Annotated in this window: 56 protein-coding genes (1 of these 56 only partly in view); 35 read left to right on the top strand and 21 right to left on the bottom strand. The window is 72.1% G+C overall.

What is annotated here, in order from left to right:
* On the top strand, positions 1-151 hold the 3' end of the coding sequence (locus ACEZDE_RS23120) for a beta-galactosidase (protein ID WP_380538868.1). Its footprint begins 1,940 nt before the window's first position; only the last 151 of its 2,091 coding nucleotides appear in the window; its start codon lies off the left edge, out of view; its stop codon occupies positions 149-151.
* A gap of 90 nt (positions 152-241) precedes the next feature.
* Here ACEZDE_RS23120 and idi read toward each other — a convergent pair whose 3' ends face one another.
* Entirely contained in the window at positions 242-835 is a 594-nt protein-coding gene (gene idi / locus ACEZDE_RS23115) for an isopentenyl-diphosphate Delta-isomerase (protein WP_380538866.1), read from the bottom strand.
* 365 nt (positions 836-1,200) lie between these two features.
* Here idi and ACEZDE_RS23110 point away from each other — a divergent pair, with 365 nt between their 5' ends.
* The 6 genes from ACEZDE_RS23110 to ACEZDE_RS23085 all read left to right on the top strand — a co-directional run bounded on the left by ACEZDE_RS23110 (position 1,201) and on the right by ACEZDE_RS23085 (position 6,560).
* On the top strand, positions 1,201-1,956 hold the full coding sequence (locus ACEZDE_RS23110) for a phosphocholine cytidylyltransferase family protein (RefSeq protein ID WP_380538864.1): 756 nt from the start codon (positions 1,201-1,203) through the stop codon (positions 1,954-1,956).
* Entirely contained in the window at positions 1,944-3,005 is a 1,062-nt protein-coding gene (locus ACEZDE_RS23105; RefSeq protein ID WP_380538862.1) for an iron-containing alcohol dehydrogenase family protein, read from the top strand. Before ACEZDE_RS23110 ends, ACEZDE_RS23105 begins: the two co-directional genes overlap by 13 nt.
* Positions 2,983-3,801, top strand: a complete 819-nt coding sequence (locus ACEZDE_RS23100) for a CDP-alcohol phosphatidyltransferase family protein (protein WP_380538861.1) — start codon at positions 2,983-2,985, stop codon at positions 3,799-3,801. The genes ACEZDE_RS23105 and ACEZDE_RS23100 overlap by 23 nt, the downstream gene beginning before the upstream one ends.
* A gap of 11 nt (positions 3,802-3,812) precedes the next feature.
* Positions 3,813-4,685, top strand: a complete 873-nt coding sequence (locus ACEZDE_RS23095; RefSeq protein WP_380538859.1) for a glycosyltransferase family 2 protein — start codon at positions 3,813-3,815, stop codon at positions 4,683-4,685.
* A gap of 113 nt (positions 4,686-4,798) precedes the next feature.
* Complete coding sequence (locus ACEZDE_RS23090) at positions 4,799-5,725, top strand: ABC transporter permease (RefSeq protein ID WP_380538857.1); 927 nt, start codon at positions 4,799-4,801, stop codon at positions 5,723-5,725.
* A gap of 85 nt (positions 5,726-5,810) precedes the next feature.
* Positions 5,811-6,560, top strand: a complete 750-nt coding sequence (locus ACEZDE_RS23085; protein WP_380538974.1) for an ABC transporter ATP-binding protein — start codon at positions 5,811-5,813, stop codon at positions 6,558-6,560.
* Positions 6,561-6,570: 10 nt separating this feature from the next.
* On the opposite strand, the gene ACEZDE_RS23080 is transcribed toward ACEZDE_RS23085, so the two are convergent.
* Positions 6,571-7,593, bottom strand: a complete 1,023-nt coding sequence (locus ACEZDE_RS23080) for a cytochrome c oxidase assembly protein (protein ID WP_380538855.1) — start codon at positions 7,591-7,593, stop codon at positions 6,571-6,573.
* A gap of 147 nt (positions 7,594-7,740) precedes the next feature.
* Between ACEZDE_RS23080 and ACEZDE_RS23075 the strand changes: the two genes are divergently transcribed.
* On the top strand, positions 7,741-8,568 hold the full coding sequence (locus ACEZDE_RS23075) for an exodeoxyribonuclease III (RefSeq protein ID WP_380538853.1): 828 nt from the start codon (positions 7,741-7,743) through the stop codon (positions 8,566-8,568).
* On the opposite strand, the gene ACEZDE_RS23070 is transcribed toward ACEZDE_RS23075, so the two are convergent.
* The 6 genes from ACEZDE_RS23070 to ACEZDE_RS23045 form a co-directional block, all read right to left on the bottom strand.
* The gene (locus ACEZDE_RS23070; RefSeq protein ID WP_380538851.1) at positions 8,493-9,179 is read right to left on the bottom strand and encodes a lysoplasmalogenase; all 687 of its coding nucleotides are present in this window, start codon (positions 9,177-9,179) and stop codon (positions 8,493-8,495) included. The two genes, ACEZDE_RS23075 and ACEZDE_RS23070, sit on opposite strands and share 76 nt — an antisense overlap.
* The gene (locus tag ACEZDE_RS23065) at positions 9,176-10,063 is read right to left on the bottom strand and encodes a sterol desaturase family protein (RefSeq protein WP_380538849.1); all 888 of its coding nucleotides are present in this window, start codon (positions 10,061-10,063) and stop codon (positions 9,176-9,178) included. The genes ACEZDE_RS23070 and ACEZDE_RS23065 overlap by 4 nt, the downstream gene beginning before the upstream one ends.
* Positions 10,064-10,175: 112 nt before the next feature.
* Positions 10,176-11,423, bottom strand: a complete 1,248-nt coding sequence (locus ACEZDE_RS23060) for an amidohydrolase family protein (RefSeq protein ID WP_380538847.1) — start codon at positions 11,421-11,423, stop codon at positions 10,176-10,178.
* Complete coding sequence (locus ACEZDE_RS23055) at positions 11,420-12,781, bottom strand: amidohydrolase family protein (protein ID WP_380538845.1); 1,362 nt, start codon at positions 12,779-12,781, stop codon at positions 11,420-11,422. Before ACEZDE_RS23055 ends, ACEZDE_RS23060 begins: the two co-directional genes overlap by 4 nt.
* Positions 12,782-12,807: 26 nt before the next feature.
* Positions 12,808-13,698, bottom strand: a complete 891-nt coding sequence (locus tag ACEZDE_RS23050; protein ID WP_380538843.1) for an SDR family NAD(P)-dependent oxidoreductase — start codon at positions 13,696-13,698, stop codon at positions 12,808-12,810.
* Positions 13,698-14,513, bottom strand: a complete 816-nt coding sequence (locus ACEZDE_RS23045) for an acetoacetate decarboxylase family protein (protein WP_380538841.1) — start codon at positions 14,511-14,513, stop codon at positions 13,698-13,700. Before ACEZDE_RS23045 ends, ACEZDE_RS23050 begins: the two co-directional genes overlap by 1 nt.
* A gap of 70 nt (positions 14,514-14,583) precedes the next feature.
* Between ACEZDE_RS23045 and ACEZDE_RS23040 the strand changes: the two genes are divergently transcribed.
* Positions 14,584-15,216, top strand: a complete 633-nt coding sequence (locus ACEZDE_RS23040) for a TetR/AcrR family transcriptional regulator (RefSeq protein ID WP_380538839.1) — start codon at positions 14,584-14,586, stop codon at positions 15,214-15,216.
* Here ACEZDE_RS23040 and ACEZDE_RS23035 read toward each other — a convergent pair.
* The 3 genes from ACEZDE_RS23035 to ACEZDE_RS23025 all read right to left on the bottom strand — a co-directional run bounded on the left by ACEZDE_RS23035 (position 15,194) and on the right by ACEZDE_RS23025 (position 19,137).
* Entirely contained in the window at positions 15,194-15,976 is a 783-nt protein-coding gene (locus ACEZDE_RS23035; protein WP_380538836.1) for a class I SAM-dependent methyltransferase, read from the bottom strand. The genes ACEZDE_RS23040 and ACEZDE_RS23035 overlap by 23 nt on opposite strands.
* Positions 15,977-15,997: 21 nt before the next feature.
* Entirely contained in the window at positions 15,998-18,694 is a 2,697-nt protein-coding gene (locus ACEZDE_RS23030) for an alpha/beta fold hydrolase (protein WP_380538834.1), read from the bottom strand.
* Between the two features lie 113 nt (positions 18,695-18,807).
* Entirely contained in the window at positions 18,808-19,137 is a 330-nt protein-coding gene (locus ACEZDE_RS23025) for a hypothetical protein (RefSeq protein ID WP_380538832.1), read from the bottom strand.
* Between the two features lie 199 nt (positions 19,138-19,336).
* Between ACEZDE_RS23025 and ACEZDE_RS23020 the strand changes: the two genes are divergently transcribed.
* The 19 genes from ACEZDE_RS23020 (at position 19,337) to ACEZDE_RS22930 (ending at position 39,584) form a co-directional block, all read left to right on the top strand.
* Complete coding sequence (locus ACEZDE_RS23020; RefSeq protein WP_380538830.1) at positions 19,337-20,920, top strand: hypothetical protein; 1,584 nt, start codon at positions 19,337-19,339, stop codon at positions 20,918-20,920.
* 291 nt (positions 20,921-21,211) lie between these two features.
* Entirely contained in the window at positions 21,212-22,081 is an 870-nt protein-coding gene (locus ACEZDE_RS23015) for a nitrilase-related carbon-nitrogen hydrolase (RefSeq protein ID WP_380538828.1), read from the top strand.
* 48 nt (positions 22,082-22,129) lie between these two features.
* Entirely contained in the window at positions 22,130-23,542 is a 1,413-nt protein-coding gene (locus ACEZDE_RS23010) for an aspartate aminotransferase family protein (RefSeq protein WP_380538826.1), read from the top strand.
* Positions 23,539-24,957 (top strand): dihydropyrimidinase, encoded by a 1,419-nt coding sequence (gene hydA, locus ACEZDE_RS23005; protein WP_380538824.1) that lies wholly within the window; start codon positions 23,539-23,541, stop codon positions 24,955-24,957. The genes ACEZDE_RS23010 and hydA overlap by 4 nt, the downstream gene beginning before the upstream one ends.
* A 32-nt stretch (positions 24,958-24,989) precedes the next feature.
* Positions 24,990-26,003, top strand: coding sequence for a TIGR03842 family LLM class F420-dependent oxidoreductase (locus ACEZDE_RS23000; protein ID WP_380538822.1), 1,014 nt, complete (start codon positions 24,990-24,992; stop codon positions 26,001-26,003).
* Positions 26,004-26,017: 14 nt separating this feature from the next.
* Complete coding sequence (locus tag ACEZDE_RS22995) at positions 26,018-27,571, top strand: NCS1 family nucleobase:cation symporter-1 (RefSeq protein WP_380538820.1); 1,554 nt, start codon at positions 26,018-26,020, stop codon at positions 27,569-27,571.
* A gap of 132 nt (positions 27,572-27,703) precedes the next feature.
* Positions 27,704-28,183, top strand: coding sequence for a hypothetical protein (locus ACEZDE_RS22990; RefSeq protein ID WP_380538818.1), 480 nt, complete (start codon positions 27,704-27,706; stop codon positions 28,181-28,183).
* Positions 28,184-28,223: 40 nt separating this feature from the next.
* Positions 28,224-29,171 carry an HD domain-containing protein gene (locus ACEZDE_RS22985; protein WP_380538816.1) on the top strand — a complete coding sequence of 316 codons (948 nt, stop codon included), beginning with the start codon at positions 28,224-28,226 and terminating at the stop codon, positions 29,169-29,171.
* Between the two features lie 5 nt (positions 29,172-29,176).
* Positions 29,177-30,901: an ATP-binding protein gene (locus tag ACEZDE_RS22980; protein ID WP_380538814.1), complete on the top strand. Its 1,725-nt coding sequence runs from the start codon at positions 29,177-29,179 to the stop codon at positions 30,899-30,901.
* 275 nt (positions 30,902-31,176) lie between these two features.
* Positions 31,177-31,935 (top strand): DUF4232 domain-containing protein, encoded by a 759-nt coding sequence (locus tag ACEZDE_RS22975; protein WP_380538812.1) that lies wholly within the window; start codon positions 31,177-31,179, stop codon positions 31,933-31,935.
* A 135-nt stretch (positions 31,936-32,070) separates the two neighbouring features.
* Positions 32,071-32,697: a class F sortase gene (locus ACEZDE_RS22970; protein WP_380538971.1), complete on the top strand. Its 627-nt coding sequence runs from the start codon at positions 32,071-32,073 to the stop codon at positions 32,695-32,697.
* Between the two features lie 18 nt (positions 32,698-32,715).
* Entirely contained in the window at positions 32,716-33,207 is a 492-nt protein-coding gene (locus ACEZDE_RS22965; protein WP_380538968.1) for an RNA polymerase sigma factor, read from the top strand.
* A complete protein-coding gene (locus ACEZDE_RS22960) occupies positions 33,191-34,051 on the top strand; it encodes a DUF4232 domain-containing protein (RefSeq protein ID WP_380538810.1) in 861 nt (286 codons plus the stop codon). The genes ACEZDE_RS22965 and ACEZDE_RS22960 overlap by 17 nt, the downstream gene beginning before the upstream one ends.
* A gap of 127 nt (positions 34,052-34,178) precedes the next feature.
* The gene (locus ACEZDE_RS22955) at positions 34,179-35,351 is read left to right on the top strand and encodes an alpha-hydroxy-acid oxidizing protein (protein ID WP_380538808.1); all 1,173 of its coding nucleotides are present in this window, start codon (positions 34,179-34,181) and stop codon (positions 35,349-35,351) included.
* 162 nt (positions 35,352-35,513) lie between these two features.
* Positions 35,514-36,794 (top strand): sensor histidine kinase, encoded by a 1,281-nt coding sequence (locus ACEZDE_RS22950; protein ID WP_380538806.1) that lies wholly within the window; start codon positions 35,514-35,516, stop codon positions 36,792-36,794.
* Positions 36,791-37,261 carry a roadblock/LC7 domain-containing protein gene (locus tag ACEZDE_RS22945; RefSeq protein ID WP_380538804.1) on the top strand — a complete coding sequence of 157 codons (471 nt, stop codon included), beginning with the start codon at positions 36,791-36,793 and terminating at the stop codon, positions 37,259-37,261. The genes ACEZDE_RS22950 and ACEZDE_RS22945 overlap by 4 nt, the downstream gene beginning before the upstream one ends.
* Positions 37,258-37,650, top strand: a complete 393-nt coding sequence (locus ACEZDE_RS22940; RefSeq protein ID WP_380538802.1) for a DUF742 domain-containing protein — start codon at positions 37,258-37,260, stop codon at positions 37,648-37,650. The genes ACEZDE_RS22945 and ACEZDE_RS22940 overlap by 4 nt, the downstream gene beginning before the upstream one ends.
* Complete coding sequence (locus tag ACEZDE_RS22935; RefSeq protein ID WP_380538800.1) at positions 37,628-38,272, top strand: GTP-binding protein; 645 nt, start codon at positions 37,628-37,630, stop codon at positions 38,270-38,272. Before ACEZDE_RS22940 ends, ACEZDE_RS22935 begins: the two co-directional genes overlap by 23 nt.
* 73 nt (positions 38,273-38,345) lie before the next feature.
* Positions 38,346-39,584, top strand: a complete 1,239-nt coding sequence (locus ACEZDE_RS22930; RefSeq protein ID WP_380538798.1) for a styrene monooxygenase/indole monooxygenase family protein — start codon at positions 38,346-38,348, stop codon at positions 39,582-39,584.
* Between the two features lie 89 nt (positions 39,585-39,673).
* Here ACEZDE_RS22930 and ACEZDE_RS22925 read toward each other — a convergent pair whose 3' ends face one another.
* Together ACEZDE_RS22925 and ACEZDE_RS22920 are read right to left on the bottom strand one after the other, a co-directional pair.
* Positions 39,674-39,883 carry a hypothetical protein gene (locus tag ACEZDE_RS22925; RefSeq protein ID WP_380538796.1) on the bottom strand — a complete coding sequence of 70 codons (210 nt, stop codon included), beginning with the start codon at positions 39,881-39,883 and terminating at the stop codon, positions 39,674-39,676.
* Positions 39,884-40,077: 194 nt separating this feature from the next.
* Positions 40,078-40,596, bottom strand: coding sequence for a tetratricopeptide repeat protein (locus tag ACEZDE_RS22920; RefSeq protein WP_380538794.1), 519 nt, complete (start codon positions 40,594-40,596; stop codon positions 40,078-40,080).
* 107 nt (positions 40,597-40,703) lie between these two features.
* Between ACEZDE_RS22920 and ACEZDE_RS22915 the strand changes: the two genes are divergently transcribed.
* Entirely contained in the window at positions 40,704-41,669 is a 966-nt protein-coding gene (locus ACEZDE_RS22915) for a D-2-hydroxyacid dehydrogenase family protein (RefSeq protein WP_380538792.1), read from the top strand.
* A gap of 7 nt (positions 41,670-41,676) precedes the next feature.
* Here the strand turns inward: ACEZDE_RS22915 and ACEZDE_RS22910 are convergent, their stop codons facing one another.
* The 3 genes from ACEZDE_RS22910 to ACEZDE_RS22900 all read right to left on the bottom strand — a co-directional run bounded on the left by ACEZDE_RS22910 (position 41,677) and on the right by ACEZDE_RS22900 (position 43,386).
* Entirely contained in the window at positions 41,677-42,441 is a 765-nt protein-coding gene (locus ACEZDE_RS22910; RefSeq protein ID WP_380538790.1) for a class I SAM-dependent methyltransferase, read from the bottom strand.
* Positions 42,442-42,547: 106 nt separating this feature from the next.
* The gene (locus ACEZDE_RS22905) at positions 42,548-42,844 is read right to left on the bottom strand and encodes a DUF6296 family protein (protein WP_380538788.1); all 297 of its coding nucleotides are present in this window, start codon (positions 42,842-42,844) and stop codon (positions 42,548-42,550) included.
* 95 nt (positions 42,845-42,939) lie between these two features.
* Positions 42,940-43,386 carry a response regulator gene (locus tag ACEZDE_RS22900; RefSeq protein ID WP_380538786.1) on the bottom strand — a complete coding sequence of 149 codons (447 nt, stop codon included), beginning with the start codon at positions 43,384-43,386 and terminating at the stop codon, positions 42,940-42,942.
* A gap of 195 nt (positions 43,387-43,581) precedes the next feature.
* On the opposite strand from ACEZDE_RS22900, the gene ACEZDE_RS22895 reads away from it, so the two are divergent.
* The 3 genes from ACEZDE_RS22895 to ACEZDE_RS22885 all read left to right on the top strand — a co-directional run bounded on the left by ACEZDE_RS22895 (position 43,582) and on the right by ACEZDE_RS22885 (position 48,302).
* A complete protein-coding gene (locus ACEZDE_RS22895) occupies positions 43,582-45,210 on the top strand; it encodes a sensor histidine kinase (protein WP_380538965.1) in 1,629 nt (542 codons plus the stop codon).
* Entirely contained in the window at positions 45,207-46,364 is a 1,158-nt protein-coding gene (locus tag ACEZDE_RS22890; RefSeq protein WP_380538784.1) for a PP2C family protein-serine/threonine phosphatase, read from the top strand. Before ACEZDE_RS22895 ends, ACEZDE_RS22890 begins: the two co-directional genes overlap by 4 nt.
* A 72-nt stretch (positions 46,365-46,436) precedes the next feature.
* Positions 46,437-48,302, top strand: coding sequence for an AMP-binding protein (locus ACEZDE_RS22885; protein WP_380538782.1), 1,866 nt, complete (start codon positions 46,437-46,439; stop codon positions 48,300-48,302).
* 21 nt (positions 48,303-48,323) lie between these two features.
* Here the strand turns inward: ACEZDE_RS22885 and ACEZDE_RS22880 are convergent, their stop codons facing one another.
* From ACEZDE_RS22880 to ACEZDE_RS22865, 4 genes are all read right to left on the bottom strand, one after another.
* Positions 48,324-49,040 carry a TetR/AcrR family transcriptional regulator gene (locus ACEZDE_RS22880; protein ID WP_380538780.1) on the bottom strand — a complete coding sequence of 239 codons (717 nt, stop codon included), beginning with the start codon at positions 49,038-49,040 and terminating at the stop codon, positions 48,324-48,326.
* Positions 49,041-49,147: 107 nt separating this feature from the next.
* Positions 49,148-49,672, bottom strand: coding sequence for a Rieske (2Fe-2S) protein (locus ACEZDE_RS22875; RefSeq protein WP_380538778.1), 525 nt, complete (start codon positions 49,670-49,672; stop codon positions 49,148-49,150).
* Positions 49,673-49,775: 103 nt separating this feature from the next.
* Positions 49,776-50,765: an acyl-CoA thioesterase gene (locus ACEZDE_RS22870; protein WP_380538776.1), complete on the bottom strand. Its 990-nt coding sequence runs from the start codon at positions 50,763-50,765 to the stop codon at positions 49,776-49,778.
* 46 nt (positions 50,766-50,811) lie between these two features.
* The gene (locus ACEZDE_RS22865; protein WP_380538962.1) at positions 50,812-51,294 is read right to left on the bottom strand and encodes a pyridoxamine 5'-phosphate oxidase family protein; all 483 of its coding nucleotides are present in this window, start codon (positions 51,292-51,294) and stop codon (positions 50,812-50,814) included.
* A 101-nt stretch (positions 51,295-51,395) separates the two neighbouring features.
* On the opposite strand from ACEZDE_RS22865, the gene ACEZDE_RS22860 reads away from it, so the two are divergent.
* Positions 51,396-52,208: an enoyl-CoA hydratase/isomerase family protein gene (locus ACEZDE_RS22860; RefSeq protein WP_380538774.1), complete on the top strand. Its 813-nt coding sequence runs from the start codon at positions 51,396-51,398 to the stop codon at positions 52,206-52,208.
* A 75-nt stretch (positions 52,209-52,283) separates the two neighbouring features.
* Entirely contained in the window at positions 52,284-52,928 is a 645-nt protein-coding gene (locus ACEZDE_RS22855; protein WP_380538772.1) for a LysE family translocator, read from the top strand.
* 43 nt (positions 52,929-52,971) lie between these two features.
* On the opposite strand, the gene ACEZDE_RS22850 is transcribed toward ACEZDE_RS22855, so the two are convergent.
* The gene (locus ACEZDE_RS22850) at positions 52,972-54,501 is read right to left on the bottom strand and encodes a cellulase family glycosylhydrolase (RefSeq protein WP_380538770.1); all 1,530 of its coding nucleotides are present in this window, start codon (positions 54,499-54,501) and stop codon (positions 52,972-52,974) included.
* A 316-nt stretch (positions 54,502-54,817) separates the two neighbouring features.
* On the opposite strand from ACEZDE_RS22850, the gene ACEZDE_RS22845 reads away from it, so the two are divergent.
* Positions 54,818-56,304 (top strand): glycoside hydrolase family 6 protein (locus ACEZDE_RS22845; RefSeq protein WP_380538768.1); only part of this gene is annotated, 1,487 nt, incomplete at its 3' end.

The following is a 56,304-nucleotide window of genomic DNA, read 5'->3' as shown; positions in this document are numbered from 1 at the left end:
GGAGCTGGACGACTTCCTGCTGACCGGCCTGAACTCCTACCTCGCGTCGGCGGTGACGCCGTCGGTCGCGCTCGGCGGCGCCGTGGTCCGCGCCGAGGGCCCGGCCGACCTGGCCCGGGTGGCGGGGGAGCTGCGCACGCTGCGTCCCTGAACTGGGGCGCCTTTGAACAGACGACGCAGGGGCGGGGCCGCGAACCCCGGCCCCGCCCCTGCGCCATGCCTGTCGGCAGGACCTCCCCGGCTACCAGCCGGCGTCGGGCAGCAGCTCGCGGACCGCGGGCAGCGCGGCGTCCAGGACCGTGCCGAACCACACCGAGAACGGCTTGGCGCCGCGCAGCTCGGCCAGCTCCGCCGGGGTGACCAGGCGGACCGCGGCGACCTCGTCCGGGTCCGGGTCCTGCTCGGCCTCGGCGATGCCGACGAAGAGGTGGTTGTACTCCTTCTCGACCAGCCCGGTGGCCTCGTCGGGGTGGTGGTACGTGACCGTGCCGGCCGCCTGCAGCCGGACCGGGGCCGGGCCCAGCTCCTCGGCGGTCCGCCGGGCGGCGGCGGCGAACGGGGCCTCGCCGGGGTAGGGGTGCCCGCAGCAGGTGTTCGACCAGACGCCGGGGGAGTGGTACTTGCCCAGGGCGCGCTGCTGCAGCAGCATCCGGCCCCCGGTGTCGAACAGGAAGACGGAGAACGCGCGGTGCAGCTGCCCGGGGGCCAGGTGGGCGGAGAGCTTCTCCGCCGTCCCGATGGTCCGACCCTGCTCGTCGACCAGTTCCAGCAGGATCTCGGGCGCGGTCAGGGCGGTCTCAGCCTGGGCAATCGCAGAACTGGTCGACGTCGACAATGCAGGACCTTTCGGCAGGGTGTGACGAACGCACCGGGGCGCTGTCCCCGGCCTCGACGGCGGAGACCGCCGCTGACCAGTCTGCCGTACGGGGCTGTGCCGGTCAGCGTGAAGACCCTATCGGGTGGTGCGCTCGAACGGACTCGCAGCCCGCCCGGACGACGCGGCTTGTGGCCCGGTGTCACTGTCCGCGATGATGATCGAACACCGGTAGGACATTCGGACCGATCCGAGTCTCCATCCCCCATTCGCCCCTCGTCCACACGGCCTCCGCGTGTCACCCGGTGCCCGCGGTCGCCTACGATCGCCAGGGCAGCCCTGTTCCCCCGGGACGCCCTCGCACGCTACAAGGACCGGAGAACCACATGATCGGCCTCGTTCTGGCCGCCGGCGCCGGACGCCGTCTGCGCCCCTACACCGACACCCTCCCCAAGGCCCTGGTGCCGGTGGACGGCGAGCGGACCATCCTGGACCTCACTCTGGGCAACTTCGCCGAGGTCGGCCTGAGGGACGTCGCCGTCGTGGTGGGCTACCGGGCCGAGGCCGTGTACGAGCGGAAGGCCGCCCTCGAACAGAAGTACGGCATCAGCCTCACCCTGGTCGACAACGACAAGGCCGAGGAGTGGAACAACGCCTACTCGCTCTGGTGCGCCCGCGACCTCTTCGCCGAGGGCCTGCTGCTCGCCAACGGCGACACGGTCCACCCCGCCTCGGTGCAGCGCACCATGCTGGACGGCAACGCCCGGCTCACCGCCGAGGGCGCCGCGCCCGGCATCCTGCTGGCGCTGGACACCGTGAAGAAGCTCGCCGACGAGGAGATGAAGGTCGTGGTCGACCCGGCCGCGGGCATGCGCCGGATCACCAAGCTGATGGAGCCCGCCGAGGCCACCGGCGAGTACATCGGGCTGACCGTGGTCAACCCGTCCGCCGCCGCCGACCTCGCCTCCGCGCTGCAGGCCACCTTCGAGCGCGACCCGCAGCTCTACTACGAGGACGGCTACCAGGAGATGGTGGACCGCGGCCTGCGGATCGACGTCCAGCCGATCGGCGACGTCTCCTGGGTCGAGATCGACAACCACGAGGACCTGGCCAGGGGACGGGAGATCGCGTGCCGGTACTGACCCGTCTGGTCCCCTCGCCGCTGGTGGTCGACATCCGGGCCGGCGCGCTGGAGAACCTCGGCTCGATCCTCGCCGACCAGCGGATCTCCGCCTCGGGGCGGCTGGCCGTCGCGGTCAGCGCCGGCTCGGGGGCCGCGCTGCGCGAGCGGCTCGCCCCGCAGCTGCCCGGCGTCGACTGGTTCCCGATGGCCGGCGGCACCCTGGACGCCGCGGTCGAGCTGGCCGACCGGATGCGCTCCGGCACCTACGACGCGGTGGTCGGCCTGGGCGGCGGCAAGATCATCGACGCGGCCAAGTACGCCGCCGCGCGGATCGGCCTGCCCATGGTCGCGGTGGCCACCAACCTCGCCCACGACGGCATCTGCTCCCCGGTCTCCACCCTGGACAACGACGCCGGACGCGGCTCCTACGGCGTGCCCAGCCCGATCGGGCTGATCGTCGACCTGGACGTGATCAGGGACGCCCCCGGGCGCTTCGTCGCCGCCGGGATCGGCGACGTCCTGTCCAACATCTCCGCCTGCGCCGACTGGGAGCTGTCCCAGCGGGAGACCGGGGAGCAGGTCGACGGCCTGGCCATCGCGATGGGCCGCAGCGCCGGGGAACTGATGCTCCGCCACCCCGGCACGATCGCCGACGACACCCTGCTGATCGCGCTGGCGGAGTCCCTGGTACTGTCCGGCATCGCCATGAACATCAGCGGCAGCACCCGGCCGACCAGCGGCGGCTGCCACGAGATCAGCCACGCGCTGGACATCCTCTACCCGGGCCGCTCCGCCCAGCACGGCGAGCAGTGCGGCCTCGGCGGGGCCTTCGCCAGCTACCTGCGCGGGGACGCCGACCTCTCGGGGGAGATGGCCGCCGTCCTGGCCCGGCACGGGCTGCCCGTGACGGCCGATCAGATCGGCTTCAGCGACGAGGAGTTCGTCGCCGCCGTGCACTACGCTCCGCAGACCCGCCCAGGACGCTTCACCATCCTGGAGCACCTAGACCTCGACCCCACAGCCATCCGGGACGCGTACACCGACTATGTCAAACACGTCAGCTCCTGAACGAACCCCCGCCCAGGGCAAGCCCACCATCGCGGAGTTCCGCGCCGTGGCCCATCCCGAGGGCATGCTGCAGCGGCGCTCCGGCGAGCACTGGGCCGGCCGCCTCTACATGCGGCGGATCTCCTCCCGGGTCACCCGGCACCTGATCACCGCCCCGGTCACCCCCAACCAGCTGACCTGGCTGATGATGCTCACCGGCGTCCTCGGCGGCGCCGCGCTGCTGATCCCCGGTCTGACCGGGGCGGTGCTGGCCGCCCTGCTGATCCAGGCCTACCTGGGCCTGGACTGCGTCGACGGCGAGCTCGCCCGCTGGCGCAAGCAGACCTCCACCACCGGCGTCTACCTGGACCGGGTCGGCCACTACCTGTCCGAGGCCGCGCTGCTCACCGGCGCCGGACTGCGGGCCGCCGACCTGTTCCGGTCCAGCGGGACGACCGACTGGATGTGGGCCTTCCTCGGGACCGTCGCCGCGCTCGGCGCCATCCTGATCAAGGCGGAGACCGACCTGGTGGACGTCGCCCGGATCCGCCGCGGCCTGTCCGCCGTCGACGACTCCGCCTCGGTGCCGCGCGCCTCGGGGGTCGCCACCCTGCGCAAGCTCGCGGCCGGACTCAAGCTGCACCGCCTGATCGGCGGAGTCGAGGCCTCGCTGGTGCTGCTGGTCGCCGGGATCGCCGACTTCGCCCACGGCGACCTGTTCTTCACCCGCCTCGCCGTGGCCGTGCTGGCCGGTATCGCCGTGGTCCAGACTCTGCTGCACCTGCTGAGCATCGTGCTGTCGAGCAGGTTGCGATGAGCGGTCCGGCAATGAAACTCGGAGCGGTGGTGCTCACCCAGGGCACCCGCCCGGTGGAGCTCAAGGCACTGCTGGAGTCGGTCGCGGTCCAGCACGGCGCGCCGGTCGAGGTGGTCGTGGTCGCCAACGGCGTCCCGCTGCCCGAGCTGCCCGCGGGCGTGCGCGGGGTCGAGACGGCGGAGAACCTCGGCATCCCCGGCGGACGCAACGTCGGCATCGAGGCCTTCGGCAAGGACGGCTCGGACGTCGACGCGGTGCTCTTCCTGGACGACGACGGCCTGCTCCCGCAGGACGGCGACGCCGAACGGATCCGCGCCGCCTTCGCCGCCGACCCGAGGCTCGGCATCGTCAGCTTCCGGATCGCCGACCCGGAGTCCGGCGAGACCCAGCGGCGGCACGTGCCCCGGCTGCGCGCCACCGACCCGCTGCGCTCGTCCAGGACCACCACCTTCCTGGGCGGGGCCAGCGCGGTCCGCAGCGAGGTCTTCGCCACCGCGGGCCAGCTCCCGGGGGAGTTCTTCTACGGCCACGAGGAGACCGACCTGGCCTGGCGGGCCCTCGACGCCGGCTGGGACATCGAGTACCGCGCGGACATCGTGCTGCACCACCCGAAGACCCCGCCGAGCCGGCACGCGGTCTACAACCACAACATCGCCAGGAACCGGGTCTGGCTGGCCCGGCGCAACCTGCCGGCCCCGATCGTCCCGGTCTACCTGGGCAGCTGGGTGCTGCTCACGCTGCTCAGGACCCGGTCGCCGGGGGCGCTGAAGGCGTGGTTCGCGGGCTTCGCCGACGGCTGGCGCAGCCCCTGCGGCCCGCGCCGGCCGATCCGCTGGCGCACGGTCTGGCGGATGACCCGGTTGGGACGGCCCCCGCTGGTCTGACCGGTCGGCAGACGACTGGACCGCTGCGCTGACGGACCGCCAGGGCGGGCCCCCGTGCCCGCTTTGGCGGTATCCGGACTGCCGGACCGGCCGGGCCGTGAGACCGTCGGAAAGTGGACGAGTACAGCGGCGGGGCCCCGGCTGCCGGGACGGCGGCGATCCGGACGGCCGACCCCGGCCCGAGCCCGGCCGAGCTGGCCGCGGCCTACGGGCTCAGCGTCAGCGGCCGGCGGCCGAGCCTGCCCGAGTACACCCGGCAGCTCTGGTCCCGGCGGCACTTCATCCTGGCCTACGCGACCGCGCGGAACACCGCCGCGTACACCGGCGCCCGGCTGGGGCAGATCTGGCAGGTGATGACGCCGCTGCTGAACGCGGCCGTCTACTACCTGATCTTCGGTCTGCTGCTGGGGACCAACCGGGGCATCCCCAACTTCATCGCGTACCTCTGCACCGGGGTCTTCGTCTTCCAGTTCACCCAGTCCGCGGTGCTGGCCGGGACCCGCTCGATCGCCGACAACCTCAGCCTGGTCCGGGCGCTGCACTTCCCCCGGGCCTGCCTGCCGATCGCGGCCACGGTGATGCAGCTGCAGCAGCTGCTGTTCTCGATGGGCGTGCTGATCACGATCATCCTGGCCACCGGTGAACCGGTCACCCTGCGCTGGCTGCTGATCATCCCGATCCTGCTGCTGCAGACCCTGTTCAACGCCGGGCTCGCGCTGGCGCTGGCCCGGATCGGGGCCAGGACCACCGACCTGGCCCAGCTGATGCCGTTCATCCTGCGCACCTGGATGTACGCCTCGGGCGTCTTCTGGAGCGTCAGCAACCTCGCCTCCGGGCACCCGGCCTGGGTGGCCACCCTGCTCAACCTCAACCCGGCGCTGCTGTTCAACGACATGATGCGGTTCGCGCTGATGGACTCGGTCCCGGCCAGCAGCGTCCCGCACCACGCCTGGATCGCGGCCCTGGTCTGGTCGCTGCTGGTGGTGCTGGGCGGCTATGCCTTCTTCTGGAAGGCGGAGGCGGAGTACGGCCGTGGCTGACTCCCCCTTCGCGGCCTCGTTCCAGGGCTCCTACGGCGGCTCGTCCAACGGCTCCTACGGCGGCGGCGCGGCACGCACCCCGACCGTGGTGGTGGACGACGTCCACATCGTCTACAAGATCTACGGCTCCGGCGCCGGACGGGGCTCGGCCACCTCGGCGCTGTCCCGGATCGTCCGGCGCAAGGCCTCCCCGGCGCTGTCCGAGGTGCACGCGGTGCGCGGGATCAGCTTCACCGCGTACAAGGGCGAGGCGATCGGGCTGATCGGCTCCAACGGCTCGGGCAAGTCGACCACCCTGGCGGCGGTGGCCGGCCTGCTGCCGACCGCGTCCGGGGCGATCTACACCGACGGGCAGCCGTCGCTGCTCGGGGTGAACGCGGCGATGATGAACGACCTGACCGGGGAGCGCAACGTGGTCCTCGGCTGCCTGGCGATGGGGATGTCCTACGCCGAGGTGCGCGAGCGCTACCAGGGCATCGTGGACTTCTCCGGGATCAACGAGCGCGGCGACTTCATCTCGCTGCCGATGCGGACCTACTCCTCCGGCATGGGAGCCCGGCTGCGGTTCTCCATCGCGGCGGCGAAGACCCATGACGTGTTGCTGATCGACGAGGCGCTGTCCACCGGCGACGCCTCGTTCCAGCGGCGCAGCGAGGCCCGGATCAAGGAGCTGCGGGAGGAGGCCGGGACGGTGTTCCTGGTCTCGCACAGCAGCAAGTCGATCCGGGACACCTGCGACCGGACGATCTGGCTGGAGCACGGCGTGATCCGCGCCGACGGGCCGACCGACGAGATCGTGGAGGCCTACGAGTCCTATATGAAGGACCGCAAGTAGCGGGGGCTGCTCAGCGCTCGCCGCCGCCGTAGCGGTGGGCGAGGCTGGGGTCGTCCAGCCACCACGGGCGCAGGCCCTCCTCCGGGGCGGGGGAGGCCGCCGCCGCGGGAACGGACGGCTGCTGCTCCCGCTCCTTCTGCTCGTGCTGCTCCCGCTCCTGCTGGTCCAGCTCCAGGTCCACCGCGACCGTGCGGACCCGCTCCTCGCGGATCACCCGGATGATCAGCGCCACCAGGAAGGGCACCCCGGCGATGTCGCCGAGACCCCACAGCACCGCGCCGCCCCAGGACTGGTCGGTCCGCGGCGACATGCCCCAGGGGCGGCCCAGCGCCTCCCAGTAGTGCGGGACCAGCAGGGTCGAGCCGAAGACCAGGACGAAGCCCAGCGCCGCGTCGAAGATCACCTCGGCGACCGTGATCGTCACCCCGAGCAGCGGGTGGTAGTGCTTGGCGACCGGGTCGATCTGCAGCCGGGGCCAGAAGTAGGCCAGCCCGAACAGCACGAAGCCGACGTGGAACGCGGTGTTCCAGCCGCCGGTGGTGAGCGAGAGCCGGTACCAGGGGCTGAAGTAGAACAGCCACGGCGGCACGATCAGCAGCACGGTCGACACCAGCGGGAACATCAGCGCCTGCGCGGCCCGCCCGCGCAGCGCCGCCCGCAGCCGCTCCCGCCGGGCCTCGGGGGCCGCCTCGACCAGCACGGTCACCGGGGCGCCCATCGCCAGCAGCAGCGGCACCACCATCAGCAGCAGCACCGACTGCACCGCGCGGTCGGTGAACAGCACCTTCTCGTAGACGCCGAGCCCGGCACAGGTGGTGAACACCCACAGCGCCATGCCCAGCACGAAGGCGAAGCCGCGGCCGAAGGACCAGGCCGTCCCCGACCGGTGCAGCCGGTGGACGCCGTAGAGGTAGCCGACCGTGCCGAGCACGGCGAGGGCCAGGACCACCGGCTCCAGCTGCCAGGAGCTGAAGGCCCGGCCGAAGGTCCAGGCCGGGGGTCCGGAGTAGGCAGCAGCCAGGTGCATCTCCATCACGCCGTTCTTCCCGTCCTCGCCGTCCGGTGGTCCGGCTTCCGATTCTGCTCCTGCGCCCGGAGCGATCTTCAGGCGGGGCCCGTTGTCAGTCTCTCGCGGTAAGTTAATGGCGTCCCTCTGTCACCGTACGGAAGCAGCCCTCCGATGACCGTTCGCGTCGCCACCTGGAACATCAACTCGGTCAACGCCCGGCTCCCGAAGCTGCTGGAGTGGCTGGCCTCGGCCCAGCCCGATGTGCTCTGCCTGCAGGAGCTGAAGTGCGCCACCGACGCCTTCCCCTTCGACGCGGTCGCCGAGCTGGGGTACGAGACCGCCGCGCACGGCACCGGCCGCTGGAACGGCGTGGCGGTGCTGTCGAAGATCGGCCTGGCCGACGTCGTCCGCGGCCTGCCGGGCCAGCCCGGCTACCTCGCCGACGCCGACTCCGCCGCGGACACCCTGATCGCCGCCGAGCCGGAGCAGGAGCCCCGCGCGGTCGCCGCGACCTGCGGCCCGGTCCGGGTCTGGTCGGTGTACGTGCCCAACGGGCGCGAGGTCGGCCACGCCCACTACGGCTACAAGCTGGAGTGGCTGGCCGCGCTGCGCGAGGCGGTCCGCGAGGACACCGCGGGGGCGCGGCCGTTCGCCGTCCTGGGCGACTTCAACGTGGCCCCGACCGACCAGGACGTCTGGGACGTCGCCAAGTTCGAGGGCCTGACCCATGTCACCGAGCCCGAGCGGCAGGCGCTGGCCGACCTGCGCGAGATCGGCCTCGCCGACGTCTTCCCGCGCCCGCTGAAGTACGACCACCCCTACACGTTCTGGGACTACCGGGGGCTGGCCTTCCCCAAGAACTACGGCATGCGGATCGACCTCACCTACGCCAACAAGCCGTTCGTGGCGGCGGTCAGCGACTCCTACGTGGACCGCGAGGCCCGCAAGGGCAAGGGCACCTCGGACCACGCCCCGGTGGTGGTCGACCTGGCGCTCTGAGCCCGGCGGACGATGCCGGTGGCGAGCAGGTACTGGGCCGTCAGATACGTCGCCATCACCCAGAAGCCGGCCGCGGGCAGCTGCGGCCAGTGCGCCAGGTCGGTGGCGATCAGGCTGTCCGAGACCAGGAACAGCGCGCCGCCGAGGCCGGTCCGCGGTCCGGCGCAGGCGGCGGTCACCGCGGTCGCGGTCAGCAGCAGGCTGTAGACGGCGAGCGGGATCCGCAGCCCGGCGTCCAGGTCTGGCCAGAGCAGGGTGATCAGCACCGCCCAGACCACCGCGTACGGGGCGCCGGTGCGCAGCAGCCGGGCCCGGTCGTGCAGCGCGCCGGTGCGGACGAAGTGGGTGACGTAGCAGACGTGGGCCACGGCGAAGCCGCCCATGCCGACCAGGAACCAGCCGCCGCCGAAGATCAGGAACAGGTCCCCGGCGCAGGACGCCAGCAGCGCGCCGAGCAGCAGTCGCGGCGCGGCGGCGCCGACCGCGGCGGTGAGCGCGAGCATGAGCAGCGGCTTGGTCAGATCCGCCCCGAGGCCCAGCCCGACCAGCAGGAACACCAGGTGCAGCGCGCCGAGGACGGCATACGCCGTCATCGCCCGCGAGCGGGTCACGCGGCGACCTTCGCGTCCCGCTGCTTCGCCGCCGCGGTGGCCGCGGCCAGGTCGGCGGGCTGCCAGCCGGGGCCCCGGAACAGGTAGCCGGCGCGCTCGCGCCAGCCGCGGGCGGCGGCCAGGTCGCGGCCGATCGCGGCGTACTCGTGGGTGGCCACGCGCAGCGGGTTGTAGGTGCTGATGTTCTTGGTCAGGCCGTAGACCGGCCGGTCGGTCTCGGCGGTGAAGCTGCGGAACAGCCGGTCCCAGACGATCAGGATGCCGCCGAAGTTGCGGTCCAGGTAGCCGCCCTGCGAGGCGTGGTGCACCCGGTGGTGCGACGGGGTGTTGAAGACCAGTTCGAACGGGCGGGGCAGGGTGCCGATCCGCTCGGTGTGGATCCAGAACTGGTAGACCAGGTTGACCGAGGAGCAGAAGGCCACGGCCGCGGGGGAGACCCCGAGCACGATCAGCGGCAGGTAGAAGACGCCGAAGGTCAGGTCGGTCCACGGCTGGCGCAGCGCGGTCGACAGGTTGTAGTGCCGGCTGGAGTGGTGCACCACGTGCTGGGCCCAGAGCAGCCGGATCCGGTGGGTCGAGCGGTGCGCCCAGTAGTAGCAGAGGTCCTGGCCGAGCAGCATCAGCGGCACGGTGGTCCACCAGTGCAGCGGCACCCGCAGCGGGGTGGCGGCGTAGAGCAGGTTGTAGAGCGCGAACGCGGGGAGCTTCCAGAGCAGGTTGGTGCCCAGGCTGCCGAGCCCCATGGCCAGGCTGGTCGCGGTGTCCTTCTTGGCGTAGCCCTGCTCGTCCTCGTCCGGGTGGACGAAGAAGGAGACGATCTCCACGATCGTCAGCAGGACGAACGCGGGGACGGACCAGAGCACGGCATCGGGCAGGTTCGGCATGATCGGGAGCGTAGAACGGGGAGACTTCCCTGCATAGGGGTTGTTACCCACCCGTAGGAAAATCTCCCCGCCGCGCGCCCCGGCCGTCCCCCTGCTCCCGCGCGTCCCACTGCTACCAGACCCGGACCGAGCCCCCGGTCGCGAAGGCCGGGCTGGTCGCCCCCGGCGGCGGCGCGTCCAGCGGCAGCGCGACCTGGTCCACCAGCGGTCCAGCCTTGGCCGCGAGCGTGTCCAGGGCGGGCAGGTCGAAGCCGTAGACCCGGGCCGCGTTGCCGCCGACCATGGCCGCCACCTCGGCGAACGGCAGCCCGGCGTAGGCAGTCCGGAGCGCCTCGGTGGTGTAGGGGTAGGTGCCCTCGTCGTGCGGGAAGTCGCTGCCCCACATGATCTTGTCCAGGCCGATCCGCTCGCGCAGCGGCACCTCGTGCGCCCGCATGAAGCTGGCGCCGACGAAGCAGTTGCGCTCCCAGACCGCGCGCGGTCCCGCGCCCATCGCCTCGGCCAGGCCCGCGCCGAACTTGGACTCGGCGGTGGACGCCCGGGTCGCCGCGCCGACCAGCCGCCGGTGGTAGTAGTCCAGCATGTCCAGCACGCCGGGGATCCAGCCCGAGCCCTGCTCGGTCAGCACCAGCCGCAGTTCCGGGAAGCGCCGGAACGCCCCGCCGAACACCAGGTGCCACAGCGCCCGGTGCGAGAACCAGGTGGTCTCCACCATGAACACCGCCCGCGCGGCCGGCTCCTCGCCGAGCACCGGACCGGCCGAGCCGCCGTGGTGGTTCACCGGCACGCCCAGCTCCGCGCAGACCGCCCAGAGCGGGTCGTAGACCGCCGAGTACAGCTCCGGCACCGGCGCTCCGGGCGGGACGCCGGGCAGCACCACGCCGCCGGTGAGCCCGGCCGCGTGGCAGCGGCGCACCTCGGCCACGGCCGCGTCCAGGTCGCCCAGCAGGATCTGGAAGGTCCCGGCCCGGCGGCCGGGGGCGAGGCCGCAGAAGTCGGCCATCCAGCGGTTGTGCGCCTGCAGCCCGGCCCAGCGCAGCTCGTACTCCTCGGCCGTGGGCTGAGCCGCCGTCAGCGAGGTGCTGGGGTAGAACGGCGGGACGGTGTTGGGGAACACCACCTCGGCCACCACGCCGTCCTGCTCCAGCTCGGCCAGCCGGCGGTCGCTGTCCCAGTTGCGGTCGGCCTCGGGGGCCTGCAGGTCGGCGAAGGGGTTGACGTAGTCCGCGGCCCAGGCGTCGAAGGCCCGGTGGTGCCGCGAGGCCAGGTAGGGGCGGTAGTCCAGCAGGTCCGCCCCGGCGTGGCAGTCGGCCGAGATCACGGTGTAGCGCTCGGGGGGCGGGGTCTGACGGTCCGTCACAGTGTGCTCCCCTCGGTCGGATCAGGGGTGTGGCGCGAAGCGCCTCCGGCAAGGGTGGTGGTGGGCGACGGGCGGGCGGTGCCGATGAACGGGAAGTCGTGTCCGGTCAGCCAGTGCCGGCCGACCTCGCGGGCCGGGGCCCAGGCCGCTTCGACCGCCGATTGGTCCGCCGGCTGGCCCAGTTCGGCCGGGGTCGGGCCGATCCGGCGGGCGATCGGGGCCAGCCGCGCCAGGTCGAAGCCGAACACCTCGGCGCAGGACAGCCCCAGCAACTGCCGGGTCTCCGCGATTGGGATGTCGTGGAAGGTGGTCCGCATCCACTGCCGGGTGTTCGGCCAGGTCCCCTCCGGATGCGGGAAGTCGCTTCCCCAGCAGATGTTGCCGACCCCGATCTCGTAGCGCTGGGCCAGCTCGCGCCGCTTGGTGTTGGTCGCGGCGATGAAGCAGTTGCGGTCCACGTACGCGCTGGGAGCCATGGTCAGCTCCGAGAACGGCGAGAGCTTCTTTCCGCCGTGCGCGCCGAGGTAGAGCCGGTCCATGAACCACAGCAGGTTCGGCAGCCACCAGCAGCCGGACTCGGCGATCCCGAAGCGCAGGCCAGGGAAGCGCTCGAACACCCCGGACCAGAGCAGGAACCACAGCGGGCGGGACGGCCAGAAGGTCACCTCGGTGACGTAGATGCCCAGGTGGTCGCCGTACTCATGGCGCGGGGCCGCGCCGGAGTGGGTGAGCACCGGCAATCCCAGCTCCGCGCAGACCGCCCAGACCGGGTCGTAGCGGCGGTCGTGATAAGGCGCTTTGTCGACCCACATGGACGGGATCATCACCGCGCGCAGCCCGGACGCGTGCGCCCGGCGCACCTCGGCGACCACCGCCCCCACCTCGCCGGTGATCGGCAGCAGCGCCACCCCGGCGTGCCGCTCCGGTTGCGCGCTGTCCGCGATCAGCTCGGCCAGCCAGCGGTTGTGCGCCTTGGCCCCGGCCATGCCGAGCACCGGGTCCTGGTCGCCGCTCAGGCCGAGGCCGACGCCGAAGGGCGCGGCGGTGGTGCTGTCCACCGCGTCCGCGTCCGGGAACACCACCTCCCCGGCCACGCCGTCGCCGTCCAGCTCCTTGTCGCGCTGCGCCGCGTCCCAGCCGCCGCGCAGGCCCTCCTCGTGCTCCTCGAACCACTTCCGCGCGAACGCCTCGTTGCGGACCCCGAGCCGGGTCGCCTGCTCCCGCCGGGCGGAGGCCTCGGCCAGGAAGCCGTCGAAGGCGGCGTGGTGCGCCGACTCCAGGTAGGGGCGGTACTGCTCGGTCGGCAGCCCGGCGTGGCAGTCCGACGAGATGACCAGATACGGTTCCTGATCGGCCATCACTCCTCCTCCGGAATGCTCCATCGTCATTCACCTTCCAGGATGAAGTGCTCCAGGTAGGACGGGTTGCCGCGGTCCAGCATCGACTGCGACCTGGCCCGGATCTGCCGGTCGCTGTGCTCGCTCGGCGGCAGCATCCAGAACCGGTCCGCCCGGATGCCGTCCACCACCGTCCCGGCCACCTCCTCGACCGGGGTGAACGCGACCTGCTGCCCGGCTGCCTCCATCGCCGCCTCCCACTGCGCCAGGCTGCGGTACGGGGTGCGCCGGGGGCGCTCCTTGGCGAAGCGGTCCGGGCGGTTGCGGTGCGACTCCCACAGCCCGGTGCGCAGCATGTGCGGGCCGGGGAACAGGACGGACGCGCCGACCGCGGCCCCCTCGGCGCGCAGGTGCGCGTAGAGCGACTCGGTCATGGTCACCACCGCCGCCTTGGTCACCGCGTACACCGACGCGGTCGGCAGCGGGGCGATCCCGCCGTCCCCGGACGAGGTGTTGACGACGTGTCCGGGCTCCCCGGCCGCCAGCATCCGCGGCACGAACGCCTGGATGCCGTGGAACACGCCCCAGACGTTGACCGCGAAGGCCCACTTCCAGTCGTTGGGCTCGTGCTCCCACATCCGGCCCTCGGCCCCCGACCCGACCCCGGCGTTGTTGCACAGCACGTGCACCGCGCCGAAGGCCCGGTACGCCGCGTCGGCGAGCGCGTCCACGCTCGGCCGCTCGGAGACGTCGGTGGGCACGCCGACCGCCTCCGCCCCGCCCTCGCGCAGCCCGGCGACGGCCTTGTCCAGCGCGGGTTCCTCGACGTCGGCGAGGACCACCCTCAGCCCCTCGGCGGCGAAGCGCCGCGCCATCGCCAGACCGATCCCGCTCGCCGCCCCGGTGATGACGGCGACCTGCCCGGGGAGCAGCTCCATCACGCGCCCCCCGTCGGCGGCACGGGCGCGTCCAGCAGCTGCATCGGGTCGTCGTAGCGCTGGTGCAGATACGGCAGCAGGGCCTGCGCGCTGACCCGTTCGGCCACCCGTCCGCGCTGGTCGGAGCTCTTCTCGCCGATGGTGATCTCCAGCAGCCGGTGCACCGGCAGATCCGCCACCGGGTCGAACGGCGACTCGCGGAGCAGTACCTCGCCCTCGATCCGCTCCAGCCGGCGGATCCGCTCGGTGCGGGTGCAGTGCACCAGCACCGGGTCCAGGTCGAAGCCCTCGCCGTCCACGGCGGGCAGGAACTTGAAGTAGAAGTCCAGCTTCTCGGTCGGCTTCCCGGTCGGCGCGGGCACCGGCAGCTCACCGGTCACCCGGCCGCTGACCTCGACGAAGGTGATCCCGTGCCGGGTCAGCGTGGCGCTCACTCGGTCCCCGTCGCGGTGGACCGCGACCTCGCCCAGCTTCTTCGGCTCGCCGAACACCTCGCGTCCGCCGATCAGCGCCCGCTCGGTGCTCATCGGCATCACCAGCGGGTACCAGCCGGTGTGCGCGCCGTGCTGCGCGCTGACCGCGAACGAGCCCGCGCCCAGCGGCGCGCCGAACAGGTCGACCTGGCTGATGTTCACCCGCACCAGCGCCTGCTCGGCCGGCTTCAGCGGCGGCGGCAGCACCTGGGCGACCGCGTCGGCGTCGGTGGTCCACACCGCGACCACCCCGGTCGACCAGATGTCGGGCAGGACCGCGCGGCTGCTCCTGGCCGCCTCGATGTCCGCCTCGGAGCGCGGACCGTAACGTACTCGTGCCATGGCTGAACCACCCTCTCGTCGCCTCGGTCTGTAACACTGTTACTCCGAACTGCGCGAAGGGTAAAGAGAAATGACAACCCGTCAGCAATCCCGTCAGCAGCTCAGCCGGGAGGCGGTGCTGGCCGCCGCGGAGGAGCTGGTGCGGGAGCACGGCCCTCAGGCGCTGACCATGCGCAGGCTCGCCACCGCACTGGGCGCGGCGGTCACCGCGATCTACTGGCACGTCGGCAACCGGGAGGCGCTGCTGGACGAGCTGGTGCAGCGCACGGTCCGGGAGATGGGCCAGATCACCGCGCACGGGGCGACCCCGGCGGCGCGGGCCGAGTCGGTGGCGCTGACGCTGCGGCGCAAGCTCAGGGCGCACCCGCACCTGATCGCGCTGGTGCACGAGCGCGGGCTCACCGAGCTGATGATGCTCCCGGCCCAGCGCGCCCTGGTGCACGAGGCGCACACCGCCGGGCTGCGCGGCGAGGCCGCGGCGGAGGCGGTGCGGGCGGTGCAGGTCCAGGTGGTCGGCTTCGTCCTGGTCGAGCGCAACCGCGAACGCGCCCCCCGGCAGCACCCGGGCGAACCGGAGCTCTGGGACGCCGAGACGGCGGAACAGGACCCGCCCCTGGCCGCCGCCCTCGGCCGCCCGACCGACCCGGACCGCCTGTTCGCAGCCTCGGTCCGGGCCTTGGTCAGCGCGCTGTGGCCGTGCTGACCGAGTAGCCCTTGCGGTCACGCCAGACGAACCCGGGCTGCTGGAAGCCCCGGTCGATCTCCTGCGACAGCGCGGCGCACACCGCGGGGTACTGCGGACTGTCGGCCGGGACGCCGTAGAAGTGGAGCAGCGACACCGCGAACTCGGTGAGGGGGGCGGCTTCGGGAAAGACGAGGGATCCGGGGACGCTGTTCACCCGGACGTTCCCGAAGACCTCCCTGATCATCCCGGGAAGATTTCCGGAGTCGGTCTCCGGTCGGGCGTCCGGTGGAACCGTGACCCCGTGGGCCCGCACCGTTCTGGCGATGAGCCGGCTGAGCAGCGGAGCCTGACCCGCGTCGTTCACCACGGCGACGAACGTCCCCGACGGCTTGAGGACGCGCCGGCACTCCCGGAGCGCGTCGGGTACCGCCCGTACGTGGTCGAGCATATGGCGGGCGAAGACGAAGTCGAAGGCGTCGTCTCTGAGCGGCAGCCGGTGGATGTCGCCGCGCACGGCATGGATCCCCCGATCGGTGACGCTTCCCACAGCGGCCTCGGAGATGTCGAGGCCGAGCACCCGTCCGTTCCGCTGCGGACGCGCCAGCCGGGCCAGGAAGCTGCCCGTTCCACAGCCGATGTCCAGCACTGACGCGTTCCCGCTCACGGGGGCGTACGCAAGAGTGGACGCCTCGACGTCGTCGGGCGGATCACTGTGGAGCAGATGCACCCGCTGCCGCACGGCGAGCCGGTCCATCGTCCTGTACTCGTCGGCCTTCAACCGTCGCCCCCTGGAATCGATTCAGACGCCTGCGGAGAACCTGATGACCGACTCGACTCCGTCCAGGGACTCATCGGTGTTGTCGATGCCGAGCAGCCTGAGTCGGCAGTCATGGAGGATGTGCTCCAACTGTGCGCTGCTCTCCGTGAACAGAATCCCCTCGTTGCTCTCGGAGACCAGTCGGTGATCGCCGAAACGCACGCACATCACACCTTGGGCACGGGCCCCGGACAGGGACTCCCTGGCACGTCTGAGTGCCGAGATCAGCACGCCGGGACGGGCGGACGATGCGGCGGTCGGCAGGTAGACCAGGTCGAAGCCGCGGGAGGCCGAGGAGCTCTCCGGGTCCAGCCAGACCGGAAAGTCGGCCCGGACCAGGCGGGACCGCGACGGAGGCACCAGGCCGACCGACTCCTCGGCCTCGCCCGCGATCCAGAGGACGTCCGACTCCGCGTGCTCGGAAAGCACCTGGAGGACCGCCCGCACCGTGGCCTGCCGAGGGCGCCAGGCGGTGGCCGCCGAGGGCTCCGACTGCTGATCGGGTGACACGTAGTGGCCGTTTTCCAGGGTCCTGGACCATGCCCTTGCCCAGGCCCGGTGACGCGGAGTGTCGACGGCGCCCGTTGAACGGCCGCGGTGCTCCGCGCACAGCACAGCCTGGTCGGAGACATCGCGCTGGCTCAGCGTCTTCCGGCTGGTCCGGGCGGCCGTCAGATGCAGGGTCCGGTCGACCCTGAAGGCCTCCGCGATGGTGGGATCCCGTAGCAGCCCGGCGAACTGGACACCGTGGGTGAAGCGGAGCCGCTCCTTCAGTTCGACCTCATCGGTCGAGCTGAACACGCGGTCCAGGGCGCGGCGCACGATGTCGCTGGCCGTCGACACGCGGTCGTCCGAGGAACGGGCGGCACAGAGGTCGTCGAATACCGACAGTGCCTGGATGCTCAGGCCGATGTCGGGCCGAGGTCCGTTCGGGGTCGGCACGGTCAGGAGACCGTCACGTGTGTGCTCCCCCTGCAGGACGGCGACTGCGAGCTGCTGACAGGTTGCCACCGTCTGCTCGTAGAGGTACTGCTGGGCCAGTCCGAGCGGCATCCGGCCGAGGTGGAGTGAGGTCAACTGCTGGGCGCTGAAGAGGAAACTCGACTGTGCCAGCGCCACCAGGTTTCCGTAGGCGCCGAAGCGGGCGCAGGCGGCCTGCGGCGAGGTGTCGGCCAACGGCGCCGAGACCCGTCCCTCCAACTCCTGGGCCATCTCGTCGACCGTGGTCGACAGGGTGTTCCGCAGCTTCTCCGAGAGGTGCGAGCCCAGGATCTCGTTGTCGTGCGCCAGGAGCTCGTACAGCGCCCAGGCCCCGGCCGTCATGCCGAAGGTCCCCGATGTGTCGAGCCGCCAGTGGCGCAGCGAGCTCTCCAGGTACTTGGCGCTGCGCACGACTTCGGGGTACGGGCTCTCCTCACCGAAGGCGCGCTGCAACCTCAGCAGGGTGGCCAGGGTGATCGCGGTGTGCCGGATGCGTACCTCGGTGGGAGCGGTGCGGGTCTGAATCGTGGCACCCACGGCACCGCCGCTGGCCGTGCGCAAGCGTAAGAAGTTCGCCCCGGCACGCAGGGACTCCCCGATGGCCGCCTGCAGTCGTTCCGAACTGCCGTCGCCCACCGTGACCAGGGAGTTCAGCGCGGCACAGGTGACATCGATGCCCCCGTGAACCCGCATCGGCGGGCGGTCGGGGGCCTGCATCTCCGAGGCGTTCGCGTATTCCGTCATCCACCGGGCCAGGGACCTGGCCCAGCCCCCGCTCGGCAACTGCTCCGACAGAAGGGCCAGCAGGACTTTCTCGGCGACCGCGTCGGGGTCCGACCAGGCGCTGCCACCCGCTCGCGGGGGTGCGGACGCGGCGGCCGGGATCCGGGGCGGTTCCTCCCTCGGACGGGGAACCGTGGGAGCCACCTGCTCCCCGACCCGCTGCACAAGAAAGCGCTTCACCTGGACGTAGGTGAGATCCGACCGGTCGGAGAACTTGCAGACGGTGCGATGGTCGGCATCCACGGGAATGGCCGTTGCACCGGGAAGGTGCGGATTTCCTGAGGACTCACCGACGACCCGCAGACCCTTGGTGTCCTGGGTCTCGTAGAAACTGAGATTCGCCAGTTCCGTGCGCGTCGCGTAGTTGCGGTACCAGTCGTCCAGCTCACGCAGGTACGTGTGGTCGTCGGCCAGTTCGCGTACCAGCGGGGTCGCCCGTACGGTCCTCAGGTAGCCCAACAGGGAGGCGAGCCCGGATCCGGTGTGGGGAGTCGAGAAGAACACGACCCCGGCAAGGTTCTCGCAGAATCCGGAGTACTGGTCGCCCATGGTGTTGCTGTGCCTGATGATCTGTTTGATCACCAGGCCGCCGAGGCTGTGGCCGACCAGGACGAAAGGACGCCTGCCGATATCGTGCCCGTCCCGCAGGGCGGCCAGGAGATTGGTCGCCCGATCCCGTATCGGCATGCTCTTGCCGTGCCAGCGCGTTGCTGAGGCCGGATAGTTGACGCACCATACGGCGAACCTGGAATCGTCTTCGGTCAGCCAGTCCGGCCAGGAAAGCGGAGCCCCCTTCTTCGAAGGGTAGGTCCATGTTCCGTGCCCGTCGCCGCCCAGACCGTGGAGCAGCACGATGTCCGCTGAAGTTGACTGGCTGTCCCCGACACGTCGCACATCTACCAAGATCTTCTCCAAGGAGAGGCCGGAATCACTGTAGCAAGGGGTCGGGCGCGAAGCTCCCGTTGCGGCGTGGTACGAACGCGGCCGACCGGCGGGTGCCGAGCCCCGGGCCTGGTCGAGCCTCAGGCCTACAGGCCGGAGGGGAGCAGATCGGTCGGGACGTCCGAGGGGAGGCCGCTGGGCAGCAGCGACTTCACGGACGACGGGAGGTCGGACGGCAGCCCCGAGGGCAGCCCGCTGGGCAGCCCCGTGGGCACTGCGGTGGGCCCGGTCTGGGCACCGCTCGGAGTCGTGGAGCCGCTGCTGCCACCGGACTTGCAGGCGGTGACCCCGGCGAGCAGGGCGACCGTCCCGAGGGCCGCGGCGGCGGTCAGGGCGGCGGCCCGGCGCGAGCGGCGGGGGATACGGGACGCGCGGGGCGCGCTACGGAGGGTGCGGGACGGCGTGGGGTTCGGCATGGTTTCGTCTCCTCGGACGGATATCGCGGATCGGACACCTCTGACACGGACGGCACGTTCGAGCCGGAACCGCAGGGGGTAGTGAGCCCTCACTCACCCGGATGACCTCCCCACCTCCCCCGGTTCCCGCCCCATTCTGCCGAGGCCGGGGCAGGCCCGGGGGGCGGGTCGACGATCTCCGCTCCGAAAGGAACGCCCTGTGCCCACCACGTTCGCGGGTCCGGACGACCTGCCCCTGCTGCCCCCCGGTCCGGACAACCGGCTGGTGCGGCTGCTGGTCCAGGTGGTCGACCAGCCCGAGGAGCGCGCACGCGCGGTGACGCTGCTCAACGGCGAGCACTGGTCGGTGCGGCCCACCCGGAGCGAGGACCAGGTCACCCCGGTTCCCAACCGGGTGTCCATGGTGGTGGAGATGTACGTCCGCGGGGCCCGGGTCGGGGCCAGGCCCAGGGCGGAGCAGGCGGTGCAGCAGCTGGCGGCGCGCGCCACCCTCGGGCTCTGGGTCATCGACTCTGCCCTGGTCCGAGCCGAGCCGGGCGCCCCGTCGACGACGTACCAGGTCTACACGCGGCAGACCGCCCCGCACGGCCTGGGCTGGCTGTCCGGCCTCTGGCGCGACCTCGGGGGAGCCGACGCGCAGCGGGGGTTCCAACTGCCCGGCCCTCCGGATCTCGTCGCCGCTCGAGCCGAGGCGCAGCGCAGGCACCTCGGCGGTGTGCTGTTCGACCCGGTGCTGCACGACGTCCGGGTGGTGCTGGGGCCCGCGGCCGGCCCGGGTTCGTCCGGACGGATGCGCTGGCAGGCCAAGGCGCTGATCGCGGGCCGGGTGATCCTCTGGATGCTGCTCTTCCTGGCCTGCGGGGCGGTGCTGCAGCGGTCTTCGGGGGCCTGGGGTGCGGTTCCGTCAGCTGTGGCCGTTGCCGCGGCCTGGCCGGCGGGGAGTTGGCTGACCGCCAACGCCAGGCCGCTGCTGAGGTGCGTCGTCGGCGGGGCGGCCGCCGCGATCGTGGTCTTTCTCGGGTACACCCTCGCCGCGGACGTCCCCCCGGGGAGCAGCGCCGGGTTGCTGCTGTTGCGCACGCTCGTCCTGCTGCTGCTGGGGTGCTGCGCCTACGGCTGCTGGCTGGCCGTGCGCTTCACCTGGCTCAGCCGAAACGCCACGTTCGTGGCCGGCGGCCTGCTGGGGGTCCTGCCGTTCGTACTGCCCTGGGTGGGCAACCTGCTCAAGGAGGTGTACCTGCAGGACGGATTCGGCATCCCCGCCTCGTCGGTCCCGGTCGCCTCGTACGCCGTGGACGCGGCGGGGCTGAAGCCGGTGCTGATCGGGGCGGCCCTGCTGATGGTGCTGGTCGGCGGCGCCGGATGGCTGCGGTACTTCCACCAGGCTCCGAGCACTGCCAGTCTCGCCTTCCTCTATGGCCCGCTGATCTGCGTCGTCTACGTCGGAAGCGCGCTGCTGGCCGGGATCCACGGCGCGAGCGGTGCGGCCGACCGGGCGGCGGAGCAGGCGCGGGCAGGGCGGGCGCCGTCCAGTTACTTCGGGATCGAGGGCCGGATGATGTGCCTGGTGCCCACCGGGGCCGAACCCGTCCCGGTGTTCAACGGCCCGCTGCCGACCGACCACCCGGTCCTGGTCTTCGGTACCGGCAGTGACCCGCTGTGGGCGTGGGACCCGCGGCGCCCGGACCGCGGTGGACCCTCGGGCCAGGCCCTCAGCCTGCCGGCGGCGGCCGTCTCGGTCGTTCCGCCGCGAGGGGCGGGCTGTCCGGCGGCGAGGCACTGAGCCTGCCGGGGGACAGCCCCCGGGCCGGAGTCCGGCTGACGGGCCGACACCTGGGCGGCGGGTGCTGCGCGGTGCGCCCGTCCGGGGGTGGTCAGCGCCTATTCTCGGAAGCGGGTGACCGGCCGGGATCGGTGCAGGCCGGACCGGTGGCGGCGTTCCTGGGAAACATGAACGTCTTCGCTGTGTTACGGCCGACGTATTGTCAGCCCGGCGCTGGTGGTCCTAGGTTCTACGCACGTAGACATTCGCGTGAACCGCTTCTCTGCTGTCAGTAGAAGGTGAGGGTGTGTCATGTCCCAACCCGCGAACTCCGGCGAGCCGACCCAGGTGGTGCGCGCTGCCCTCGTCCAGGCCCGGTGGACCGGCGACAGCGCCTCCATGATCGACCTGCACGAGTCCTACGCACGCGAGGCCGCAGCCCAGGGCGCGAAGATCATCGGCTTCCAGGAGGTCTTCAACGCCCCCTACTTCTGCCAGGTGCAGGAGGAGGAGCACTACCGCTGGGCCGAGGCCGTCCCGGACGGGCCCACCGTCACCCGGATGCGGGCCCTGGCCGCCGAGCTGGGCATGGTCGTCGTGGTCCCGGTGTACGAGGTCGAGCAGCCCGGCGTCTACTACAACACCGCCGCGGTGATCGACGCCGACGGCAGCTACCTCGGCAAGTACCGCAAGCACCACATCCCGCAGGTCAAGGGCTTCTGGGAGAAGTACTACTTCAAGCCCGGCAACCTCGGCTGGCCGGTGTTCGACACCGCGGTCGGCCGGGTCGGCGTCTACATCTGCTACGACCGGCACTTCCCCGAGGGCTGGCGCGCGCTCGGCCTGGCCGGGGCGCAGATCGTCTACAACCCCTCCGCCACCAGCCGCGGCCTGTCCGCCTACCTCTGGCAGCTGGAGCAGCCCGCCGCCGCGGTCGCCAACGAGTACTTCGTCGCCGCGATCAACCGGGTCGGCGTGGAGGAGTACGGCGACAACGACTTCTACGGCACCAGCTACTTCGTGGACCCGCGCGGCCGGTTCGTCGGCGAGCCCGCCTCCGACAAGGAGGAGGAACTGGTGGTCAGGGACCTCGACTTCGGCCTGATCGAGGAGGTCAGGCACCAGTGGGCGTTCTACCGCGACCGCCGCCCGGACGCCTACGGCCCGCTCACCGAGGCCTGAGCCGGGGTAGTAAGCGGAGACAGGAGCTACGAGGGGAATGAGCCGCACATGAGCAACCCGTCCGACCCGTCCGAGCTGATCCACCGTCACCGGACCGTCACCCCGTCCTGGCTGGCCACCTACTACGCGCAGCCGATCGAGCTGACCCACGGCGAGGGCCGCCACGTCTGGGACTCGCAGGGCAACCGCTACCTGGACTTCTTCGGCGGCATCCTGACCACCATGACCGCCCACGCCCAGCCGGACGTGGCCAAGGCCGTCGCCGAGCAGGCCGGCCGGATCCTGCACAACTCCACGCTCTACCTCTCCACCCCGATGGTCGAGCTGGCCGAGCAGATCGCCGAGCTGTCCGGCATCCCGGACGCCAAGGTCTTCTTCACCACCTCCGGCACCGAGGCCAATGACGCCGCCCTGCTGCTGGCCACCAGCTTCCGCCGCTCCAACCAGGTGCTGGCGATGCGCAACAGCTACCACGGGCGCTCGTTCAGCACCATCGGCGTCACCGGCAACAGCGCCTGGTCGCCGACCAGCCTGTCCGCCCTGCAGACCCTCTACGTGCACGGCGGCATCCGCACCCGGGGCCCGTTCGCACACCTCTCCGACGCCGGGTTCATCGCCGCCTGCGCGGCGGACCTGGAGGACCTGCTCGGCCAGGTCGGCGGGAACGTCGCCGCGCTGATCGCCGAGCCGATCCAGGGCGTCGGCGGCTTCACCAGCGGACCTGACGGCCTGTTCGCCACCTTCAAGCGGGTGCTGGACCGGCACGGCATCCTCTGGATCTCGGACGAGGTGCAGACCGGCTGGGGCCGCACCGGCGACCACTTCTGGGGCTGGCAGGCCCACGCCGACGCCGGGCCGCCGGACGTGCTGACCTTCGCCAAGGGCATCGGCAACGGCCTGTCCATGGGCGGCGTGGTGGCCCGTGCCGAGGTGATGGACTGCCTGGGCGCCAACTCCATCTCCACCTTCGGCGGCAGCCCGATCACCACCGCCGGGGCCCTCGCCAACCTCCGCTACCTGCTGGACCAGGACCTGCAGGGCAACGCCCGCCGGGTCGGCGCGGAGCTGATCGGGGCCCTGCGCGAGGCCGGGCTCCCGGTGGTGCGCGAGGTGCGCGGACGCGGGCTGATGATCGGCGTCGAGCTGGTCGGCCGGGACGAGCAGCCCTCGCCCGCTGCTGCCACGTCCGTGCTGGAGCACGCCCGTGAGCTGGGCCTGCTGATCGGCAAGGGCGGCCTGTCCGGCAATGTGCTGCGGATCGCGCCGCCGCTGTCGCTCACCGCGGGGGAGGCGGCCGAGGGCGCCGGGCTGCTGATCGAGGCGCTGCGCCGGGCCCAGGCCGACTCCACCGACTGGGCCTCCGCCGACGCCCCCACTGCCGGAGCGCCTGCCGACGGAGCTGACGGAGCGTCCACCGGCCAGGCACCCCACGACCCGAGTCTGGAGCGCGATCCCGCATGACCCTTCCCCGCACCGTCATCCGCAACGGCCTGGTGATCACCGCCGCCGAGGAGGTGCACGCCGACGTCCTGATCGAGGGCGAGCGGATCGTCGCCCTCGCCGCGACCGGCAGCTCCGCCGCCGAGGCCTGGACCGCCGAGACGGTCTACGACGCCACCGGACGCTACGTCATCCCCGGCGGCGTGGACGCGCACACCCACATGGAGATGCCGTTCGGCGGCACCTTCGCCGCGGACACCTTCGAGACCGGCACCCGGGCCGCCGCCTGGGGCGGCACCACCACCATCGTCGACTTCGCGATCCAGTCGGTCGGCGGCAGCCTGCGGGACGGGCTGGACGCCTGGCACGCCAAGGCCGAGGGCAACTGCGCCATCGACTACGGCCTGCACATGATCATGTCGGACGTCACCGAGTCCAGCCTCAAGGAGATGGACCTGCTGATCGAGGAGGGGGTCACCTCCTTCAAGCTGTTCATGGCCTACCCCGGCGTCTTCTACAGCGACGACGGCCGCATCCTGCGCGCCATGCAGCGCGCGGCCGGCAACGGCGGCCTGGTGATGATGCACGCCGAGAACGGCATCGCCATCGACGTCCTGGTCGAGCAGGCGCTCGCGGCCGGGCACACCGACCCGCGCTACCACGGCGAGGTCCGCCGCGAACTGCTGGAGGCCGAGGCCACCCACCGGGCGATCCAGCTGGCCCGGGTCGCCGGGGGAGCGCCGCTGTACGTGGTGCACGTCTCCGCCGAGCAGGCCGTCGCCGAGATCAGCGCCGCCCGCGACCTGGGCCTCAACGTCTTCGGCGAGACCTGTCCGCAGTACCTCTTCCTCTCCACCGACAACCTGGCCGAGCCGGGTGCCGACGGCTTCGAGGGCGCCAAGTACGTCTGCAGCACCCCGTTGCGCCCGCGTGAGCACCAGGCTGCGCTGTGGCGCGGGCTGCGCACCAACGACCTGTCGGTGGTCTCCACCGACCACTGCCCGTTCTGCTTCAGCGGGCAGAAGGAGCTGGGCCGGGGCGACTTCTCCAAGATCCCGAACGGGATGCCCGGGGTGGAGAACCGGATGGACCTGCTGCACCAGGCCGTGGTGGACGGCCACATCGGCCGTCGCCGCTGGATCGAGCTGGCCTGCGCCACCCCGGCCCGGATGTTCGGCCTCTACCCGCGCAAGGGCACCATCGCCCCGGGCGCGGACGCCGACGTGGTGATCTTCGACCCGCACCAGGAGTACACCATGTCCGCCGCCACCCACCACATGAACGTCGACTACTCGGCGTACGAGGGGAAGCGGATCACCGGGCGGGCCCGCACCGTGCTCTCCCGCGGCAGCGCGGTGGTGCACGAGGGGGAGTACCTGGGCCGGGCCGGGCACGGCGCCTTCCTGCCCCGCGGCACCAGCCAGTACCTGATCTGACTTCCCGTCAACTTCAAGGAGAGGAGCGACCGATGGACTTCGGACTGGTGCTGCAGACGGATCCGCCGGCCCGGTTGCTGATCGACCGGATGAAGCGCGCCGAGGGCGCCGGATTCACCCACGGCTGGACCTTCGACTCGGTCGTGCTGTGGCAGGAGCCGTTCGTGGTCTACAGCCGGATCCTGGCCGAGACCGAGCGGCTGACGGTCGGTCCGATGGTCACCAACCCGTCCACCCGCACCTGGGAGGTCACCGCCTCCCTCTTCGCCACCCTCAACGACATGTTCGGCAACCGCACCGTCTGCGGCATCGGCCGCGGCGACTCGGCGATGCGGGTCGCCGGACGCAAGCCCGCCACCCTGGCCCGGCTCAGCGAGGCCATGCACGCCATCAAGGAGCTGGCCGAGGGCCGCGAGGCCGAGGTCGACGGCACCGCGATGCGGCTGCCCTGGGTCGAGGACGGCAGCAGGCTGCCGGTCTGGATGGGCGCCTACGGTCCGAAGGCGCTGGAACTGACCGGACGTCAGGCAGACGGCTTCATCCTGCAGTTGGCTGATCCGTTCCTCACCGAGTGGATGGTCAAGGCGGTCCGCGGCGCGGCCGAGCAGGCCGGGCGGGATCCGGACTCCCTCACCATCTGCGTCGCCGCGCCCGCCTACGTCACCGACGGCAGCGCGGAGGGCCTGGCCCACGCCAGGGAGCAGTGCCGCTGGTTCGGCGGGATGGTCGGCAACCACGTCGCCGACCTGGTCGGACGCTACGGCGAGCACTCGGGCCTGGTGCCCGACGCGCTGACCGACTACATCAAGGCCCGGCAGGGCTACGACTACAGCCACCACGGACGGGCCGGGAACCCGGACACCGCGTTCGTCCCCGACGAGATCGTCGACCGCTTCTGCCTGCTCGGCCCGGCCTCCGCGCATCGCGAGAAGCTGGAACAGCTCCGGGCGCTGGGCGTGGACCAGTTCGCCGTCTACGCCATGCACGACGCGGTCGAGCACACCATCGACGCCTACGGCACCGACATCATCCCCGGTTTCAGCTGACCCCGAGGTGGCCCATGTCCTCCGGCAGACCCCCGATACACGAATCCCCGACCGCCCAACTGGTCCACCCGGACGGGCGGGTCGCCCTCGCCGACTCGGCCGTGGTGGACGACCCGCGCTTCGCCAACGCCGACCTGCGGCCGGTCCCGATGGACCGCCGCACCTGGAGCACCTACAACTACCTGGCGCTGTGGGTCGGCATGGCCCACTGCATCCCCTCCTGGACGCTGGCCTCCGGCCTGGTGGCGCTGGGGATGGACTGGAAGCAGGCGGTGCTGACGATCGCGGTGGCGAACGTCGTGGTGCTGGTCCCGATGCTGCTGACCGGGCACGCCGGGACCAAGTACGGCATCCCGTTCCCGGTGTTCGCGCGGGCGTCCTTCGGGCTGCGCGGCGCCAACCTGCCCGCGCTGGTGCGGGCCGCGGTGGCCTGTGCCTGGTTCGGGGTGCAGACCTGGATCGGCGGCGAGGGCATCTTCCTGCTCGCCGGGAAGCTCTTCGGCAGCGGCTGGCAGAACGCGAGCACCATTGCCGGGACGGCGTGGACGCAGTGGCTGGCGTTCTTCGTGTTCTGGCTGATCGAGGTCGCGGTGATCACCCGCGGCATGGAGACCCTGCGGAAGTTCGAGAACTGGGCCGCGCCGCTGGTGATCGCGGGCGCGCTGGCGCTGCTCGGGTTCATGGCCGCCAAGGCCGGCGGCTTCGGCCCGCTGCTGGACCAGCCCTCGGCGCTGGGCTGGGGGAGCGGCTTCTGGAAGGTCTTCTTCCCGGCGCTGATGGGCATGATCGGCTTCTGGTCCACGCTGTCGCTGAACATCTCCGACTTCACCCGCTTCGGCGGCAGCCAGCGGGCCCAACTACGGGGCCAGGCCATGGGACTGCCCACCACCATGACCCTGTTCGCGGTGCTGTCGGTGCTGGTCACCTCGGGCTCGCAGGCCGTCTACGGTGAGCCGGTCTGGGACCCGATCGCGCTGGCCGCGAAGATGAGCAACGTGGTGGGCGCGCTGTTCGCGCTGCTGATCGTGATGATCGCGACCCTTTCGGTGAACATCGCCGCCAATGTGGTCTCGCCCGCGTACGATCTGTCGAACCTGATGCCGCGTCTGATCAGCTTCCGCACCGGGGCGTTGATCACCGGGGTGGTCGGGGTGGTGATCATGCCGTGGAAGCTGGTCGCCAACCCGCACGTCTACATCTTCACCTGGCTCGGCTTCGTCGGCGGGCTGCTGGGGACGGTGGCCGGCATCCTGATCGCCGACTACTGGTTCATCCGCCGCACCGAGCTGCACCTCGACGAGCTGTACCGGCCCGGCGGACGCTACTGGTACACCGGCGGCTGGAACCTCAGTGCGGTGCTGGCCTTCGCGGTTGGCGGGCTGCTCGCCATCGGCGGCTCCTACTCCACGCTGGACGCCCAGGGCGTGAAGCAGGGCCCGTTCCCGACCGGCGGCCTGATCCCGTTCCTCAAGCCGCTGGCCGACTACGGCTGGGCGGTCGGCCTGGCCTCCTCCTTCCTCCTCTACGCCGCCCTCAACCTGCACCGCCGCCGGGCCCCACAGGACTGACCCGGCCCCAGAACCGCTGCCGCCCCGCCTCGCCGTCGGGGCGGCAGCGCCGTGTCCGGACACTGCCAAGAGTACGTACAACTCCTGCTCGCCCCGGTACAGTTGATCCCCATCGACCGTCGGGGGGGCGTGATGACATCACCGGGTCCTGGGCCCGCGCATACAACCCAGTCCGAATTCGCGCTGGAGCGCTACCGGTACATCCTCCAGCAGATCCACACCGTCAACGAGAACCTCTACCGGTTCCTGGCGATCTTCCAGACGCTGGCGACGACCCTGGTGGGCGCGGCCCTCGCGCTTTTCGTGGGCTACCGGCAGTGGGGGGTCGCCGCAGGGACGGCCAGGGGCGGGGTGATCGGCTTGCTGGTGCTGACGACCGTGGTCGCCGCCTTCACCTCCACGCTGGTCGTGGTGGGCGCCTTCGCCTGGCTCGACTACCGCAACGAGGAGTGCGACCTGATGGACGAGGCGGTCCGCCCCGGATTCCGGGCCCGACCGCGGTCCAGGAACGTCTTTCGCTGGTACGAGACCTACGCCCTGCTGTTCATCCTGGTGTCCATGGCCGCTATGTGGCTGCTCGCCGAGCTTTTCCTGCTGCCTGCCATGACCTGAGATCCCGGGGCCGCCGGGAGGGACGAAAGGCGCCGCTTCGTTGAATCAGCACCACTTCACCAGCACGGACCTGTGGCGGAACACCCTTGAGGCCACGTCACGGAACGACGGCTACCGATCCGAGCGGGAACGGCTGCGGGCGTCCTACCTCTCGCTGCGGGAGAACGCCGTCCACCTGCTGGGTGAGGCCGCGCGCAGCACCCCGGAGTTCACCGTGCACGACATCACCCATGTGGACGCGCTCTGGGAGACCGCGAGCCTGGTCTGCGGCGAGGACAACCGGCTCACCGCCGCGGAAGCCTACGTGCTCGGCTGCTCGTTCGTGCTGCACGACGCCGCGATGGGGGCGGCGGCCTACGGGTCGGGCATTCCCGACGCCATCGGCGCCGAGCGCTGGCGCGACCTGGTGTCGGTCGCCTACTACCGGAGCAAGGGCTGCTGGCCCGAGGCGGAGCAGATCGACGCCCCTCCGGCCGAGGTGGTCGAGCTGTGCACGGTGCAGGCGATCCGCGAGACCCACGCCGCGCAGGCCGCGCGACTGGTCGACCAGCCGTGGACCAGCAGTGCGGGAAACCAGCTGTACCTGATCCAGGACACCCAACTGCGGGAGTCCTACGGCCCGCTGATCGGCCAGCTGGCGGCCAGTCACTGGTGGGACGTCGACTCGCTGGCGGAGCGGTTCAAGCAGACCAGGGGCTCGCTGCCGTGGCAGCCCGCGGACTGGATCATCGAACCGCTCAAGCTCGCCTGCATCCTGCGCCTGGCCGATGCGGTCCAGATCGACAGCCGTCGCGCCCCCACGTTCCTGTTCGCCCTCCGTGCGCCCGGCGGTGAGTCGTACCACCACTGGAGGTTCCAGGAGCACGCCAGCCGTCCGCACCTGTCGGGCGACCGGGTGACTTTACCTCCCTGCGTCCGTTCGACCAGGCCGCCGCCCCGGCCTGGTGGCTTGCCCTGGACTATCTGCGCGGTGTCGACCGGGAGTTGAAGCGGGTGGACGCACTGCTGCACGATCTCGGCCGCAGGCGGCTCGCGGCGCGTGCCGTGGCCGGGGTGGACTCACCGGAGCGGTTCGCGGAACTCTTCCCGGTGCTCGGCTGGCGGCCGGTCGACGCTGCCCTGCAGATCTCGGACGTACCGGCCCTGGTCGGGGTGCTCGGCGGTGAGCAACTCTACGGACGGGAGCCCGAGGTCGCGGTCCGTGAACTGATCCAGAACGCCCAGGACGCGGTCATGGCAAGGACGGTGGTGGATCCGGACTTCACCGACGGGCGGGTCGAGGTGCGCCTCTCCGAAGTCGACGGGGAGTGGGTTCTCGAAGTCGGTGACAACGGCGTCGGCATGGACGAGGACCTCCTGGTCCACAGCCTGCTCGACTTCGGACGGAGCGGCTGGAGCTCCAACCGGGTCCGCAAGAGCTTCCCCGGCCTGGCCGGAGGAGGGTTCAAGCCACGCGGCCGCTTCGGGATCGGGTTCTTCTCGGTGTTCATGCTGGGCGACCAGGTGGAACTGGTCACCAGGCGCTACGACGGGGCCCAAGCGGACGCACGCCGTCTGGGATTCGACGGCCTGGACCGGCGCCCGCTGCTCACCGCTGTGCAGGCGCCCGCGCGGGTGGCCCCGGGAACCCTGGTCCGGGTCGTGCTCAAGCACAGCCCGTTCACCGCCGAGGGCATCCTCCGCAGAACCGAGGACGACCGCCTTGGCCAGTTGATCGAGCGGCTTGCGCTGGAGAGCACGGTACCCGTGCGTAGCTGGGAGCCCAGAGGGGGCGTCCCTGACGTCCTTCCTCCGTTCTCGCTGGAAACCGGGACTGCGGATCAGGTGTTCGATCGGCTGTATCCGCCGCTGACCGGCAGTTGGAGGTTCGGCCTGGAGAAGCAGCGGGTCCAGTTGCGTGAGGCGTTCGTCCAGCGGGCCACCGAACTGTTCGACGATTCCGGTCGGCGGATCGGGTTGGCCGCGCTCGGCCCCGACCTCCTGTACTGGAACCAGTTGGGGTACATGGGAATCGTCCCGGTCAACGGATTCCTCGGGGACGAGTCCATCGCGTTCGCCGGCTACCTCGAAGGGCTGCCCAATCGTGCCTCCCGCGACCAGGTGGACCTGGTGGCCGATCGGGCCGTCGTCAGCCGGTGGTTCTCCGACCAGGAGCGGCGACTGCGGGAGACCGGTGACTTCAGCGACTCCGTCCAGCTTGAGCTGGCCTACACGTTCCAGCGGGTGCTGGGTCGGCTCGGGGCGGACTTCGGCTGCGGGATGACCTCCGAGGGAGTGCTCCGCCCCGGTCGCATGGGGTCCTGGGCCGCACAGCGGAGTGAGATCTTCCTGGCCATGGGGATGCCGCTGTCGTGGAACACCCGGCCGCCCCAGGTGATCCACTATCTGTCCGGGACCCAGGTGCGCCTTCCGGACGACTGGGTGAGCATCTTCTTCTACAGCAACGCCGACATCTTCCTGGGGATGTTCCCCGACTCGTACAACCGTGACCCCGCGTATGAGTTCTCCCGTGACCAGCCCGGACTGGCCTGGGAGAAGGTCTGGTGGCGCATGTCGGGGAACCTGCACGGGCTGCTGCTCCGCGAGATCTGCCGGGCCTGGTCCTGCGATGTGGGCGACCTGCTCGCTCCGGTGGCACAGCGTCAGTGGAGCGACTTCATGTACCTGGAGGACGCGTCGCTGGGGCCGGTGTTCGGGTACCTGCTGCGCAGGCCGTAGTCGCTCCTTGCGCCGGGCTCTCCTTACACCGAACCGACCGGGGGTGTACTAGCGTTCAGGAGTGCGGGGGCCGGTCGTGTCCATCGGCGTTGGGCGCGGTCCCGCCGGCCGCCCGCACCAGGCTTGCTGACCACCCTGTACCGGCCCCCGGTGCAGGGTTTGCCTTTTCTTTACAACCTGGGGGCGGGCTGCGTCGTCTCTCCGCACGATGTGAAACGCGGCCTGCGCGGTGAACCCTTCGGGGTCCCGGCGGCCTCAGCGAGAGAGAAGGCAGCATGCGCAGCAGCATTCGAACCGTCGGCGCTCTGGCCTGTGCGGCGGCAGCCGTCGGCTTCGCCCCGGCCGCGGCCGTCGCCGCGGCCCCGCTCAGCGCGGCGTCCACCCCGATGTGCGCGACCTCCCAGCTCACCCCGTCGCTCGGCGGCGGCGACGCCGGGGCGGGCAACCTGTACCGCTACCTGGTGCTGACCAACCACAGCCACACCACCTGCCATGTCACCGGCTTCCCCGGGCTGTCCATGCTGGACGCCCACGGCAAGCAGATCGGCGCCCCGGCGACCGAGCAGCACATCGGCTACGCCCCGGTGGTGCTGGCCCCCGGCAAGTCGGCGAGCGACACCATCCACACCGCCAACCGGCAGACCAACAGCAGCACCGAGTGCCTGCCGACCTCGACCGACCTGCGGATCTACCCGCCCGGGAACAAGGCCTCGATCGTCTTCGCCGGGAAGGTCACCAACTGCGACAAGCTGTTCAGCGTCACCCCGTTCACGGCCGGGACCGGCGGCAACCCGTCCAACACCGCCCCCAGCAAGCCGACCAGTGCGCCGAGCAGCGCGCCGACCGGCTCGCAGGTCTCCACCGTGCCGAGCGGCGCGCCGGACACCGGGCTGGCGCTCACCGCGCGGTCCGGCTCCGACTCCGGTGACGTCGTCGGCGCGACCGTGGGCGGCGTGCTGCTGGTCGGCGGTCTCGGCGGGCTGGTGCTGTGGTCCAGGAACCGGAGCCGGTCCTCGGCCCGGACGCGGGGCTGACCGTTGACCGGACCGACCGACACACCGGGCCGTCCCGGTCCCGGCTCCGACGCCCAGCAGGCCGGCGCCGGGGCCGGGGCCGGGACCCCCGACCAGCACCGCCCGCGGCGGGCCGGGGCCGCGGTCGCCGCGCTGATGGTCGCGCTGTTCACAGCGGCGCAGCTGGCCGGCTGCGCCGTGACCTCCACTCCGACCGACCCGGCCGCGCCGCCGGTCGGCATCAGCGCGAGCACGCCCGCGTCCAGCGGCACCGCTCCCAGCGGCACCGCGCCCAGCGGCGCCGGGAGCAGCGCACCGGCCCCGCTGGCCCGGTCGGTGCCGGTGCGGCTGGAGATCCCGGCGATCGGGGTCGACACGCCGGTGATGCAACTCGGCCTGGCCGCCGACGGCACGGTCGGGGTGCCGCCGATCGAGGCGCACGCCCCGGCCGGCTGGTACGACGGATCGCCGACCCCTGGCCAGGTCGGCCCTTCGGTGCTGCTCGGCCATGTCACGGTCGGCCAGTTCGGCGACGGAGTGTTCCTGCACCTGTCCCGGATGAAGCCGGGCGACCGGATCACGGTGCTGCTCAAGGACGGCGTCTCGGCCGTGTTCTCGGTGGACTCGGTACAGACGGTTCCCAAGGCGCAGTTCCCGACGGCGTCCGTCTACGGGAACGTGGACCACCCCGCGCTGCGTCTCATCACCTGCGGAGGCGTCCGTGCCGGCAATGGCAGCGGGTACACCGACAACGTGGTCGTCTATGCCTCCATGGTCAGGTAACAGGTAAGGAGAACGGACATCCGGTCTCAGGAAAGCGCGGCATCCGAACTGTTCGCGGCCTTCTACCCGCGCCTCGCGGGCTGGTGCCGCAAGCTTGTCGACGATGACGGGACCGCGCACGAGATCGCCTCGGAGGCGTTCGCCCGGCTGTGGGCACGCTGGAGCAAGGTCGAGGAGCCGCACGGCTTCCTCTTCGTCACCGCCGCCAACCTGGTGCGTGACCACTGGCAGAAACTGGAGCGCGAGCGGCGTGCCTACCGGCGCGTCACCACGGAGGAACTGGTGAAGCAGCAGTTGGACGGGACCGGGGACCCCTCCGTGCGCCTGCTGGTGCAGTCGCTGCCGGAGCGGCTGCGCACCCCCGTCCTGCTGCACTACTACGCCGACCTGCCGGTCCGGGAGGTCTCCGCGCTGCTGGCCCGGAACGAGGGGACGGTCAAGTCGGACCTCCACACCGCCCGGGAACTGCTCCGCGCCAAGCTCGGAGGACACCATGACCGGACCATCTGACGACGAGGAGCGGGACGGCGGCCGTCCCGACCCACTGGACGCGCTGCTGCGGCCGACGGTGGAGTTCCTGCCCGCCCCGGCCGGTTCGTTCGAACGGATCTACCGTACGGCGAAGCGGCGGCGCCGGGCCAAGGCCGCGGTCGGCGGCGGCCTCGCGGCGGTGCTGGTGGCGGGTTCGCTCTACCTGGCCGGGACCTTCACCCCGACCGGCTCCACCGTGGTGGTCACCCCGCCCGCCAGCAGCGGCCTGCTCGCCCCCGCGCCCAGCGGGACCGCCCCGGGCGCCTCCCCCTCGCCGGTCGGGCCGCAGCCCACGCCGAGCGCGAACACCGGCAGTGCCCCGGTCAGCCCGACCGGCCGTCCCGACCCGGGCGTGCCCGGCGCCGGCCGGAGCACCGGGACCAGCGCCACCGCCACGGCCACGCCGATGTGCGCGACCTCGCAGCTGACCGCCTCGCTCGGCGGCGGCGACGCGGGGGCGGGCAATGTGTACCGCTACCTGCTGCTGACCAACCACAGCGGCACCACCTGCCATGTCACCGGCTTCCCCGGGCTGTCCCTGCTGGACGCCGCGGGCAAGCAGATCGGCGCCCCGGCGACCGAGCAGGCGCTCGCGCACACCCCGGTGGTGCTGCGCCCGGGGGAGTCGGCGAGCGACACCGTGCACACCGCCAACCGGCAGACCAACAGCAGCACCGAGTGCCTGCCCACGTCGGTCCAACTGCGGATCTACCCGCCCGGCAACACCGCCTCGATCGTCTTCAGCGGCAAGGTCACCAACTGCGACAACCTGTTCAGCGTCACCCCCTTCACCGCGGGCAGCACCGGCAACCCGCCGTCCTGAACCGGCGCGCCGGAAGGGCCGGGCCCGCGCCGCCGCAAGGGGGCCGGGCGCGCGCCGCCGGGGAGCCGGTGGGACGATCGTGGCCCGCGGCCGGGCCGGGACCGGCTGCAGAGGGAAGGCGCGCGGGATGACCCAGCAGTTCGGCGACTACCAGCTCGAGATCTACTTCAACGCCCTCTTCGGGGTCCAGCCGCAGTGGCCGATGGCCTTCGCCGAGTGGGAGGCGAAGGCGCTGGCGGTGCTGCCGCCCTCGGTGGCGTCCTATGTGGCGGGCGGGGCCGGGGACGAGTTCACCCAGCGCGCCAACGTCAGCGCGTTCGAACGCTGGGGGCTATACCCGAGGATGATGGTCGGCGCCACCGCACGCGACCTGACCGTCGACCTGTTCGGGATGACGCTGCCGAGCCCGCTGTTCCTGTCCCCGATCGGTGTGATCGGGCTCTGCGCCCAGGACGGCCACGGCGACCTGGCCACCGCCAGGGCCGCGGCCCGCACCGGCGTCCCGATGGTCGCCTCGACCCTCTCCAACGACCCGATGGAGGACGTGGCCGCCGAGTTCGGCGACACCCCCGGCTTCTTCCAGCTCTACACCCCCACCGACCGCGACCTCGCCGAGAGCCTGGTGCACCGGGCCGAGGCGGCCGGGTTCAAGGGCATCGTGGTCACCCTGGACACCTGGATCACCGGCTGGCGTCCGCGCGACCTCGGCAGCGGCAGCTTCCCGCAGCTGCGCGGCCACGCGCTGGCCAACTACACCTCGGACCCGGTGTTCCGGGCCCGGCTGCCGCACGCCCCCGAGGACGACCCCAGGGCCACCGCCATGCACTGGGCCGGGATCTTCGGGAACCCGCTGACCTGGGAAGACCTGCCCTGGCTGCGCTCGCTGACGGAGCTTCCGCTGCTGCTCAAGGGCCTCTGCCACCCGGAGGACGTGCGCCGGGCCAGGGACGCGGGCGTCGACGGCGTCTACTGCTCCAACCACGGCGGCCGGCAGGCGAACGGCGGCCTGGCCGCCCTGGACGCGCTGCCCGGCGTGGTCGAGGCGGCGGACGGGCTGCCGGTGCTGTTCGACTCCGGGGTGCGCAGCGGTGCAGATGTGGTGAAGGCTCTGGCTCTCGGCGCCACCGCGGTCGGCGTGGGCCGTCCGTACGCGTACGGGCTGGCGCTGGGCGGGGTCGACGGCGTCGTCCACGTGCTGCGTTCGCTGCTGGCCGAGGCGGATCTGATCATGGCCGTGGACGGCTACCCCCGCCTCGCCGACCTCACCCCGCAGGCCCTGCTGCCGAGGCCGGGCCGCTGAGCTGCGGGTACGAAATCACCGGGCTGATCAGGGGTCAACACCGGTCTGCTGTCACCACTCCCGGTGCGAACTGAGCTGGGCGTTCTCGGACTGGAAACCGGAATGAGATCTGTGATGTGATGGAATGAGTCAGTTGATTCCGATGCGACAACAGCTGCGCAGATGCGGGGACTCGTGTACATGCCGATCGGCCTCGCGGCGGCGGCCCTGGTGGTCGCGCTGATACTTGGCTTCCTGCTCGCCCGCTCCCGGAGGGCCGAGAGACGGGAGCGGCGGCACCGGGAGGAACTGCAGGCCACCTATCAGGAATTGCAGCTGACGCAGTCTCAGGCCGGGCGCGAGTACCGCACCTTGCAGGAGTACTGCGTCCAGCTCGCGGGCGAACGGGACGAGTTGACCGCCGCCGCGAAGGAACGGGACCAGCACAGCGGCGAGGTGCTGGTGAACCTGGCACTGCGCAGCCTGGCCCTGGTGGAGCGCCAACTCGGGCAGCTGGAAGGCATGGAGGGCACCGAGGCGGACTCGGCCCGGCTGGAGCAGCTCTACCGGCTGGACCACCTCGCCACCCGGATGCGCCGCAACAACGAGAACATGCTGCTGCTGGGCGGCGCGAGCCACCAGCGGCCGGGGCACGCGCAACTGCCCAGCAGCCTGCTGGACGTGATGCGGGCCGCGCTCTCCGAGATCGAGCGCTACGAGCGGGTCCACCTCACCGCCGTCCCGCAGCTGTGGATCAGGCCCGACGTGGCCGAGGACCTCAGCCACCTGTTCGCCGAACTGCTGGAGAACGGAACGGCGTTCTCGCCGCCCGGCGAGCCGGTCACGGTCACCGCCTGGCAGTTGGAGAGCGGCGAGCTGATGGTCTCCCTGGTCGACCGGGGCATCGGACTGCCGTCGGAGCTGCTCTACGAGGTCAACTCCCGCCTGGCGTCCGGTGGTTCGGGCCAGCCAGAGGGGAGCGCGGCGCGCACCGGGCGCAGCATGGGCCTCCAGGTGGTGGCCATCCTGGCGCTGAAGCACGGCCTCCGGGTCCAGCTGCGCGCCAGCCCGACCGCGGACGGGACGACGGCCCTGGTCGCCGTCCCCACCTGGGTCTTCGCCGCACCCCCGGCCGTCGCGCCGGAACCCGACCCGGCGGCCGGCTGGGACCGTCCGGCGCCGGTGGTCGCGGCGGTGCCGGGGCCCGCCCGCCCGCTCAGCTCGGTGCCGGGCACCGGACCCGACCGGGTCGCCGCGGGCGGCCTGCCCAAGCGGGTGCCCGGGGAGAGCGGCCAACTCGCCCGCGGCGGCGGGCCCGAGGCCGCCGAGCAGCCCGACGGCGGGAGCCCCGCCGGGGCCGAACGCCCCGGCGCCGGGGCCGAGGAACTGCGCCGCAGGCTGGGCGGGTTCCAGCACGGCGTGCGCGCCGCCGCGCCGATCCGCCGCGAGGAGCAGGGGACATGATGAGGACCAGCGGCTCCACCCCCGGCGCGGTCCCCAGGGACGGCGAGCACGACTCCCCGCTCCAGCGGCTGCGCTGGCTGCTCAGCGACGTCCTGGTGACCACGCCGGGACTGCGCTCGCTCGCCCTGGTCTCCACCGACGGGCTGCCGCTGGTGAGCGCGGACGAGGGCTGCCCCTCGGAGCAGCTGGCCACCCTGGCGGCCGGACTGACCGGGCTCTCCACCGGCCTGTCCGAACTGCTGGCCTACGGCGGCCTCGAACGCACGGTGATCACCCTCGACGAGGGCACGCTGATCCTGATGTCGGTGGACCGGACCGCCTGCCTGACCGCGTACACCACCGCCGACTGCGATCTGAGCGTGGCCGCCTACCAGCTGGCCCGCCTGGTCGAGCGGGCGGGGCACGTGCTGACCACGCAACTCCGCGACGAGCTCCGGGCCGCACCCGGGCAGGAGGCACACCGGTGATTCCCTCGACACGCCGCTCCGCACGGGTCCGCCCGTACGCCCTGACCGGCGGCAGGACCCGCTTCGGGCAGGTCCTGCTGGTCGAGACGCTGATCTCGGCGCTCTACCAGCCGCCGGGCAGCACCGGCCCCACCTTCCCCGAGCTGGAGCGGATCTGCGAGCTCTGCCAGGGCCAGATGCGCTCCGTCGCCGAGGTCTCCGCCCTGCTGCGGCTGCCGCTCGGCGTGGTCCGGGTGTGGGTCAGCGACCTGGTGGACGCGGGACGCATCCGGGTGCACGGCGCGTCCGTCCCGTCCCGCTCCGGGGGAGGCCCGTCCATCGCCGCACCCGCACGACCGAACCGCCTGGTTCTGGAGAGGATCCTCGGTGGCCTCCGCGATCTCGCCTGACTCGTACACCCCGCAGCGCCCCGGCACGTCCGCGCCCGGCCACGGCGCGCCGGCCGGCATCCCGCTGACCGAACTCCCGGTCACCTCGGCCAAGATCGTCATCGCCGGCGGCTTCGGCGTGGGCAAGACCACGCTGGTCGCCTCGGTCTCCGAGATCACCCCGCTGCGCACCGAGGCGGTGATGACCGACGCCGGCAGCGACACCGACCCGCTGCTGGACGGCAGCGGCAAGACCACCACCACCGTGGCGATGGACTTCGGCCGGCTGCACATCGCACCGGACCTGGTGCTGTTCCTGTTCGGCGCGCCCGGACAGCGCCGCTTCTGGTTCATGTGGGACGACCTGGCCCGCGGCGCGGTCGGCGCGGTGGTGCTGATCGACACCCGCCGCCTGGCCGACGGCTTCCCCGCGGTGGACTACTTCGAGAGCAGCGGAATGCCGTTCGTGGTCGCGGTGAACCAGTTCGACGGGGCGCCCGACTACCCGGACGAGGACATCAGGGACGCGCTCAGCCTCGCCCCCGGGGTGCCGCTGCTGCGCTGCGACGCGCGCTCCCGGCTGTCCGCCGCGCGGACCCTGGCCGGTCTGGTCCAGCACACCCTGTCGCTGACCTCGGACTGACGGTCTGGCACCATCCTTCCCGGCAGCACCAGTTCACCTCTCTCCTGTTCACCGCCCTTTCAAGGAGCCTCCTTTGGCGAAGATACTCGTCGTCGGCGCCGGCCAGGCCGGGCTGCAGCTCGCCCTCGGCCTGCAGTCCGACGGCCATGACGTCACCGTGATGACGGACCGCACGCCGGACGAGATCCGAGGCGGCCGGGTCCTCTCCACCCAGTGCATGTTCCGCGGCTCGCTGGCGACCGAGCGCGCCCTCGGCCTCAACCTCTGGGAGGCCGAGGCCCCGAAGACCGAGGGCCTGGGCGTCTCGGTCAGCGGCCCGGAGGCGGCCAGGGTGATCGACTGGGTGGGCCGGCTCGACGGCCACGCCCAGTCGGTGGACCAGCGGGTCAAGATGCCCGGCTGGCTGGAGCTGTTCGCCGACCGCGGCGGCAAGGTGGTCGTCAACGGGGTCACCGTCTCCGACCTGGACCTGCTGGTGCGCGGCTACGACCTGACCGTGGTCGCGGCCGGCAAGGGCGAGCTGGTGTCGATGTTCACCCGCGACGCCGAGCGCTCCCCGTACACCGTCCCGCAGCGGTCGCTGGCGGTCTCCTATGTGCACGGCCTCGCGCCGCGCCCCGAACACGACTTCCCGGCGGTGCGCTGCAACCTGGTGCCCGGCGTGGGCGAACTGTTCGTCATCCCGGCGCTGACCCTCTCCGGCCCCTGCGACATCCTGTTCTGGGAGGGCGTCCCCGGCGGCCCGCTGGACGTCTTCGAGCCCGCGCTGGCCCCGGACGAGCACCTGGCCCGCACCCTGGAGCTGATGCGCACGTACACCCCCTGGGAGTACGACCGCACCGTCGGCGGGGTGGAGCTGACCGACTCCCGGGCCACCCTGGCCGGCCGCTACACCCCGGTGGTGCGCCGCCCGGTCGGCGAACTGCCCGGCGGCGGCCTGGTGCTGGGCGTGGCCGACGTGGTGGTCGCCAACGACCCGATCACCGGCCAGGGCTCCAACACCGCGGCCAAGTGCGCCACCAGCTACCTGGAGTCGTTCCGGGCGCACGGCGACCGGCCGTTCGACCGGGCCTTCATGGAGACGGCATTCGAGGACTTCTGGACCGCCACCGCGAGCGACGTCACCGCCTGGACCAACGCCATGCTGGCCCCGCCGCCGGAGCACGTGCTCAACCTGATCGGCGCGGCCGGGCAGATCCCCGCCGTCGCGGACCGGTTCGCCAACGGCTTCGACAACCCCTCGGACTTCCCGAACTGGTTCTTCACCCCGGACGCGGCCAACGCCTACCTGGGCTCCTTCGCCCAGTCCTGACCTGACTCCACCGGACCCGGCCGCACCGGCTGACCGGACGCACCGACGGCAACCGCGCGGCACCGCGCGGTTGCCGTTGCTGCGTCCGGTCAGCCGGTGCGCCGGTAGGCCACGAACACCACCGAGGCCACCGGTATCGCGAAGACGTCCTGCTCGGTGTCCACGTAGAGCACCAGGCCGTCCGCCGCTATCCGTACGTCGGTGAGCCGGTCCAGCCGGCGGCCGGGGTCGTGCGGGGCGGGGATGATCTCGGCGATCAGCTGCAGATCGGCCGCGACTCGCCACTGCAATGCGCTCAAAGTACACGTGCTCCTGGCATCAGGTACGGGCAGTTCAGGTACGGGCGATTCAGGTACGGGCGATTCAGGTACGGCGAAGGCCCTGCCGCGCGGGGGCACAACAGGGCCTTGCGGCGATCATCGTAGGAAATCGGACGCATCTCGCACTACGCCCATGACGGCACGAATCACTGTGCCATCACCCATTGGCAAGATCACCCCCGGCCGCCGCCGGGCACGACCTCGTCCAGGTGGTCCGCGTAGTGGTCGATCGCCCGCCGGTAGGCCCGCACCCGGGCGTCGGCGCTGGTCGCCGCGGTGACCCGGAGCAGGGTCCGGACCGCCTCGGCCGACTCGCCGGTGTTGTGCAGCGCCATCGCCAGGAAGGTCCGCAGCGCCGCGTCCCCGGGGAACTCGTCCAGGCCGAGCCGCAGCGTCGCGACCGCCTCCGGGTAGCGGCCGAGCACCCGGTAGGTGCTGCCGAGCCCGAGGAACGCCCCGTGCCGGTCCTCGCCGGAGAGCCCGGGACGGGCCGCCAGTGCCCGCTCGTAGTGCGGCGCCGCCTCGGCCTCCAGTCCCAGCGAGTCATGCGCACAGGCCGTCAGATAGGCGAGCCCGGCGTCCTCGGGCCACCGCGCCGCCAGCTCGCCCAGCTCCGCGCAGGCCGCCTCGGTCCGCTGCTCCCGCAGCCGCTCCGCCCGCGCCAGCGCCTGGCCATCCGCACGTCCGCTCATACCGGCGAACGCTGCCACACCCGGCGGGCGCGGATCAAGCGGCGGCGGGCGTCCTAGACTGCGACCGTACGGACTCGAACCAGCAGGGACGACGAGGGACCACGACGATGAAGCTGCGCTGCGCCGTGCTCGACGACTACCAGGGCGTCGCGCTCTCGATCGCGGACTGGTCCGGACTGGCCGACGCGGTCGAGCCGGTGACGTTCCGACAGCACTTCGCCACCGTGGACGAGCTGGTCGGCGCGGTCCGCGACTGCGCGGTGGTGGTGGCGATGCGGGAGCGCACCCCGTTCACCGAGGAGGTGTTCGCCCGGCTGCCCGAGCTGCGGCTGCTGGTCACCTCGGGCATGCGCAACGCCGCCATCGACCTGGCCGCCGCCGCCCGGCACGGCGTCACCGTCTGCGGCACCGCCAGCGCCTCCGAGCCGACGGTCGAGCTGACCTGGGCGCTGATCCTCGGGCTGCTCCGCGGCCTGGTGCCGGAGAGCACCGCGCTGCGCGACGGCGGCCCCTGGCAGAGCACGGTCGGCGGCGACCTGTACGGACGCCGCCTCGGCCTGCTCGGACTGGGCCGGATCGGCGCCAAGGTGGCCCGGGTCGGCCAGGCGTTCGGCATGGAGGTGTCGGCCTGGAGCCGGAACCTCACCGCCGAGCGCGCCGCCGAGGCCGGGGTCCGGCTCGCGGCGAGCAAGGAGGAGCTGCTGGAGCGCAGTGATCTGGTCTCGGTCCACCTGGTCCTCGGCGACCGCAGCAGGGGGCTGGTCGGCGCGGACGAGCTGAAGCGGATGCGCCCCACCGCGTACCTGGTCAACACCTCGCGGGCGGCCATCGTGGACCAGGCCGCGCTGGCCGAGGCGCTGCGCGGCGGGTGGATCGCCGGGGCGGCGGTGGACGTGTTCGACAGCGAGCCGCTGCCGGCCGACCACCCGTACCGCTCGCTGCCGAACCTCCTCGCCACGCCCCACCTCGGCTATGTCACCGAGCGCAACTACCGGGTCTTCTACCAGGAGGCGGTGGACGACATCGCGGCGTTCCTGGCCGGGCAGCCACTGCGCCGCCTCGACCCGGCCTGACGCCGGTTCACCCCTGCGGGTCCCGGATCACCCGGGCCGCGAGCAGCTCGCTGCGCCGGTTCGCGGGCGACGGCTCGCAGACCGCCCAGCCGGCCGCGGCCAGCTCCCAGCGCAGCTGCTCGGAGCCCACCGGCCAGAGGTCGAACTCCTCGCGCTCCTCGCGCAGCAGCTCGCCGTCCCGGCGGACCTGGTAGGTGTACTCCAGGTGGATCCGGCCGATCCCGCTGGTCGCGCAGTGGATCGGGGTCTCGCTGATGAAGCCGGAGTAGACGTCCTCACCCACCGCGACCTGGCGCAGCACCTGGGTCCGCGGACCCTCCGGCACCGCGCTCGGCGGCGGGTCGATCAGCAGCAGGCCGTCCGGGCCGACCAGCCGGGCCAGCGCGGCCCAGGTGTCCCGGCGCTCCCCGGCGTCCAGGGTGGCCACCACCTTGCTGCAGACCGCCAGGTCGGCGGGCGGGGCGTGGTCCTTGGGCCACAGCTCCTGCACCCGCTCCGGGTGGACGGTGACCCGGCTCCGCTGCTCGTTCGACGCGGTGGAGAGCCGGGAGAGCAGCAGGGTCCGCATCGCCGGGTTGGGTTCGATCGCGTGCACCGGGACCGTGGCCGCCCGCGCCAGCACCTGGGTCACCAGGCCGGACCCGGCGCCGACCTCGATGATGCCGCTGCGGGCCCGGCGGGCCGGGGACGCGAAGAGGCGATCGGCCCGCTCCCGTTCGTCCCTGGCCTGCAGCACGTCGTAGAACTCGGCCGAGACCGTGTAGGCGTCCATCCGCACCGTCCTTGTCGTGGGCTGTCGACTCAACTCTGCTTGCCGTCCGCCAAGGGGATAAACCGGTCATAGGCCGTACGGGCTATCGCAGGGGTCCAGGTCGGGCTCAGGCCGCGACCGGGTCGTCCCCGGCGTCCAGCGCCCGGCAGTCGACCGGGCGGCCCGGCCGCCGGTGCGCGCTGGTGGACAGCATCCGGTACTCGCCGCGGTCGCTGATCTCGGCCCGGACGTCGCCGCTGGCGTCGGTGTAGACCGGGTGCCCGCCGGGGCCCTTGGCGTCGGTGCGCCGGACCACCACGGACGCGGCCGGCGCCCCGGCCGGGGCCGATCCGGCCGGGGCGGGCGCGAAGGCGAGCTCATAGCATGCGGCGGCGAATCGGCTCTGGGGCTGCGGGGTCGTCAACTGCGTTCACCTTCTGGATGGGGGAGCTGGGGCTGGTGGGTCGGCGTTGCGTCTGCCCCGGATGCCCGGATCCAATCCTCGGTACACGCAGCGGTTCAGGCCTCGCCCTCGTGGGGGCTGCCGGTCACCGTCTCCAGGAAGAAGGCGTCGATGCTCTGCACGGCGTGGATGAACTCGTCCAGGTTCACCGGCTTGGTGACATAGGCGTTGGCGTGCCTCCGGTAGGCGCCGGTGACGTCCTCGGGGCTGTTGGAGGTGGAGAGCACGACCACCGGGACCACCTTCAGCTCGGGGTCGTCCTTCAGCACGGCCAGCAGCTCCCGGCCGTTCATCCGCGGCATGTTCAGGTCGAGGACGATCACGTCCGGACGGAGCCGCTCCGGGTCCCTGAGGTGCTCCAGCGCCGCGATGCCGTCCTGGACCACGGTGATGGTCCTGGCCGCGCCGCGTTGCAGCAGCGCCTCCTCGATCAGCATGGCGTCGGCGTCGTCGTCCTCCACCAGCAGGATGTCGCGCGGGTGGGCGGGGGCGAGGGCAGCCATCGGGGGCTCCGGTCGACGAGGGCGCGGTGCGCCGAATGGGGGATGCCGGACAGACAGAAGACTAGGGCCTTTGACGATAGGGTGTGCGGGCCCACCGCGTCGACGCGGACCACGGGCGGGAGCAGGAGAGAGGTCACGGACGTGCCGGTCCGCGCCACCGAGCGACAAGGTCCCGCAGGCCTCACCGCGAAGCCGCTGCGGCGGCCCCCGGACGACGCCTCCGGGCGGCTCACCCCGTGGCGGCGCTGGACCACCGGCGAGTGGCTCAGGGCCGGGGTGCTCAGCGCCCTCGCCGTGCTGCTGGTGCTGGGCGGCCTCGGCGCCTGGGTGCTGGCGCAGGCCGCCACCGACACCTCGACCATGGTCGACCACAGTTCGCCCGCGCTGACCAGCGCGGTCCGGCTGGAATCGGCGCTGCTGGACCAGGAGACCGGCATCCGTGGCTACGGCCTGACCGGTCGGCGCGACTACCTGACCCCGTACACCCAGGGCCTGGCCGACCAGAAGAGCGCGGTGGACCGGCTGCGCACGCTGCTGGCGGGCGACCCGAAGCCGCTGGCCGACCTGGACCGGGTGCTCGCCCGGGTCGAGACCTGGCAGGCCGTCGTCGCCCGTCCGGTCGCCGCCGCCGCGCCGGGGACGCAGGCCCAGGTCGCCACGCTCACCGTGGCCAAAGGCAAGGCCGACTTCGACGCGGTCCGGGCCGCCGCCGCGGTCCAGCAGAACCGGCTGCAGGCCGAGCGCGACTCGGCCCGTGCCTCGCTCGACCGCATCGACGTCCTGCGGGCCTGGGTCTTCACCACCATCGCGGTGGTGATCCTGCTGCTCGCGGTGCTGGTCTTCGAGGGTCTCCGACGGGGCGTCACCAAGCCGCTGGAGGCGCTGTCCGACGACGTCCGCCGGGTCAGCGGCGGCGAGTTCGACCACCCGGTCGACACCGGCACCGGCCCGGCCGACCTGCGGCTGCTCGCCGCCGACGTGGAGGCCATGCGCCGACGGCTGGCCGAGGAGCTGGCCTTCGCCGACCAGACCCGGCTGCTGCTCGACGATCAGGCCGCCGACCTGCGCCGCTCCAACGCCGAGCTGGAGCAGTTCGCCTACGTGGCCTCGCACGACCTGCAGGAGCCGCTGCGCAAGGTCGCCAGCTTCTGCCAGCTGCTCCAGCGCCGCTACGCCGACAAACTGGACGAGCGCGCCGACCAGTACATCGCCTTCGCGGTGGACGGCGCCAACCGGATGCAGACCCTGATCAACGACCTGCTGGCGTTCTCCCGGGTGGGCCGGGTCAACGCCGCCTACGCGGCCGTCGACCTGGAACAGCTGCTGGAGACCACGCTGGACTCGATCGGCCTCGCGGTCGAGGAGTCGGGCGCGGTGGTCACCCACGACCCGCTGCCGACGCTGACCGCCGATCCCACCCAACTGGGCATGCTGCTGCAGAACCTGCTCACCAACGCGATCAAGTTCCGCTCGCCGGACCGCCCGCCGGAGATCCACATCTCGGCCGAACCCGGCCCGGACGCCTGGACGTTCGCGGTCGCCGACAACGGCATAGGCATCGGCGCCGAGTACGCGGACCGGGTGTTCGTGATCTTCCAGCGGCTGCACACCAGGGACGCCTACCCCGGCAACGGGATCGGGCTGGCCATGTGCAAGAAGATCGTGGAGTACCACGGCGGCAGCATCGCGGTCGACGCCGAGTACGCCCCGGGCACCCGGATCGTCTTCACCCTCCCGCTCCCCTCGGAGGAGCTCCCCGCCGCCCTTCCCCCGGCGCTCCCCCCGGCCCTTCCCCGCCCCGGCGACGACACGGAGTCGCAGTGACCGAGAGCACCTACGCGATCCTGCTGGTCGAGGACGACCCGGGCGACGCGCTGCTGGTCGAGGAACTCCTGCGGGACACCGACATCCCGCACACGCTGCGCTGGAAGCAGACCATGGCGGACGCCCTGGTCGAGCTGGACCAGCAGCTCCCGGACTGCGTCCTGCTCGACCTGCACCTGCCGGACGCCTCGGGCGTCGAGGCGGTCCGCACGGTCGAGGCGGCCTGCCCCGGCGCGGCGGTGATCGTGCTCACCGGGCTGTCCGAGTCCCAGGCCGGAGCCCTCGCGGTGGCCAGCGGCGCCCAGGACTACCTGGTGAAGGGCACCGTCGGCGCGGAACTGCTGCAACGGGTGCTGCGCTACGCCGTGCACCGCAAGAACGCCGAACGGGCCAGCGCCGAACTGCGCGAGAACCGGATCCACGCCCAGGAGAACGCCCGGCTGGAACGCGGCCTGCTGCCGGCCCCGCTGCTGCGCACCGACGCGGTCGTGGCCACCAGCCGCTACCTCCCGGGGCGCGAACGCGCGCTGTTGGGCGGCGACTTCCTGGACGTGGTGCAGACCGATGACGGCATCGTGCACGCCGTCATCGGCGACGTCAGCGGGCACGGCCCGGACGAGGCGGCGCTCGGGGTCTGCCTGCGGATCACCTGGCGCGCGCTGATCCTGGCCGGACACCGCGGCGTGGAGCTGCTGGACCTGCTGGAACAGGTGCTGGTGGCCGAGCGCCCGCGCGGCGACATGTTCGCCACCTGCGCCACCGCCGAGATCGACCCGGTCGGCGGCACCGCGACGCTCCGTCACGCCGGGCATCACGAGCCGCTGCTGATAGACGAGTCCGGGGCCAGGACCCCCACGGTGGAGCACGGCATCGCCCTCGGCCTGCTCCCCGGCTGCCGCGGCTGGGCCCCCAGCACGCTGAAGCTCCCGGCCAGCGGGGCGCTGCTGCTGTTCACCGACGGCCTGTTCGAGGGCTACGACGGCCCCGGCGACGACCGGCTGGGCACCGCGGGGCTGGTCCGGCTGGTGGAGTCGGAGGACGGCGCCGGGGACGCCGAATCGCTGCTGGACCACCTGGTCCTGGCCACCAAGCGGCTCAACGCCGGGCGGCACGCGGACGACCTGGCCGTGCTCCACCTCGCCTGGGGCTCTTGATTCCTCGTCCCGGCCGGGGTATCAACGCATAGAACTGACGATCCGTCAGAAATATGCGAGCGGGAGGCTGCCGTGCCGGAAGCCGAAGGCTGTTCAGACCTGGTCGCCGCGATCCTGGCCCAGCGCGGGCGGCCGGAACGGCCCGGCCTGGTGGGCGCGGGCTTCGGGTACAGCCAGCGGGAGGTGTTCCAGGCGGCCTGCGCCCGAGCGGAGCTGCTCGGCGCCGAGCTGCTGCCGCGCACCGGTTCCGGGCACCCGCATGTCGGGCTGCTGCTCGACAACACCCCCGAGTACGTCTTCTGGCTGCAGGCCTGCGCCCTGGTCGGAGCCACCGCCGTCGGCATCAACCCGACCCGGCGCGGCCCCGACCTGGCCCGCGACATCCGGCACACCGACTGCGCGGTGGTCGTCACCGAGGCCGCGCGCCGCCCGCTGCTGGAGCGGCTCGACCTGGCCGTACCGGTCCTGGACAGCGACAGCGCCGACTACGCGGCGCGGATCGCCGACCACGGGGACGCGCCGCCGCCCGCGGTGCTGCCGCACCCGGACACCCGGCTGCTGCTCACCTTCACCTCCGGCAGCACCGGCGCCCCCAAGGCCGTCATCTGCGGCCAGCGACGGCTGGGCCGGGCCGGGGACAAGCTCCGCGAGATGTTCTCGCTCACCGCCGAGGACACCGGCTACGCCTGCATGCCGCTGTTCCACGGCAACGCCACCATGGCGCTCTGGGCCCCGATGCTGCTGTCCGGCGGCACCGTGGCGCTGCGGCGGACCTTCTCCGCCTCCCACTTCCTGGACGACGTCCGGGCCTTCGGCGCCGGGTACACCACGTATGTCGGCCGCGCCGTCTCCTACGTCCTGGCCACCGAGCCGCGGCCGGACGACGCCGACAACCCGCTGCGGCTGGGCTTCGGCACCGAGGCCGGGGCGGTGGACGCGGCCCGGTTCGAGCGGAGGTTCGGCTGCCGCCTGGTCGAGGGCTACGGCTCCTCCGAGGGCGGCTGCAACCTGCGGCAGGACCCGGACGCCCCGCCCGGCGCGGTCGGCCGGACCGGCTCAGGGCCCGGCGACGACCTGGCCGTGGTCGACCCGGAGACCGGGGCCGAGTGCCCACGCTCCCGCTTCGACGCCGCGGGGCGGCTGGCGAACGGCTCCGAGGCCATCGGCGAGCTGGTCAACCGCACCGGGCGGGCCGGCTTCGAGGGCTACTGGCGCAACCCGGAGGCGGGCGCGGCCCGCACCCGCGACGGCTGGTACTGGACCGGCGACCTGTTCCACCGCGACGCCGACGGCTGGTTCCGCTTCGCGGGCCGCAGCGCGGACTGGCTCCGCGTCGACAGCGAGAACCTGGCGGTGGCCGACATCGAGAACATCCTCGGCCGCTGGCCCGCGGCCGAGGCGGTAGCCGTCTACGCCGTCCCCGACCCGGTAGCCGGAGACCAGGTCATGGCCGCGATCCAGCTGCGCGGCAGCGGCAGCACCACCACGCAGGGGCCCCGCTCCGCGGAGGGGTCCCACCTCGCGCCTGAGTCGCCCTCCGCGCATAGGTTCCGCTCTGGGCCTGAGCCGCCCTCCGCGGCGGGGTTCGGGTCCGTGGGGGACGCTGCCGCCGTTGCGGCGCTTGCGGCTTCGTTGGGGGCGTTCCTCGCGGCGCAGCCTGATCTCGGGACCAAGATGCCGCCGCGGTTCGTGCGCTTTGTGCGGACGCTGCCGGCCACGGCCACCCACAAGACGGCGAAGGCCGAACTGCGGGCCGCCCGCTGGAACGCCGCCGAAGGCGAGCTGATCCTCTGGCGCCCGTACGGCGGCGGCCCGGGTACCGGCCCCGCCGCCGCATCCCCCTCCGAGTACCGCCCGCTGACCGCCGCGGACGCGGAGAAGATCCGCGCCGCCTTCGCCGAGCACGGCCGCGCGGAACTGCTCCGGCAGGAGCCGTGAGCCCGCCGCGCAACGGCGTCCTCAGCCGGGGGCCGGGAGCTTCGCCGCCAGCCCCACCGCCGCCCCCGCCCCCACCGCGGCCCCCACCGCCGCCCCCGCCGGGGCACCGGCACCGGCACCGCCCCCCGTCGAGTACGGCCCCAGCACCAGCCGGATCACCTCCTCCAACCGCAGGTACGCGTCGCCGAGCGTGCTGCGCCCGGTCACCCAGGCGACCAGCTCGCTCTGCCACGCCGCGTCGATGATGTGCGGGACGACGCCCCGCGCCGCGGCCGGAACCTCCGGCATCACCGCGAGCAGCGAGGCCCGTCCGGCGTTGGCCATGGCGTCCACCGCCTCGCTGGCGAACGGGTCGGTGGAGACGGTCACGGCCACCAGCAGGTGGGCCAGATGCGGCTGGCGCTGGAACGCGCGCATACCCCGGTGAACGAATCTGACCACCCGTTCCGTGCCGCCGAGCGGCGCGTTGGACCCGCGCAGCTCGGCGGCCAGATCGCTCATCAGCATCCCGCGCCAGTCGGACACGGCGGCGGCGAGCAGGTGGTCCTTGGAGGAGAAGTACCGGTAGGTCGTCCCGAGGGCGACCCCTGAGCGTTCGCTCACCTGCTTCATCTGCACGCGTTCCACGCCGATTTCGGCGACCAGGTCGATCGCTGCCGTGATCAGGTGTTTGCGGCGTTCCAGTTGGCGGGGAGACATAGCCTCGACCGGCCTGGGGGACAGGTCTACCTTGGACACCCCGCCATGGTACCGGGAACGGTGTTGCAAGTGTATGACGCCGAATCAGATCACTTGAAAGCCATGTACCTGACCTTCAGCTCCGCCCCGGTGAAACGCTGTTCTCGTCAGCTGTCCAGGGTGATCTCCCCGTTGGCCACGGTGATGGTCTCCGGCGCCAGCGCGCTGGGGGCCGGTCCGCGCGCCACCGAGCCGTCGGCGATGTGGTACTGGCTGCCGTGGCAGGGGCAGTTGATGGTGCCGCCGGAGACGCTGCCGACGGTGCAGCCCATGTGCGTGCAGATGGCGGTGAACGCCTTGAACTCCCCGGCGGTCGGCTGGGTCACCACGACCTTCTCGGCGGCGAACACCTTCCCGCCGCCGACCGGCACGTCCTTGGTAGCGCCCAACGCGGTCCCGCCGCCCGCCGCGCCGCCCGCCGCCGCCGACGACGGGGCAGCCGCCCCGCTCGTCGCCCCGGCCCCAGCCCCGGCCCCAGCCCCGGACCCCGCCGAAGTCGTGGACGAGCTGGAGCCGCAGGCGGTGAGCGCCGTGGCGATGCCCACCACGCCCACGCCCGCCAGTACGGTGCGGCGGCCGTGAACGGCGGCGGGAACACTGCTGCTGTGCTGCTGCGACGCTTCGTCGGTCATGTCTACTCCCGGCAGAGCTGAGGGCGGAGGGGCGCGAGTGTCGCCCGTCCTCTGTCGGAGCTGACTACGCGCCACCGCGCCGCGGGGTTCAGCTTGGCCGGGCTCAGTTCCCGCGGGGCCGCCGCTTCTCCCGGATCAGCGCCTCCTGCACCACCGAGGCCACCAGCAGCCCGTCCCGGGTGTAGAACTCGCCGTGGGCGAGCCCGCGTCCGTCCGAGGAGGTCGGACTCCGCTGGGCGAACAGCAGCCACTCGTCGGCGCGGAACGGGCGGTGGAACCACATCGCGTGGTCCAGCGACGCCAGGCTGATCACCGGCGGCCCGGTCCGCTGCGACCGCGGCAGCTGCAGGTGCAGCGCCGCGGTCGAGGCCAGGGTCAGGTCGGAGAGGTAGGCCAGCGCGCAGACGTGCAGCAGCGGATCGCCGTCCGGCAGCGCGGAGGCCGACTTCAGCCAGACGAACTGCTCCTCCACCCCGGCGGTTCGTCCGGGCAGCCCCTCCGAGCCCGGCGGCACGACCCGCATCTGCAGGGTCAGCCGCCCGGTGGAGGCCCAGTAGTTCTCCGGGTCCGCGCCCCCGGCCTCGGCCCAGTCCGCGTACGGGTCGGGCAGTCGCTCCGGGTCGGGCAGCCGCGGCATCACCCGCTGCCGGTCGGGCCCGGTCTCCGGCTTCTTGAACGAGGCGGAGAGGGTGAACACCGCCTCCCCGCGCTGGATCGCGGTCACCCGGCGGGTGGTGTAGGAGTGGCCGTCGCGCAGCCGCTCCACCTCGTAGACCAGCGGCAGCCGCGGGTCGCCCGGTCGCATGAAGTAGCTGTGCAGCGAGTGCACCGGCCGGTCCGGCTCGACCGTGCGCCCGGCCGCGACCAGACCCTGCGCCGCGACCTGCCCGCCGAAGGCGCGCAGCGGCGCGCCCGCGTGGCACCAGCCACGGAACAGGTTGAGGTCGATCTCGTCCAGTCGCAGCAGGTCGACGAACCCGGCGATCACCCCGGCCCGGTCACCCGCCCCGGCCCGGTCACCCGTCCCGGGCCGCGCAGCCGGGTCGGGGTCCACTGGTTCGTGCCGGGTCGTCCCGTGTGCGTCGTCCACCATCCGATCATCGTTCCAGACCCGGCCGACCGGGCCGCTGTGACCTGCGTTACCTTGTGAAATCTCCACCCAGTCTGGCGAAGTCCCAGCTGGTCAGGGTGTCCGGGAGGAGCCGCAGCCAGGCGTGTCGGCCGTCGTGGAACATCGCCGCGCCGAACCCGTACTTCTCCGCGAACAGCTTCTCCGCGGCGTCCAGACCCTCAGGACCCTGGTACGGGAGGCCGGTCCTCGGCGCCTCGGCGACCGGGACCACGCTGCCGGTCAGCTCGACCCCGCGCAGCTCCCCGTACTCCTCGCCGTCGTCGACCACGACCGCCACCCGGGGGTCGGCGAGCAGCTCGGCCCAGCGCCGGCTGCGGGTGATCGAGTAGAGCCACAGCGCCGAGTCGTCCCAGGCGAACCACAGCGGCGTGACATGCGGCCGCCCGTCCGCCGAGACGGTGGCGACCCGGCAGGTCCGCTGCTCGCGCAGGAACGCGTCCCGCTGCTGCCGGTCCATCATCACCCGTCGGCCGTGCCGCTGTTCCCGCATCGCGGTGCCCCTTCCGTCTGCCACGGCAACCAAGTAGAACGTGTTCTACGTCGATAGGCCAGACCCTCGACCCGCCAGTCCCGCGACCGGAGGACCCCGCGATGCCGAAGCAGTTCACCACCCTCCGCTACGAGCAGCGCGACCACGTCGCCCTGGTCACCCTGGACCGCCCCGCCCTGCACAACGCCTTCGACCTGGCGATGATGCGCGAACTGCGGACGCTCTGGCGCGACCTGCGCGAGGACGACGGCGTCCGCGCGGTGATCCTCACCGGCTCCGGCGACCGCGCCTTCTGCACCGGCGTCGACCGCACCGCGCTGGACGACCCCGACCTGCCCATCGGCACCCGCGGCGGCACCCCGCTGCACTTCGACGACCCCGGCGACTGGATCAGCCCGAAGACCGCGGGCGACCTGTGGAAACCGGTGATCGCCGCGGTCAACGGGATGGCCTGCGGCGGCGCGTTCTACCTGCTCGGACAGGTCGAGTTCATCATCGCCGCCGAGCACGCCACCTTCTTCGACCCGCACACCAGCTACGGCATGGCCTCGGTCTTCGAGTCGATGGCCATGCTGCAGCGGATGCCGCTGGGCGAGGTGATGCGGATGCAGCTCACCGGGGCGTACGAGCGGCTCTCCGCGCGCCGGGCCCAGGAGATCGGCCTGGTGACCGAGGTGGTCCCGGCCGCCGAGCTGCTGGACGCCGCCTGGCGGGTCGCCGCCGACATCGCCGCGCAGCCGCCGCTCGCGGTCCAGGCGACCCTGCGCGCGGTCTGGTACGCCCAGGAGTTGGGCTACCGGCAGGCGCTGGAGGTGGCGAAGACCCTGGTCCAGCTGGGCAACGACCCGGCCTCGCTGGCCGAGGGCCAGGCCGCCTTCGCCTCCGGCGCCCGCATCCCCTGGCGGCTGCGCTGACCGTACAGCAGCGCTACATCGACAGTGGAGAAACAATCGCTGGTGCTGAACGGTCGGCGCTGGCAGCCTGATCCCATGATCGGAACGAATGCGGCCCTCGGCGTCGCCGCGGTGGCGCTCGGCATGGTGCTCACCCCCGGACCCAACATGATGTACCTGGTCTCCCGGAGCATCACCCAGGGACGCAGGGCCGGAGCGGTCTCGCTGGCCGGGGTCGCCGTGGGCTTCCTGGTCTACCTGGCCGCCGCCAACCTCGGCCTCTCGGTCCTCCTGCTGACCGTCCCCGCGCTCTACCTGACGGTGAAGCTGGCCGGGGCCGGCTACCTCGGCTGGCTCGCCTGGAAGGCGCTGCGGCCGGGCGGGAGCTCGGTCTTCGCGCCGCAGCGGCTTGCCCCCGACCCGCCCCGGCGGCTGTTCGCGATGGGGCTGCTCACCAATCTGCTGAACCCGAAGATCGCGGTCATGTACCTCTCGCTGATCCCGCAGTTCATCGACGTGCGCGCGGGGGACCGGCTGCTCCAGGGCTTCGCCCTGGGCGGGATCCAGATCGCGGTCAGCCTGGCGGTGAACCTCGCCGTGGTGCTGACCGCGGGCGGCATCGCCGCCTTCCTGGCCCGCCGTCCGGGCTGGCTCCGGGTCCAGCGCGTGCTGATGGGCACGCTGCTCGGCGCCCTGGCGCTCCGGCTGGCCACCGACCACGGCCCCGCGGCAGCGGCCTGACGGACGGGGGTTCGTCCGTCAGGCCCGCCGGTCCGACCCGGCGTCAGCCGAGCGAAGCGAGGTGTGCCTTGAAGCCGGCGCCGTACGCGGTGGCGGTGCCGTCGTAGCTGCTGATCAGGGACGGACCCGAGCTGCAGTCCCAGGTGTTCCAGGTCCAGGCCAGGTAGGAGGCGCCTTGGCTGTCGAGCCAGGGGAGCAGCGAGTCCAGGTAGCCGTGGGCGCAGTCGTTCTCGCCCAGCTCCCCGGTCACCAGCGGGACCTTGGCGATCACCGGGGCGATCTGGCTGGTCCAGCAGGAGCTGTTGCTGCAGGTGTTGAAGTTGTAGGAGTGCCAGGAGGCGACCAGGTTGCCGTCCGGGTCGGTCGGCTCGTAGGCCAGCCACTGGGTCAGGTCGTTGGAGTAGGCGAGGCCGCCGAGCATCAGCACGTTGTTCGCGCCGGTGCCGCGGACCGCGTTGACCATCGACTGCATCCCGGCCACCTGGTAGCCGATGCCGGGGCAGCTCCCGCCGTCCCGCCAGCAGGTCCAGGCCTGGGCGGCGGTGCTGGTGGCCCGGTCCGGGTAGGGCTCGTTGAAGAGGTCGAAGACGGTGGAGTCGTCGCCCTTGAAGGCGTTGGCGACCGAGGCCCAGAACGGGACCGCGCCGGCCGCGTCCGGCATCGGCTTCTGGCAGGTCGCGGTGGCGCTGGTGCAGGCGGAGGAGTTGCCGGTGTAGACGCCGTCGGTCCAGTGCAGGTCCAGGATGGCGACCAGGCCGTTCTGGTGCAGCAGCGCGACATAGCTCTTGATCGCGTTGATGTAGGCGGCGCCGGAGTAGGCGGCCGGGACGTTGGACTCGCCCAGCCAGCAGTCCTCGTTCAGCGGCACCCGTACCGCGTTGATGTGCCAGGACGTCATCGCGCTGACCGAGGCCTGGTCGACCGGGCCGTCGAAGAGGCCGGTGCCCTGGACGCAGGCGAACTCGGCGCCGGAGCGGTTCACCCCGTGCAGGGTGACCGTGCCGCCGTTGGCGTTCACCAGCTTGTTGCCGGAGACGTGCAGCTGCGGCGCGCCGGTGGGAGTGCCGGTCGTGGTCGGCGTGGGGGTGGGGGTCGGAGTCGGGGTGGGCGTCGGGGTCGGGGTCGGGGTCGGGGTCGGGGTCGGCGAGGAGGTCCCCTGTCCGCCGCAGGCCACGCCGTTGACGGCGAACGCGGTGGGGGCCGCGTTGGCGCCCGAGTAGCCGAAGTTGGCGTCGGTGGTGTACGTGCCGCCGGGCGCGATGTCCGGGCTCCAACTCGGCGCGGTCACCGTGACGTTCTTGCCGGACTGGGCCCAGGTGCCGTTCCAGCCGCTCTGCAGCGTCTGGTTGCCGGTGTAGGCGTAGGTCAGGGTCCAGTTGCCGAGGGCGGCGGTGCCGGTGTCGCTGATGGTCACGGCGGCGGTGAAGCCGGAGCCCCAGTCGTTGCTGACGGCGTAGCTGACACTGCAGGTGGGCGCCGCCGCGGCGGAGGAGGAACCGGCCAGCGGGACCAGTGCGGCGGTGAGGCCGCCGACGGCCGCGGCGAGGCCGAGGAGCTTGGTGCGGGATCGCATGGAGAGCACCCGTTTCGGTGTGGTGGTGGGGGGCTCTCACTGGTTGCCAGGCGTCAAGGTAGCGGAACCGCACTCTTCATGACAGTCCATCAGTCCGACTTTTCTGCTCATGGTCAAAGGTCTTGACGCACCGTCGGAAACGGCTCCACTATCGGGAGCGCTCCCACTGGTTGCCGCCGTCCGTCGTGGCTCTCTGGACGACTTGCCATGCCGGACTGACGAGAGGGAGCAGGGGTATGCCCTGCCGTGGATGGGAGCGCTCCCATCCATTCGAGCAAAGTGATCACGTTCCACCCCCACCCGAAAGGATCGTGAAGTGCCGCATCTGCCCTCCGCCCGGAGAAGGACCAGCTCCTTCGCCCGCTTCCGAACGGCGGCCGCCGTGACCGCCCTCGGTGCGGCCATGCTCGTGCCCATCGCCGCCACTACCCAGTCCGCCAGCGCCGCGGTGACCCACGTCGCCAACCCCTATGCGGGCTCCACGCCGTACCTCAACCCCAACTACGTCGCCGAGGTCAACGCCCAGGCCTCCGCCGACGGCGGGACCACCGGCACCACCGAGGCCAAGGTGGCGGGCTACCAGACCGCGATCTGGATGGACCACATCGGCGCCATCGCCGGTGACAGCACCCACCTCGGCCTGAAGGCGCAGCTGGACAACGCCGAGACCCAGGCAGCGGGCAGCTCCACCCCGGTGCTGTTCGAGGTGGTCATCTACGACCTGCCCGGACGCGACTGCGCCGCCCTGGCCTCCAACGGCGAGATCCCGGCCACCACGGCCGGTCTGACCGAGTACGAGTCGCAGTACGTCGACCCGATCGCCGCGCTGCTCGGCAGCAGCAGCTACAGCAACCTGCGGATCTCGACCATCATCGAGCCGGACTCGCTGCCCAACGCGGTCACTAACACCAACCTGGCCGCCTGCCAGACCGCCACCCCGTTCTACGAGAGCGGCGTCGAGTACACGCTGAACAAGCTGCACGCGATCCCCAACGTCTACACCTACCTGGACATCGGCCACTCCGGCTGGCTCGGCTGGTCCAGCAACATGGGCCCGGCCGCGCAGGAGTTCGCCAAGGTCGCCAAGGCCACCACCGCGGGCGTCGCCAGCGTCGACGGCTTCATCAGCGACACCGCCAACACCACCCCCACCGACGAGCCGTTCCTGCCCAACTCCACCCTGCAGGTCGGCGGCAACCCGCTGGACTCGGCGAACTTCTACCAGTACAACCCGTACTTCGACGAGCACAGCTATGACGAGGCGATGCACGCGTCGCTGGTCTCGGCCGGCTTCCCGAGCTCGGTCGGCATGCTCATCGACACCTCCCGCAACGGCTGGGGCGGGTCGGCCCGGCCGACCGCGCTGAACTCCAGCCCGACCAACGTGAACGACTACGTCGCCGCCAACAAGGTCGACAAGCGGACCTTCCGCGGCGACTGGTGCAACGTCAACGGGGCCGGCATCGGCTACCGGCCGACCGCGCAGCCGTACGGGGCGAGCGACCCGATCATCGCCTACGTCTGGATCAAGCCCCCGGGCGAGTCCGACGGCGACTACCCCACGGCCACCCACACCCACGGCGACCCGCACTGCGACCCCAACGGCACGCAGAGCGACGGCAACGGCAACACCTACCCGACCGGCGCCATCCCCGGCTACGACATCCCGGCCGGCGACTGGTTCGCGGCGCAGTTCCAGCAGCTGGTCGCCAACGCCTACCCGGCGATCGGCAGCACCGGCGGCGGCGACACCACGCCTCCGTCGGCTCCGAGCAACCTGGCCGTGACGGGTACCACCAGCAG

Origin of the sequence: Streptacidiphilus cavernicola (assembly GCF_042510955.1) — a bacterium.
In the GTDB taxonomy this organism is placed as follows: domain Bacteria; phylum Actinomycetota; class Actinomycetes; order Streptomycetales; family Streptomycetaceae; genus Streptacidiphilus; species Streptacidiphilus cavernicola.
Note: the sequence above shows the minus strand (reverse complement) of the source record. Positions and strands in the feature narration are given on the sequence as shown.

Coding starts and splice junctions, on each gene's coding strand:
- ACEZDE_RS23110 (WP_380538864.1), top strand. CDS start 1,201: ATGATCGGCCTCGTTCTGGCCGCCGGCGCCGGACGCCGTCTGCGCCCC.
- ACEZDE_RS23100 (WP_380538861.1), top strand. CDS start 2,983: ATGTCAAACACGTCAGCTCCTGAACGAACCCCCGCCCAGGGCAAGCCC.
- ACEZDE_RS23095 (WP_380538859.1), top strand. CDS start 3,813: ATGAAACTCGGAGCGGTGGTGCTCACCCAGGGCACCCGCCCGGTGGAG.
- ACEZDE_RS23080 (WP_380538855.1), bottom strand. CDS start 7,593: ATGGAGATGCACCTGGCTGCTGCCTACTCCGGACCCCCGGCCTGGACC.
- ACEZDE_RS23075 (WP_380538853.1), top strand. CDS start 7,741: ATGACCGTTCGCGTCGCCACCTGGAACATCAACTCGGTCAACGCCCGG.
- ACEZDE_RS23065 (WP_380538849.1), bottom strand. CDS start 10,063: ATGCCGAACCTGCCCGATGCCGTGCTCTGGTCCGTCCCCGCGTTCGTC.
- ACEZDE_RS23055 (WP_380538845.1), bottom strand. CDS start 12,781: ATGGCCGATCAGGAACCGTATCTGGTCATCTCGTCGGACTGCCACGCC.
- ACEZDE_RS23050 (WP_380538843.1), bottom strand. CDS start 13,698: ATGGAGCTGCTCCCCGGGCAGGTCGCCGTCATCACCGGGGCGGCGAGC.
- ACEZDE_RS23045 (WP_380538841.1), bottom strand. CDS start 14,513: ATGGCACGAGTACGTTACGGTCCGCGCTCCGAGGCGGACATCGAGGCG.
- ACEZDE_RS23040 (WP_380538839.1), top strand. CDS start 14,584: ATGACAACCCGTCAGCAATCCCGTCAGCAGCTCAGCCGGGAGGCGGTG.
- ACEZDE_RS23025 (WP_380538832.1), bottom strand. CDS start 19,137: ATGCCGAACCCCACGCCGTCCCGCACCCTCCGTAGCGCGCCCCGCGCG.
- ACEZDE_RS23015 (WP_380538828.1), top strand. CDS start 21,212: ATGTCCCAACCCGCGAACTCCGGCGAGCCGACCCAGGTGGTGCGCGCT.
- ACEZDE_RS23010 (WP_380538826.1), top strand. CDS start 22,130: ATGAGCAACCCGTCCGACCCGTCCGAGCTGATCCACCGTCACCGGACC.
- hydA (WP_380538824.1), top strand. CDS start 23,539: ATGACCCTTCCCCGCACCGTCATCCGCAACGGCCTGGTGATCACCGCC.
- ACEZDE_RS23000 (WP_380538822.1), top strand. CDS start 24,990: ATGGACTTCGGACTGGTGCTGCAGACGGATCCGCCGGCCCGGTTGCTG.
- ACEZDE_RS22995 (WP_380538820.1), top strand. CDS start 26,018: ATGTCCTCCGGCAGACCCCCGATACACGAATCCCCGACCGCCCAACTG.
- ACEZDE_RS22990 (WP_380538818.1), top strand. CDS start 27,704: ATGACATCACCGGGTCCTGGGCCCGCGCATACAACCCAGTCCGAATTC.
- ACEZDE_RS22975 (WP_380538812.1), top strand. CDS start 31,177: ATGCGCAGCAGCATTCGAACCGTCGGCGCTCTGGCCTGTGCGGCGGCA.
- ACEZDE_RS22970 (WP_380538971.1), top strand. CDS start 32,071: ATGGTCGCGCTGTTCACAGCGGCGCAGCTGGCCGGCTGCGCCGTGACC.
- ACEZDE_RS22960 (WP_380538810.1), top strand. CDS start 33,191: ATGACCGGACCATCTGACGACGAGGAGCGGGACGGCGGCCGTCCCGAC.
- ACEZDE_RS22955 (WP_380538808.1), top strand. CDS start 34,179: ATGACCCAGCAGTTCGGCGACTACCAGCTCGAGATCTACTTCAACGCC.
- ACEZDE_RS22950 (WP_380538806.1), top strand. CDS start 35,514: ATGCGGGGACTCGTGTACATGCCGATCGGCCTCGCGGCGGCGGCCCTG.
- ACEZDE_RS22945 (WP_380538804.1), top strand. CDS start 36,791: ATGATGAGGACCAGCGGCTCCACCCCCGGCGCGGTCCCCAGGGACGGC.
- ACEZDE_RS22920 (WP_380538794.1), bottom strand. CDS start 40,596: ATGAGCGGACGTGCGGATGGCCAGGCGCTGGCGCGGGCGGAGCGGCTG.
- ACEZDE_RS22915 (WP_380538792.1), top strand. CDS start 40,704: ATGAAGCTGCGCTGCGCCGTGCTCGACGACTACCAGGGCGTCGCGCTC.
- ACEZDE_RS22910 (WP_380538790.1), bottom strand. CDS start 42,441: ATGGACGCCTACACGGTCTCGGCCGAGTTCTACGACGTGCTGCAGGCC.
- ACEZDE_RS22900 (WP_380538786.1), bottom strand. CDS start 43,386: ATGGCTGCCCTCGCCCCCGCCCACCCGCGCGACATCCTGCTGGTGGAG.
- ACEZDE_RS22875 (WP_380538778.1), bottom strand. CDS start 49,672: ATGACCGACGAAGCGTCGCAGCAGCACAGCAGCAGTGTTCCCGCCGCC.
- ACEZDE_RS22870 (WP_380538776.1), bottom strand. CDS start 50,765: ATGGTGGACGACGCACACGGGACGACCCGGCACGAACCAGTGGACCCC.
- ACEZDE_RS22865 (WP_380538962.1), bottom strand. CDS start 51,294: ATGCGGGAACAGCGGCACGGCCGACGGGTGATGATGGACCGGCAGCAG.
- ACEZDE_RS22860 (WP_380538774.1), top strand. CDS start 51,396: ATGCCGAAGCAGTTCACCACCCTCCGCTACGAGCAGCGCGACCACGTC.
- ACEZDE_RS22855 (WP_380538772.1), top strand. CDS start 52,284: ATGATCGGAACGAATGCGGCCCTCGGCGTCGCCGCGGTGGCGCTCGGC.
- ACEZDE_RS22850 (WP_380538770.1), bottom strand. CDS start 54,501: ATGCGATCCCGCACCAAGCTCCTCGGCCTCGCCGCGGCCGTCGGCGGC.